At 68.0% G+C, this 53,470-nt stretch carries 59 protein-coding genes and 1 pseudogene; 28 read left to right on the plus strand and 32 right to left on the minus strand.

Annotation, left to right across the window (positions count from 1 at the left end; translation table 11 throughout):
• The 3 genes from E8A49_RS22825 to E8A49_RS22835 form a co-directional block, all read left to right on the plus strand.
• Window positions 1-759: DUF2817 domain-containing protein (locus E8A49_RS22825; RefSeq protein ID WP_293386607.1), on the plus strand; the 759-nt coding region annotated here is incomplete at its 5' end.
• Between the two features lie 346 nt (window positions 760-1,105).
• A complete protein-coding gene (locus tag E8A49_RS22830; protein WP_293386608.1) occupies window positions 1,106-1,462 on the plus strand; it encodes a ParA family protein in 357 nt (118 codons plus the stop codon).
• 195 nt (window positions 1,463-1,657) lie between these two features.
• Window positions 1,658-1,876 (plus strand): hypothetical protein, encoded by a 219-nt coding sequence (locus tag E8A49_RS22835; protein ID WP_293386609.1) that lies wholly within the window; start codon window positions 1,658-1,660, stop codon window positions 1,874-1,876.
• Window positions 1,877-2,519: 643 nt separating this feature from the next.
• Here E8A49_RS22835 and E8A49_RS22840 read toward each other — a convergent pair.
• A complete protein-coding gene (locus E8A49_RS22840; RefSeq protein WP_293386610.1) occupies window positions 2,520-2,948 on the minus strand; it encodes a DUF4112 domain-containing protein in 429 nt (142 codons plus the stop codon).
• Between the two features lie 59 nt (window positions 2,949-3,007).
• On the minus strand, window positions 3,008-3,637 hold the full coding sequence (locus E8A49_RS22845) for a type II toxin-antitoxin system HicB family antitoxin (RefSeq protein ID WP_293386611.1): 630 nt from the start codon (window positions 3,635-3,637) through the stop codon (window positions 3,008-3,010).
• A 125-nt stretch (window positions 3,638-3,762) separates the two neighbouring features.
• Between E8A49_RS22845 and E8A49_RS22850 the strand changes: the two genes are divergently transcribed.
• The 3 genes from E8A49_RS22850 to E8A49_RS22860 all read left to right on the plus strand — a co-directional run bounded on the left by E8A49_RS22850 (window position 3,763) and on the right by E8A49_RS22860 (window position 4,823).
• Window positions 3,763-4,020 (plus strand): GlsB/YeaQ/YmgE family stress response membrane protein, encoded by a 258-nt coding sequence (locus E8A49_RS22850; RefSeq protein ID WP_293386612.1) that lies wholly within the window; start codon window positions 3,763-3,765, stop codon window positions 4,018-4,020.
• Between the two features lie 29 nt (window positions 4,021-4,049).
• Window positions 4,050-4,229 carry a CsbD family protein gene (locus E8A49_RS22855; protein ID WP_293386613.1) on the plus strand — a complete coding sequence of 60 codons (180 nt, stop codon included), beginning with the start codon at window positions 4,050-4,052 and terminating at the stop codon, window positions 4,227-4,229.
• 246 nt (window positions 4,230-4,475) lie between these two features.
• Entirely contained in the window at window positions 4,476-4,823 is a 348-nt protein-coding gene (locus E8A49_RS22860; RefSeq protein ID WP_293386614.1) for a transglutaminase family protein, read from the plus strand.
• A 228-nt stretch (window positions 4,824-5,051) separates the two neighbouring features.
• On the opposite strand, the gene E8A49_RS22865 is transcribed toward E8A49_RS22860, so the two are convergent.
• From E8A49_RS22865 to E8A49_RS22875, 3 genes are all read right to left on the minus strand, one after another.
• Window positions 5,052-5,213: a hypothetical protein gene (locus E8A49_RS22865; RefSeq protein ID WP_293386615.1), complete on the minus strand. Its 162-nt coding sequence runs from the start codon at window positions 5,211-5,213 to the stop codon at window positions 5,052-5,054.
• A gap of 654 nt (window positions 5,214-5,867) precedes the next feature.
• Entirely contained in the window at window positions 5,868-6,539 is a 672-nt protein-coding gene (locus tag E8A49_RS22870) for an RES family NAD+ phosphorylase (protein WP_293386616.1), read from the minus strand.
• Window positions 6,536-7,063, minus strand: a complete 528-nt coding sequence (locus E8A49_RS22875) for an MbcA/ParS/Xre antitoxin family protein (protein WP_293386617.1) — start codon at window positions 7,061-7,063, stop codon at window positions 6,536-6,538. The genes E8A49_RS22870 and E8A49_RS22875 overlap by 4 nt, the downstream gene beginning before the upstream one ends.
• 445 nt (window positions 7,064-7,508) lie before the next feature.
• Between E8A49_RS22875 and E8A49_RS22880 the strand changes: the two genes are divergently transcribed.
• A complete protein-coding gene (locus E8A49_RS22880) occupies window positions 7,509-8,042 on the plus strand; it encodes a helix-turn-helix transcriptional regulator (protein WP_293386618.1) in 534 nt (177 codons plus the stop codon).
• 9 nt (window positions 8,043-8,051) lie between these two features.
• Here the strand turns inward: E8A49_RS22880 and E8A49_RS22885 are convergent, their stop codons facing one another.
• Window positions 8,052-8,159: a hypothetical protein gene (locus E8A49_RS22885; RefSeq protein WP_293386619.1), complete on the minus strand. Its 108-nt coding sequence runs from the start codon at window positions 8,157-8,159 to the stop codon at window positions 8,052-8,054.
• Window positions 8,160-8,198: 39 nt separating this feature from the next.
• Between E8A49_RS22885 and E8A49_RS22890 the strand changes: the two genes are divergently transcribed.
• Together E8A49_RS22890 and E8A49_RS22895 are read left to right on the plus strand one after the other, a co-directional pair.
• Window positions 8,199-8,726 (plus strand): type IV secretory system conjugative DNA transfer family protein, encoded by a 528-nt coding sequence (locus tag E8A49_RS22890; protein ID WP_293386620.1) that lies wholly within the window; start codon window positions 8,199-8,201, stop codon window positions 8,724-8,726.
• Window positions 8,716-9,378, plus strand: coding sequence for an LPD7 domain-containing protein (locus E8A49_RS22895; RefSeq protein ID WP_293386621.1), 663 nt, complete (start codon window positions 8,716-8,718; stop codon window positions 9,376-9,378). Before E8A49_RS22890 ends, E8A49_RS22895 begins: the two co-directional genes overlap by 11 nt.
• A gap of 260 nt (window positions 9,379-9,638) precedes the next feature.
• Here E8A49_RS22895 and E8A49_RS22900 read toward each other — a convergent pair whose 3' ends face one another.
• The 9 genes from E8A49_RS22900 to E8A49_RS22930 all read right to left on the minus strand — a co-directional run bounded on the left by E8A49_RS22900 (window position 9,639) and on the right by E8A49_RS22930 (window position 15,861).
• The gene (locus tag E8A49_RS22900; protein WP_293386622.1) at window positions 9,639-11,399 is read right to left on the minus strand and encodes a hypothetical protein; all 1,761 of its coding nucleotides are present in this window, start codon (window positions 11,397-11,399) and stop codon (window positions 9,639-9,641) included.
• Entirely contained in the window at window positions 11,396-12,058 is a 663-nt protein-coding gene (locus tag E8A49_RS22905) for a hypothetical protein (protein WP_293386623.1), read from the minus strand. Before E8A49_RS22905 ends, E8A49_RS22900 begins: the two co-directional genes overlap by 4 nt.
• Before the next feature lie 68 nt (window positions 12,059-12,126).
• Complete coding sequence (locus E8A49_RS22910) at window positions 12,127-12,564, minus strand: hypothetical protein (protein WP_293386624.1); 438 nt, start codon at window positions 12,562-12,564, stop codon at window positions 12,127-12,129.
• 173 nt (window positions 12,565-12,737) lie between these two features.
• Entirely contained in the window at window positions 12,738-13,613 is an 876-nt protein-coding gene (locus E8A49_RS22915) for a relaxase/mobilization nuclease domain-containing protein (RefSeq protein WP_293386625.1), read from the minus strand.
• A 158-nt stretch (window positions 13,614-13,771) separates the two neighbouring features.
• The gene (gene mobC, locus E8A49_RS22920) at window positions 13,772-14,296 is read right to left on the minus strand and encodes a plasmid mobilization relaxosome protein MobC (RefSeq protein ID WP_293386626.1); all 525 of its coding nucleotides are present in this window, start codon (window positions 14,294-14,296) and stop codon (window positions 13,772-13,774) included.
• A gap of 46 nt (window positions 14,297-14,342) precedes the next feature.
• A complete protein-coding gene (locus E8A49_RS23245) occupies window positions 14,343-14,966 on the minus strand; it encodes an RES family NAD+ phosphorylase (protein ID WP_366928850.1) in 624 nt (207 codons plus the stop codon).
• Window positions 14,967-15,152 carry an antitoxin Xre/MbcA/ParS toxin-binding domain-containing protein gene (locus tag E8A49_RS23250; protein ID WP_366928851.1) on the minus strand — a complete coding sequence of 62 codons (186 nt, stop codon included), beginning with the start codon at window positions 15,150-15,152 and terminating at the stop codon, window positions 14,967-14,969.
• A 30-nt stretch (window positions 15,153-15,182) separates the two neighbouring features.
• Entirely contained in the window at window positions 15,183-15,398 is a 216-nt protein-coding gene (locus E8A49_RS22925) for a hypothetical protein (protein WP_293386627.1), read from the minus strand.
• Between the two features lie 154 nt (window positions 15,399-15,552).
• Window positions 15,553-15,861 (minus strand): DUF736 domain-containing protein, encoded by a 309-nt coding sequence (locus tag E8A49_RS22930; protein ID WP_293386628.1) that lies wholly within the window; start codon window positions 15,859-15,861, stop codon window positions 15,553-15,555.
• A gap of 711 nt (window positions 15,862-16,572) precedes the next feature.
• Between E8A49_RS22930 and E8A49_RS22935 the strand changes: the two genes are divergently transcribed.
• The 6 genes from E8A49_RS22935 to E8A49_RS22960 all read left to right on the plus strand — a co-directional run bounded on the left by E8A49_RS22935 (window position 16,573) and on the right by E8A49_RS22960 (window position 19,936).
• On the plus strand, window positions 16,573-16,809 hold the full coding sequence (locus E8A49_RS22935; protein ID WP_293386629.1) for a hypothetical protein: 237 nt from the start codon (window positions 16,573-16,575) through the stop codon (window positions 16,807-16,809).
• Window positions 16,810-16,867: 58 nt separating this feature from the next.
• Window positions 16,868-17,764, plus strand: coding sequence for an SOS response-associated peptidase (locus E8A49_RS22940; RefSeq protein ID WP_293386630.1), 897 nt, complete (start codon window positions 16,868-16,870; stop codon window positions 17,762-17,764).
• 17 nt (window positions 17,765-17,781) lie between these two features.
• On the plus strand, window positions 17,782-17,904 hold the full coding sequence (locus E8A49_RS22945; protein ID WP_293386631.1) for a hypothetical protein: 123 nt from the start codon (window positions 17,782-17,784) through the stop codon (window positions 17,902-17,904).
• Window positions 17,905-17,972: 68 nt separating this feature from the next.
• Complete coding sequence (locus E8A49_RS22950) at window positions 17,973-18,320, plus strand: PadR family transcriptional regulator (protein WP_293386632.1); 348 nt, start codon at window positions 17,973-17,975, stop codon at window positions 18,318-18,320.
• A complete protein-coding gene (locus E8A49_RS22955) occupies window positions 18,304-18,987 on the plus strand; it encodes a permease prefix domain 1-containing protein (protein WP_293386633.1) in 684 nt (227 codons plus the stop codon). Before E8A49_RS22950 ends, E8A49_RS22955 begins: the two co-directional genes overlap by 17 nt.
• A 52-nt stretch (window positions 18,988-19,039) precedes the next feature.
• Window positions 19,040-19,936 carry a hypothetical protein gene (locus E8A49_RS22960; RefSeq protein WP_293386634.1) on the plus strand — a complete coding sequence of 299 codons (897 nt, stop codon included), beginning with the start codon at window positions 19,040-19,042 and terminating at the stop codon, window positions 19,934-19,936.
• Between the two features lie 135 nt (window positions 19,937-20,071).
• On the opposite strand, the gene E8A49_RS22965 is transcribed toward E8A49_RS22960, so the two are convergent.
• On the minus strand, window positions 20,072-20,449 hold the full coding sequence (locus tag E8A49_RS22965; RefSeq protein WP_293386635.1) for a helix-turn-helix domain-containing protein: 378 nt from the start codon (window positions 20,447-20,449) through the stop codon (window positions 20,072-20,074).
• Window positions 20,450-20,652: 203 nt separating this feature from the next.
• On the opposite strand from E8A49_RS22965, the gene E8A49_RS22970 reads away from it, so the two are divergent.
• The gene (locus E8A49_RS22970) at window positions 20,653-21,588 is read left to right on the plus strand and encodes an MBL fold metallo-hydrolase (protein ID WP_293386636.1); all 936 of its coding nucleotides are present in this window, start codon (window positions 20,653-20,655) and stop codon (window positions 21,586-21,588) included.
• Window positions 21,585-22,067, plus strand: coding sequence for a hypothetical protein (locus E8A49_RS22975; protein ID WP_293386637.1), 483 nt, complete (start codon window positions 21,585-21,587; stop codon window positions 22,065-22,067). The genes E8A49_RS22970 and E8A49_RS22975 overlap by 4 nt, the downstream gene beginning before the upstream one ends.
• Window positions 22,068-22,629: 562 nt before the next feature.
• On the opposite strand, the gene E8A49_RS22980 is transcribed toward E8A49_RS22975, so the two are convergent.
• From E8A49_RS22980 to E8A49_RS23010, 7 genes are all read right to left on the minus strand, one after another.
• Window positions 22,630-23,052, minus strand: a complete 423-nt coding sequence (locus E8A49_RS22980; protein WP_293386638.1) for a MucR family transcriptional regulator — start codon at window positions 23,050-23,052, stop codon at window positions 22,630-22,632.
• Between the two features lie 70 nt (window positions 23,053-23,122).
• Complete coding sequence (locus tag E8A49_RS22985; protein ID WP_293386639.1) at window positions 23,123-25,639, minus strand: PAS domain-containing sensor histidine kinase; 2,517 nt, start codon at window positions 25,637-25,639, stop codon at window positions 23,123-23,125.
• A 126-nt stretch (window positions 25,640-25,765) separates the two neighbouring features.
• Complete coding sequence (locus E8A49_RS22990; protein WP_293386640.1) at window positions 25,766-25,942, minus strand: hypothetical protein; 177 nt, start codon at window positions 25,940-25,942, stop codon at window positions 25,766-25,768.
• A gap of 46 nt (window positions 25,943-25,988) precedes the next feature.
• The gene (locus E8A49_RS22995; protein WP_293386641.1) at window positions 25,989-26,888 is read right to left on the minus strand and encodes a transglutaminase family protein; all 900 of its coding nucleotides are present in this window, start codon (window positions 26,886-26,888) and stop codon (window positions 25,989-25,991) included.
• Window positions 26,885-29,416: a circularly permuted type 2 ATP-grasp protein gene (locus tag E8A49_RS23000; protein WP_293386642.1), complete on the minus strand. Its 2,532-nt coding sequence runs from the start codon at window positions 29,414-29,416 to the stop codon at window positions 26,885-26,887. The genes E8A49_RS22995 and E8A49_RS23000 overlap by 4 nt, the downstream gene beginning before the upstream one ends.
• Window positions 29,406-32,678 (minus strand): DUF2126 domain-containing protein, encoded by a 3,273-nt coding sequence (locus tag E8A49_RS23005; RefSeq protein WP_293386660.1) that lies wholly within the window; start codon window positions 32,676-32,678, stop codon window positions 29,406-29,408. Before E8A49_RS23005 ends, E8A49_RS23000 begins: the two co-directional genes overlap by 11 nt.
• Window positions 32,679-32,856: 178 nt before the next feature.
• Window positions 32,857-33,699 carry a transglutaminase family protein gene (locus E8A49_RS23010; RefSeq protein WP_293386643.1) on the minus strand — a complete coding sequence of 281 codons (843 nt, stop codon included), beginning with the start codon at window positions 33,697-33,699 and terminating at the stop codon, window positions 32,857-32,859.
• A 233-nt stretch (window positions 33,700-33,932) separates the two neighbouring features.
• Here E8A49_RS23010 and E8A49_RS23015 point away from each other — a divergent pair, with 233 nt between their 5' ends.
• From E8A49_RS23015 to E8A49_RS23025, 3 genes are all read left to right on the plus strand, one after another.
• Window positions 33,933-34,766, plus strand: a complete 834-nt coding sequence (locus tag E8A49_RS23015; protein WP_293386644.1) for an AraC family transcriptional regulator — start codon at window positions 33,933-33,935, stop codon at window positions 34,764-34,766.
• 267 nt (window positions 34,767-35,033) lie between these two features.
• A complete protein-coding gene (locus E8A49_RS23020) occupies window positions 35,034-35,204 on the plus strand; it encodes a hypothetical protein (RefSeq protein ID WP_293386645.1) in 171 nt (56 codons plus the stop codon).
• A gap of 404 nt (window positions 35,205-35,608) precedes the next feature.
• Window positions 35,609-35,962, plus strand: a complete 354-nt coding sequence (locus tag E8A49_RS23025; protein ID WP_293386646.1) for a hypothetical protein — start codon at window positions 35,609-35,611, stop codon at window positions 35,960-35,962.
• On the opposite strand, the gene E8A49_RS23030 is transcribed toward E8A49_RS23025, so the two are convergent.
• The 4 genes from E8A49_RS23030 to E8A49_RS23045 all read right to left on the minus strand — a co-directional run bounded on the left by E8A49_RS23030 (window position 35,895) and on the right by E8A49_RS23045 (window position 40,287).
• Window positions 35,895-36,503, minus strand: coding sequence for a response regulator (locus tag E8A49_RS23030; RefSeq protein WP_293386647.1), 609 nt, complete (start codon window positions 36,501-36,503; stop codon window positions 35,895-35,897). The genes E8A49_RS23025 and E8A49_RS23030 overlap by 68 nt on opposite strands.
• Complete coding sequence (locus E8A49_RS23035) at window positions 36,496-38,892, minus strand: ATP-binding protein (RefSeq protein ID WP_293386648.1); 2,397 nt, start codon at window positions 38,890-38,892, stop codon at window positions 36,496-36,498. Before E8A49_RS23035 ends, E8A49_RS23030 begins: the two co-directional genes overlap by 8 nt.
• Before the next feature lie 448 nt (window positions 38,893-39,340).
• The gene (locus E8A49_RS23040; protein WP_366928852.1) at window positions 39,341-39,730 is read right to left on the minus strand and encodes a response regulator; all 390 of its coding nucleotides are present in this window, start codon (window positions 39,728-39,730) and stop codon (window positions 39,341-39,343) included.
• A gap of 350 nt (window positions 39,731-40,080) precedes the next feature.
• Window positions 40,081-40,287 (minus strand): hypothetical protein, encoded by a 207-nt coding sequence (locus E8A49_RS23045; protein WP_293386649.1) that lies wholly within the window; start codon window positions 40,285-40,287, stop codon window positions 40,081-40,083.
• Between the two features lie 370 nt (window positions 40,288-40,657).
• Between E8A49_RS23045 and E8A49_RS23050 the strand changes: the two genes are divergently transcribed.
• Entirely contained in the window at window positions 40,658-42,460 is a 1,803-nt protein-coding gene (locus tag E8A49_RS23050; protein ID WP_293386650.1) for a thiamine pyrophosphate-dependent enzyme, read from the plus strand.
• A gap of 12 nt (window positions 42,461-42,472) precedes the next feature.
• On the opposite strand, the gene E8A49_RS23055 is transcribed toward E8A49_RS23050, so the two are convergent.
• The gene (locus E8A49_RS23055; RefSeq protein WP_293386651.1) at window positions 42,473-42,913 is read right to left on the minus strand and encodes a PPC domain-containing DNA-binding protein; all 441 of its coding nucleotides are present in this window, start codon (window positions 42,911-42,913) and stop codon (window positions 42,473-42,475) included.
• Between the two features lie 125 nt (window positions 42,914-43,038).
• Between E8A49_RS23055 and E8A49_RS23060 the strand changes: the two genes are divergently transcribed.
• From E8A49_RS23060 to E8A49_RS23070, 4 genes are all read left to right on the plus strand, one after another.
• Complete coding sequence (locus tag E8A49_RS23060; RefSeq protein WP_293386652.1) at window positions 43,039-43,494, plus strand: DUF2231 domain-containing protein; 456 nt, start codon at window positions 43,039-43,041, stop codon at window positions 43,492-43,494.
• Between the two features lie 134 nt (window positions 43,495-43,628).
• Window positions 43,629-44,672, plus strand: coding sequence for a PQQ-dependent sugar dehydrogenase (locus E8A49_RS23065; RefSeq protein ID WP_366928853.1), 1,044 nt, complete (start codon window positions 43,629-43,631; stop codon window positions 44,670-44,672).
• A complete protein-coding gene (locus E8A49_RS23255; protein WP_366928854.1) occupies window positions 44,642-44,794 on the plus strand; it encodes a hypothetical protein in 153 nt (50 codons plus the stop codon). The genes E8A49_RS23065 and E8A49_RS23255 overlap by 31 nt, the downstream gene beginning before the upstream one ends.
• A 189-nt stretch (window positions 44,795-44,983) precedes the next feature.
• On the plus strand, window positions 44,984-45,235 hold the full coding sequence (locus E8A49_RS23070; protein WP_293386653.1) for a hypothetical protein: 252 nt from the start codon (window positions 44,984-44,986) through the stop codon (window positions 45,233-45,235).
• A 434-nt stretch (window positions 45,236-45,669) separates the two neighbouring features.
• Here E8A49_RS23070 and E8A49_RS23075 read toward each other — a convergent pair whose 3' ends face one another.
• Complete coding sequence (locus E8A49_RS23075; RefSeq protein ID WP_293386654.1) at window positions 45,670-46,428, minus strand: PEPxxWA-CTERM sorting domain-containing protein; 759 nt, start codon at window positions 46,426-46,428, stop codon at window positions 45,670-45,672.
• A 142-nt stretch (window positions 46,429-46,570) separates the two neighbouring features.
• Between E8A49_RS23075 and E8A49_RS23080 the strand changes: the two genes are divergently transcribed.
• Both E8A49_RS23080 and E8A49_RS23085 read left to right on the plus strand, forming a co-directional pair.
• Entirely contained in the window at window positions 46,571-48,391 is a 1,821-nt protein-coding gene (locus tag E8A49_RS23080; RefSeq protein ID WP_293386655.1) for a LuxR C-terminal-related transcriptional regulator, read from the plus strand.
• Between the two features lie 486 nt (window positions 48,392-48,877).
• Complete coding sequence (locus E8A49_RS23085; RefSeq protein ID WP_293386656.1) at window positions 48,878-49,600, plus strand: PEPxxWA-CTERM sorting domain-containing protein; 723 nt, start codon at window positions 48,878-48,880, stop codon at window positions 49,598-49,600.
• A gap of 75 nt (window positions 49,601-49,675) precedes the next feature.
• Here the strand turns inward: E8A49_RS23085 and E8A49_RS23090 are convergent.
• Together E8A49_RS23090 and E8A49_RS23095 are read right to left on the minus strand one after the other, a co-directional pair.
• A pseudogene (locus tag E8A49_RS23090) lies at window positions 49,676-50,086 on the minus strand (DUF2817 domain-containing protein); the annotation flags it as partial.
• A gap of 459 nt (window positions 50,087-50,545) precedes the next feature.
• Entirely contained in the window at window positions 50,546-51,463 is a 918-nt protein-coding gene (locus E8A49_RS23095; RefSeq protein ID WP_293386657.1) for a LysR family transcriptional regulator, read from the minus strand.
• Between the two features lie 279 nt (window positions 51,464-51,742).
• Here E8A49_RS23095 and E8A49_RS23100 point away from each other — a divergent pair, with 279 nt between their 5' ends.
• On the plus strand, window positions 51,743-52,246 hold the full coding sequence (locus tag E8A49_RS23100) for an SRPBCC family protein (protein ID WP_293386658.1): 504 nt from the start codon (window positions 51,743-51,745) through the stop codon (window positions 52,244-52,246).
• Between the two features lie 173 nt (window positions 52,247-52,419).
• Here E8A49_RS23100 and E8A49_RS23105 read toward each other — a convergent pair whose 3' ends face one another.
• The gene (locus E8A49_RS23105) at window positions 52,420-53,349 is read right to left on the minus strand and encodes a DUF885 family protein (protein WP_366928855.1); all 930 of its coding nucleotides are present in this window, start codon (window positions 53,347-53,349) and stop codon (window positions 52,420-52,422) included.
• Window positions 53,350-53,470 lie beyond the last annotated feature (121 nt).

Below are 53,470 nucleotides of genomic sequence, written 5' to 3' on the forward strand. Positions count from 1 at the left end.
CTACGACGGGTGACCCACGAGAACGTCGACCTCAACCGCAACTGGGTCGACTTCAATTCAGCGCGCCCAGGGAACCCCGGCTACGAGGCGTTGGCCGACCTCATCTGTCCCAGGGCGTGGACGATTGAGGCCCAGGCCAAAGCCAGCGAGGGGCTTTCGGCCTATGTCAGCGAACATGGATTCATGGCGCTGCAACAGGCGCTTTCCGGCGGTCAGTACAGCCATCCCCTCGGCATCTTCTTTGGCGGCGATCAGCCGACGTGGTCGCGCCGCGTTCAGACCGTCCTCTTCGAGGGCTATCTGCGGGGCGCAGGCCGCATCGCGATCATCGACTATCATACGGGCCTCGGTCCGTGGGGCTACGGCGAGCAGATCGTGGTCGATCGCCCCCAGTCGGAACGGTTCAAGCGCGCCGCGCGCTGGTACGGGGCCGCCGTCACGTCCCCCTTCGCTGGCGGTGACTCGGCCTCAGCGGAGATCACGGGGGATGGCCTGAGCTTTGCCGCGAGCTTGCTGGGGCATGCCGAGGTGACCGGCATGGCTTTGGAATTCGGCACCAAGCCGGCCATGGCGGTGCTGAACGCCCTCCGCGCCGACGCATGGCTTCATGCCTACGGCGACCCACGGTCACCCGAGGGGCAGGGGATCAAAGCCGAGGTCAGAGACGCGTTTTTCACGGACGCCGATGATTGGAAGGGAATGATTGCCGGCCAGTCCTTGCTAGCGACCCGACAGGCATTGAAGGGCCTGAAGACCTGACCCTTCGACCGCATCTGACTGCGCAGGCGATCGTCGAGGGGATTACGCTGATTTCGGCCGACCGGTTGGTCTTGGCCTATCCGGGGCCATCCCATCCGCGCTTTGAGCGGCCGCCCACGCCCTCCGGCAGCTGAATTGGCCACGCGGCTCCCCGGTGGCGCGGCTTTCACCCATCACGCCTCTTCTGGACCGCGCCCAAGTCATCACGGCTTCGAATGCTTCGCGGGCCGACCCAAACAGCGACCTCTTGGCAGTTGTCCACGCGAGGGTGTGAGGCTCAGACTAGCGAACGCGTTGATTCTGCAGCTCGTACTTCGCGCCCGCTGCGCGGCACTGGAGGCCGGGGATGAAGACGATCGCCGTATTGTCGCGCAAGGGCGGCGCGGGCAAGACAACAGTGGCGGTGAGTCTCGGTATTGCCGCCCAGCAGGCTGGTCTCAAGGCGGTCGTAGCGGACATTGATCCCATACGCTCCGCCGCCGTGGCGCTCCGTGGCCGCACGGCGCCCGCCTCGATCTTGATCGAAACCACGCCGGGTAAGCTAAGGGCCGTAAGGGATGCGTGCTGGCGCAATGGGTGCAATCTGCTCATTGTCGACACCCCGCCCGCTCCAACGAGCGACGTGGTCAAAGCCATCGATGTAGCCGACTTTTGCCTTGCGGTGGCGCGGCCCTCGGCGCTGGACATCGCCGCCATTCACTAGACCATCCAGCTTATCTGGCAGCGAAAGCGCCCCGGGCTCGTCGTTCTAAACCAGTGCCCGCCAGCGCGGAACGGCGTCGAGGCGGGACTCACCCGCCGTGCGCTACAGGCGCTTGAGTTCGGTCGACTGCCGACGGCGGAGACCAAGATCCGGAGTCGCCTATGTTACCAACGGGCGGCGGGCGACGGGCAGGGCGTGACGGAATTTCAGCCGCGGTCCCACGCCGCCGTCGATCTGCAACGACTGCTGGTTGAAGCGGGTGAACGGATCGCCCGCAATGCGGGAGGTGACCGCGAAAACCCGGCGTACGAGAACCGGTCATTTGCCGAATATTCTGCGGAGCTCGACGATCATTGGCGGCCGTCGCTGCCGATGGTCGCAGCCGGGTCGGCGCTTTGGGGGGACATCCTTTAGCCTCCTGAATTCCCGGCATGGCGGAGGCGCTCGCCGGAAGCCTCGCAGCGACCGCGAAGTGAGCTTAGGTCACCGATCGGGTGCGGCGGGTCCTCATCGCCCGAAGTGTACTGTTGCGCCGCAGGGCGTTTCGTAACTGCGTCACGCCAAGTCGCTGGATTGGATGCGCCGAGCACCCGGCAGGAGGGCGCGTTCGGGACTAGCTCCGCCAATCGGGATCGGCGCAGCCATGCGACCGCAAGCAGACGCAACTTCCCTCTCCGGGCCAGCCCGTCGGGTCTTGGCGTCGATGCCCGTTTCGGGCTGGTGCGCCCCCGGCGGCCCAGGCTCACGCCAGCGCGCGCGACAAGGAAGTGGCTGATCGGCCCTTCGAGGGCGGGCCGTCCGCGAGCGGCGTCGCGGGCGAAAGCCGGTCCTCCCCTCTCGGACGCGGCCCGCGCGCGGGGGAAGGGGAAGCCCTTGCTGCGGCCGACTCCTCCAGCAGGGCGCGCGCATTGGGTCGCCGGTCATGTGCGCCCCAGCGATCTGCGAAGAACCGGGCGCGGAGTGCGCCCGGGCGGCGGCCGTCCCTGCGTGAGGCCCGCCGCCGGAACTCTTGAGGTCCAACGAACGCCGCCCCCACCGCGGCGCCCAATTGGCCACGTCAGGCGCGAGCGACGCCGCCACCGGCTGCAGAGCGGATCGGAGCGCGCGGTGCGGCGCCGGCCGATGCGTCCAAGACGCCAAGGCGCTCGTCGATGGAGCGCACGATCATTGCCGCCGCCCATTTGTGCGCCGTGAAAAAGTCCGCGAAGGCCGAGCCCGCCACGGGCACAGCGCCGACCACCGTGCGGCAGGCGAGCAGCAGCGCCGCCCCGCCGAGGACGGCTCCCGGTACGCCGGCGCGGGCGCCCTGCACGACGATGAAGGCGCCGGCGACGGTGCTGTAGAGGTCCCCCAGGCCGGGCGCCCAGCTCAAGACCCCATCGATGCCGAGGCTGAACGGACCGATGTGGACGAGGCTATCGGACAGGCGGCCGACCAGGGCCACGCTGTCGCGGATCGAACGGAGCTCATCGTCGGATTTCATCATCGGAGAAGTCCCAGTTGGGCGCGGGGCGCCGGCGAATGACGGATTGGTTTTGGGGCGACCTACTCGGCGGCGTTGGCGTCGCGGGGGCCATCGCTTGCCGCTTTGGCCGCATCGCGCCTGCGCGCCATGGCGGCCGACACGCTGTCGGCGGCGCGGCGCACGCCCTCGTAGACCCGGCCATCGAAGTCCGCCATGCGCTTCTCAAAGGTTGAATTGGGTCCGATCGCGTCGTTGATCTTGCGCGCCAAGATCGTGAAATCATCCTGAAGTTTGCGGCCGGCGCCTTCGAAGTCAGTTCGCGGCTGCTCGCCGAGGTTCATCCGCACCGATTGGGCGATGAAACCCGATCGCGTCATGCCGCGCGCCTCGGCGGCGGCGTCTAGCCGCTGCACCAGCCGCTCGCCCAGGGAGACGTTCACCCGAATGGGCGGATCGTCGACGGCGACGTCTATGAGCACCGCGATGACGCCCGGGTCCATGGCAATCTGCTCAATGGGCGTCGCCTCAGGCCAGGCTTCGCCGACGTTCGCCAGGGCCTGAAGGTGGTCGAGCGCGACGCGCTTGGCCTCAATGACGAGGCTCGCCACATCATCGCCGCTCGCCATGCAATCCGGCAGATCCGGGAACGTGGCGGTGTATCCGGTCGCTTGCGCCCCCCGGATCAGGGCGACGAAATGGAGCGTATTCATATGGGTCCTCGATCCGCGAGGTCCGTAGATTGTGTATTTTTGCGCAAAAACAAGCGGCGCCGCGGAACATCGGTCGCCCACATGCTTTCTCACCTCGCCGCGCTGCGCGGCTGGAGGGCTACCGAATGTCTATTCTCGCTTGGCTTGTCGTGGGCCTGATCGCCGGTTTCCTGGCCAGCAAGGTCGTCAACAAGACCGGAGAAGGTCTGATCGTCGATATCCTGTTGGGGGTTGTCGGCGCGATGGTCGGCGGCTTCCTGTTCAACCAGTTCGGCCATTCCGGCGCCACCGGCATCAATCTCTACAGCATCTTCGTGGCGTTCATCGGCTCGGTGATCGTGCTGCTGATCTATCACCTGATCTTCCGCCGGCGGGTCATCTGACCCCATCCCCCAACCCGTGAGAAAGAGACATGAACAGGGACACCGCCAAAGGCGCGACCCAGAAGGCCGTGGGCTCGATCAAGGAAGCGGCCGGCAAAGCCACCGGCAACAAGAAGCTGCAGGCCAAGGGCGTCGCCGACAAGGCGGCCGGGTCGGCCAGGGAAGTGGTTGGCAAGACCAAGACCGCCGTCAAGAAGGCGACGAGATAGCGGTTTCATGTGCGTGTCGAACGTCGCGGGCCTGGTCTGCCGTTGGGCTGCAACGCCCAAACTGAGCTCGGTGCAGGTCATCCCGCCGGCCCAGGCGTATCTGTGCTTGGGCCGGCGATCCACACGCGGAGTCGGGGTCCGATTTCCCGGCTGAGTGCGGTCGGATGTTTCGCGGGAGAACTGAGTTCTCTGGCCACCTCCGGGCCGCAGGACACAGGCGGCGCCGGCCACGACGAGCAGGTGGGGGTGTGCCGCGACTGTGGGCACCTGGCCGTGACGCTCTGCAGGGCGATGAACATCCCGGCGCGGTATTACAATGGCTACCTCGGCGACATTGGCGTACCGCCCGTCGATGCGCCGATGGATTTCAGCGCCTGGTTCGAGGTCTACCTCGAGGGCGGCTGGTACACCTTCGACGCGCGTCACAACGCGCCGCGCATCGGCCGCGTGGTCATTACTCGAGGCCGTGACGCGGTCGACGTGGCCATGACGAACTCGATCGGTGCGTCGGTGTTGCGGGATTTCGCGGTGATCTGCGAAGAGGCGCAGAACGTTAGCGCTATGACCGCCGGAGAGCTGATCGCAGCCGAGTAGGTTGTCGCTAGATAACCTGCTGGCGCCTCGTGTCAGCTCGGCCGCGATGCAACCTTGCTCACCGGCTCAACAGGACCCAGGGGCGCGGGGACGAGTTCCCGCGGATCAGGTGAACCTGGGGAGGAGCGTGGCGGACCGACCGTCGCCAGCACTGCAAGACGCGACCAAGAAGGGCCAGGCGGACCGCCGACCGGCAAAATTGGGCGAGCAAGCGCGGCGACGCGACGCTCACTCCGGCGCGTCCTCATCCTCGCCCTTATCGTCGTCATCGCCACCGCCATCCGGGATGTCCTGAGGATCTTTTCGCGACGGCGGATCGCCTTCAGTCAGTTGGCCCGCGTTGCGTTCTTCCGGCTCAGGCTGGTCGGGGAAGTTGTCGGCTTCGGACATCGGGCATCTCCCTGCTGTTCAGGGCCAACCGGCAAAGGACGGGTCGGGTTGCGCCGATTGGAGCGGTTCGCGGGCGCTTTCAGTCTTTGCGGCGCAGAGCGCGCAAATCGGCGCGCCTTAGCTCCGTCCAAGCAACGTCTTCGCCCACGCTCCTGAGGCTGGAGACCATTCCCTCGGCGAGATCGACCGCGCGCTGTTTGCTCTGGAAGGGTCCCATTCGTGGGGCGCCCGTGACGAACCAGCTACCGTCTTGCTCGGAAACCTAGAAGTTCATCCACGACACGGCATCGCCTCTCCAAGCTTAACCTTAGGTCGCCGCCCTTGTTCCGTGGAATCCCTTTTATTTCAACTCCATAGTTAACGCGCGGGTTCGAGGACACGCTCTTGGGTCAATGACTGAGCTGCGACGCTGGCTTGTCGCGCTTCAGCTTCGCGGCGACCACGGATCACGGTGACGCGCTCGAACAGGCTAGGGCGAACATCCGCAATAGGCTTGGTCCGTTGAAGACCGGAACAGACCACGCGTCGTCTCCAACCACGCTTTTACCCCTGGTCCGATCCCGCATTCATCGCTGAAGACTCTGGGCCGCGCCGGTTCCAGCGGGGCGCATTCCGGCTGCACATGGCGTGCTGGGACCAGTCTTGGGATTTGCCTCAGGCAGCCAAACGAGTGGCGTGGATTCGGGTCGAGCCGGCCTCGACCCGGATTTCGTAGTGATTCGTCTGGAGGATATTGAGCGCGTTTCGAGGCCGGTGCGCGACGACGTTGACGCCCCCGGCGTGCCTCAGGCTGTCGAACAGCAAGCCATCGCCGCCGGCGGACCGGATGTCCTCGCCAAGGGCCTGTCCGGCCGCGTAGCTGTCTGGGGCGTAGACTTCGGGTCTGGAGGCCTGCTGGCCGCGGATATCCAGATAGGCGCCGGCGAGGTCCGCCGTGTAGGCCCGGTACGTCCGGATCAGATCCGCAAATCTCGTGGCATAGGCTTCACGCCGCAGATGGTGGGCGACCTCGGTCACCGCGGTGGTGAGGTGAGCGGAGGCATACCATGCGCCCAAGTCCGGCCCGTTGAAGCGCATGCCGCCCGCCGCCACGTGCAGGAACGCCGCCATGACGACACTCGAATTGGGACGGCCGAACACCCACTCCGACCGAGGGAGACGTGCGACGCGCTCGGCCACGAGGCGATCATTGGTCCAGCCGGCAAGCTCCATGACCGCCTCCAGATCGGCAGCCGTCGACACCGTGTCGAAGAGGCCGATAGGCGGAAACTTCGAAGGAATGAGCCGGAAGCTGGGGACCGGCGCGGGCGCGTAGGCGTCGCTCAAGCGAAGACGACGTCCGCGTCGGTGTAGGGCTCGAAATCGCGATCGATCTCGTTCGGCGCCATGTAGAAGCCGCCCCGCGCCGCGTCCAGGAAGCGGCGCACGACCATCAGGCCGTCCTGGGTTCCGCTCGTCACCAGCGCTAAGGGAGGCTGGCCGCCGAAGGGCAGGGCGCGGTGCGGAGTCCGAAGCCAGGCGATGGCTGCGGGCTCGTTCGCCTGCAGCACGCCAAGCGCCTGGTGGATGCCGAGCAGGGCGGAGATGCGCGTGAGGACGTCCACGTCGAGCGTGAACTCGCGGTGTTCCCGAGCCGCCCTGACCCAGCCGTAGTAAGCTGAACGGGAGGGTAGTCCGAGCACCAGGAGGCGCTCCGATTCCGTGAGACCCCAAAGGTCCGTGATCGCCAGAAAGGTCCGAAGTCCGGGCCCGCTCAGCCGCCGCCGATTGGGCGGCGCGAAGCGACTCGGCTCAAGGATGTGCGGACCGGCCACGATGCTGGGGCTGGCTTGGGCGGCTTTACGGGCCACGGGAACCTCCGTTCGGATATGCATATAGTCCAAATATGGACTTCGAGCAAGGTTCCGGGTGGTAGCGCTCAACAGTAACGCACGCGCAGGGCGCGGCCTGCGCTCAGGACCGCTGTTTCTGGCCGCTGGAGGCTTTACGAGCCTAGGCTGATCACCGAGCGCCCCGCGCCGGGGCGGCATCCGCAAAAACGCCGCCGAATCACCGGCAGATGCGATCGCGCTTTACGCGGTTAGGACCGTTTAAACTGCGGCCCCTGCGCCGCTCAGGCGGCGAAATCGCGCCACGACACGCAAGTTTTTTTCGGTGTTCCGCCGATGATGTGCGGCGACGTCTTATGGGGCTTCCGGGACGCAAATATTTCCGCAAGCGGACGGTTCACCGCGGTTGCGTAGCGCGTGGATCGTGTAAAACGCGGAAGCAAGCGTGAGTTGAGTAATGCAGCCAATGGCTGAGTCGACGGACATAGCGGCCAGCCGGAGCGCCACGCTCTCACAGGCGCTTCGGCGGCTCCGACATCTGCGGGGCTTGAGGCCGGGCGAAATGGCGGATGCCATGGGCATGCAGCGGCGCACCTACGAATACTTCGAAGCTGGCCGCGGCAAGATCAATGTCGACCGCATCCACCAATTCGCGAGAGTCCTCGACGTAGACCCCTACGCGATCCTGGCCGCGGTCGAAATCCGCTCGCCGGGCTTCGCGGTGGCCTGCGCCGAACAGAAGCTGATGACCGTTTTCATGGTGAACCTGCAGGAGTTCGACGCCAAGGCCAAGGAAACCGTCGCGCGGCTGAACACCGCGACCGTCGTCGCTGGCTTCACCCGGATGTTCGACGCCTTGGCGCGCGAGGCGGCGGAAGGCGAAGACTTCCTCGGCGCCCGGATGGGGGAGGGCGACCGCTGGACGAAACCAAGCGCTGAGCTGCCGAATGGCGATCGCGATGGTCCCGAGGACGATCCGGAAGCGGCGGCGGACACCTGACCGTCGAGACTAGAGGAGCACGTCTTCGAGCAGGCCGTCGCGTCGCGCGCGCACCACGGCCTGGATGCGGGTCCGGACGCCAAGCTTCTCGCACGCGCGCTCGATGTAGGCCTCCACGGTGCGGGCGGAGAGCCCAAGGATAATCGCGATCTCGGGGTGGAGATCGCCTTTGCGCCAAAGGAGCTGAAGATCGCCCAGGAGCTCTCCGAGCGGATCGGCGCCTACACCTACGAGGGCCGCTCACGCAGCCGACCCGCGGGCCTGAGCCACGGCCACCGCAGCAACACAGAGTCCGACCAGCGCCGCCCGCTCATGCTGCCGCAAGAGCTGATGCAGATGCCAGGCGACCGGCTGATCGTCCTGCGCCCGGGGATGCCGGCCGTCCGCGGCCGCAAGATCGTCTATTGGCGCGAGCGCCGCTTTACCGGCCGCCAGCAGCCAGCGCCCAGAGTCCCGCCGCATCCCTGCGTTGGTCAGACAGGTTACCCCTTGCCGCCGGCCGCGGCCGCGCCTCCGCCGGCCCCGGACGCCGACCTCCGCCTCGACCTCGGCCTGACCGCCGTCGCAAACGGCCTCGAACCCTTTCCGCCGCAGGGCGCCAGCGAGGCGGACATGACCGACTGGGTCGAGCGCTTCATCGACGCGTCGGTGCGATTGCCCGGAGACCCTGACCATGGCCGATGACGCCGTCAGCCTCAACACCGTGAAAGCCACGGGCCGCCGCTCGACCGCGAAGGGCGACGTCCCCGACGACCTGGTCCGCCGCTACTTCGTGGATGGCCGCGGCGGTCCGGGCCTCGGCTTCTACGCCGACGCCACCACGCCGATCGCGGCCTTCCGCGACCGCGGCGATCGCCTGGTGACCGCGCGCACCGACCCGCACGTCATCCGCCACCTCACGGCCATCGCCCGCCACCGCGGCTGGACGAAGGTCACCGTCACCGGCGAACCGGCGTTCAGGCGGGAGGCGTGGCTCGTCGCCCGGGTCGAAGGCCTCGAGGTGCGCGGCTATAGGGCGACTGAACGCGACATTCAGGACCTGCAACGCCGTATCGACCTTCAGCGCCGCCGAGACGCCTGGGACAAGCTTGGGCGCGAGCTCGAGGCGCGGCGCGCAGAGCCGGATCCCAATCGGCGCCGCGCCAAGGCCGCCGCGCCCTTGCGCGCCGTCGAGGCCGTGGTGGCGTCCCGCGTCGCCGATCCCGTGGTCCAGTCCCGGCTGCTGGACGCGGCGCGGGCCCGCGTGGCGGGTTGGCTGGAACGGGGCGGGCGCTTCGATGACCCGGAGCGCGACCGCCCCGCCGCGGCGGGGCGCCATCGCGGACGAACCCGCTAAGGACGAATGCGGGAACGAACGGGAGCGGCCCCGAAGACGCGCCTCAACTCGCCGCATCAATCCGGTCAGGGCGCTTTGCGGATCTGCCGTCGAGTTCGGTGCCCATTTTCACCGCGCTGCGGCCACCACTCTTGCGCCGCATCGATGACAGTCCTGGGCTGAGGAATCTGGATCATCTGGCCGCAGTTCGGCTCCATGATCAGCTTGCCGATGCTTGCGGAGGCCCGAACCCTACCTGCCGACGCCAACCGCCTTCGCGCTCAGCCCTCGGGATATTCGAAGCCGCCGGTCGGCGGACCAGAGGGCGCGAGGGGCTGGGTGAACGGGCTCTCGTAAGGCTCCGGCGGCGGGCTCGGAACGAAGGGCGCGCTGAAGGCGGGCGGCGGTTCGACCGGCGGGGGCGGGGGCCGATAGACCGGCGCTTCCTCGATCGGTGGCGCGGGTTCTGGTGGCTCCTCGACCGGCTGGCCACTGGACCCGCCGCGGTAGATCGGCAGGTTGATCACCGGGTCGGGCGGGGAAATCGAAATCGGCGGTTCGACCGGTGGCGGCTCGACGGGTCCCCCGGGGTCGTCGTCGATCCCGCCGCCGGTGGGAAATCCGCCGCGCCATCCCAGGCCGTCGCCGCCGGGAGGTGAGCCGAAGGCGATGCCGGTCCCGCCGCCGCCCGTCTGGCCGTAGACCGGGCCATCCCAAGCCGCGCCGGGATCTCGAGGCGGGTCATCGGACGGGGCGCCGACGGGCAGGAATGGCCACCCGCCGCCCACGGACGCGCGCTGCAAGTTCGGCGGCTCCCAGGCGCCGGCGGTCGGCATGACCGGCGCCGCGGTGGGGCCCGAGCGAAAGATTTGACCGAGTTGCGATAGGATCGGCCAGCCTTGGAAGATCGACGGTCGCGAGATCGGCAGGTTGTCGGGAGGCGAGCCCCAGGCCGCTATCCTCGACGCCCGGCGCGCGGGGTTTGTGTCTTGGGCCGCCATCGCGGTGTCGGTTGTCGTGTCGGTCGGGCCGGGCGTCACGTCCGAACGCTTCCGCTTGCCGCCGCCTGGGGTCGGGGGTTTCGCGGACTTGCTCTTGTTGCGGGCCGCCGGGCTGGGCGGGGCGCAGAGTTCCGGGGGAAGGGTGGTCTGGACGCCTCGCCAGGCGTCTGGGGGCACGATCTTGCCTTTGTGGACCCCGCGCACGAAGTCGCCGATGTTGACGTTGGTTGGGCGCTCGCTCACCGGAAGCTTGTGGGCCCGGTCGAGCGCGTCGAAGAGCTTGACCATCCCCTCGGCGGAGACGCCCGGAAACTCGTCGCTCTTGGCGTATTTGTCAGCTATTTCTTCGTTGTAGACGAATTCCTTGAACTGGCCGGCCGCCTGATTGATCACGAATTTCTCTTCCAGGACCTTCTGGATCGTGTCGCGGCCGTGGGCGTTGACCATCTCCGCCTTGACCTTCTGGTACGCTGGGTCCGAAGGTTCGGTCCAGTCTAGGAAGGCCGGCAGGAACCGGCGCGTCGCCACCGGCCAGCGGGCGCTCGATTCGAACCGCAGGCGCAGGTGCTGCAGCTCGTGATAGAGCTGGATGGCGAGGACGACGACCTCGGCGCTGGCCTTGTCGATGTGCTTGAAGCCTTTGCGATCGAAGGTCTGGAGGCGGCTCGCGGCTCGACCGTAGATGTCATAGAAGATCGTGGGCGGATGCTCGGTGGCGTCGAGGAACGGCACAAAGGCCGGAAGTTCGATTTGCCCAATCCGGCGTGACACGCCGTTCGCGTCCCGGTCTTCCGCTAATTTGGCGGCGGTCTTCGCCTCGCCTCCGTCCTGCCGGACGATGCGTCTGAGAAAGTCAGTTGGGTCGCCGTGTTCATCCTGCTGCCGCGAGACTATCAGCAACTTGCCCTGGTCCAGCGGAACCTCGAGCAGGTTGGAATAGGGGATCATCTCGCCGTCGAGACTGGCGAGCTTGTTCCAAACGGCGGTGTAGAGTTCCTGCCTGTTGCGCTCGCTGTAGCCGATGAAGTCGGTGAGGGTCATGCGCGCCGATCGTCAGTCTTTCGCACCGCCGGCTTGGCCCGCTGGCGGGCGTCCCAATTCTCGATCAGATCGTCCAGCGCTGCGACGCTGAGGTCCAGCTCGTCGGCCCCGTTCAGCACTTGGCCGGCCGAGAGGTTATTGGCGTCGCAGAAGCGCTGGAAGCTTGGTCGCTTGAGCGAGATCGGCAGATTGAGAACGTTCTGCAGCCACATGGTCAGCGCCTGGCGCAGCTCGGCATCGGTGAGCTCGCTGACGTTGAGCGCGCGGGTGAACTTCTCGAGGATCTCGTCCCCGGCCTCGCGTAGCGCGAGCTGGATCTTGCCGCCATAGCGCTTGCCGAGCTGGTGAGCTGCGTCGTGGATGATGCGGCTCGCGCGCAATGCCGTCTTCTGATCGAGACCGAAGTCTTCCAAGACCACCCGCGTCTGGGCCACCAGGGCGTCATGTTCGGCCTCGGCGAAACTTTCCGGTGTCGCGCACCAGTGGGACAGGTCCAGCAGGTTGAGGGTCTCCAGCTGGCGCAGTAGTCGGTGGAGCTTTCCGTTCGGAATCTCGTGAGACGCCGACAGCAGGGCCCCCACCAGCTCGGTCCAGCGTCCTCGCTCGTCAGCCCATCGGTGGTTGCGTAACAACACCGCGGCGTCGTTGTGCGCCAGCAAGCGGCGGAGCTGAAACCGAGCGTCGTCTGTCTTAAGCACACGCAATCTCCCGATATAAGAACCTTGGCTTAGCCGGCGGGCGGCACCTTAAACTGGGCGTAGTATTCGGCGCGTAGGGCCGGCATCTGGTCCGGCTGGATGTCGACGTAGTCGTTCTCGTTCAGCCACTGCATGAAGCCTTGCTCGCTGGGCTCTGTCGCCCCGCGGATGAGCGGATTGGGGGCCACGCTCCTGGTGCGGATCGCGCTCGGGTCCGGGGCCGGAGCAAGGCGCGCACCGCCGGCGATCACTCCTACGACGGGCCCCAGCAAGGCCAAGCCCACGACCTGAGGCAGATGCATGTTGCCGGAGATGTGGGTGATGACCAGCCCGATGATCGCCACGGCCTCGACGCCGACGCTGATGAGGATGGTTCGCAGGATTTTGCGGTGCAGCAGCAACGCCAGGACCACGGCGATCAGGCCTGCGAGCATACTGTAGAACACCGCGCCCGACACCAATGACATCGCTGTTCTCCCAAGTCGATCAACTCTGACATGCGTTTTTCGACCTGGCTACTCGCGCCGGCGCGCGCCATCGTTGTTCGGTTTCTCGTGCAGCGTCGTCTAGAGAAGTGGTCGCACCGAAGGCGGAGGAGTGTCGGCGGCCTGGGCGCCGGGCCCGGCGAGGCGGCGCCCACTCACCGTTGTCGCGACCGGTCCTTCCGCGCGTCCCCCCGGTCTTGATGCAGGGCGCGACTGGCGGCGCGCAGCTCCCGCGCCAGCGCCAGGCGCTGGGTGTCGGGGGGCGGCAGGCCGCGCACAAAGGTCTCGACCTGGGCGCCCAGCTCACGATCCCGCGGGCCAGCCGACCGCTGCAACAGATTGGCCTGGGCCAGGTAGAGACCGCGGACCTGGCGCTGCCGCGCCGCCAGCCGGTCTTCCCAGGGTACGGGCTGGTTCTCCCCGCCGAACGCCGCCCGCGCAGCCGCCTGATAGGCCCCGCGCCAAACCTGGGGCGGCCGCCCCAACCCGGCCTCATGCCGCTCCCGGATCCTTCGAAGGGGCGTTCGCTCAGCCTTGCGCGTAACGCCTCGCGCCCGGCGCGGCGTGGCCTCGGCCTCAATGCCGCGGTCGCGCAGCGCCTGGGCGAACACCTGCCGCCAAGCCTCCAGATCGGCCTTCTTCGGCGCGAGCCGTTCGCCCCTGTGCCCAAGTGAACGGACGACCAGGTGGACGTGTGGATGTGTGGTGTCGGAATGCAGGACCAGCACGTAGTCGAACCGGTCGGCGAACACCTCCGCCGCAAAGGCCCGGGCCGCGTCCCGGACCGCCAGCGGCGCGGCGCCGCCGGGCATCGACAACACCAGGGAATGGCTGAGGGGCGTCGTGGCCCGCCGGCGGCGATCCGCCAACGCCAGCGCGCTCCAGTCCTCGGCCAGTTCGCGCAGGGGGGCTCGGCCATCCAGCACCGCGCCGTCGTGATCCTCAAGACCCAGCTCGCCATGCCGCGCGACGTAGTCGAGATGCGCCCGCAGGTGTCCCGGGTCGCGGGTGCGCCCGGAGACCTTGACCATCACTTCAGGCGCGCGCCGCGCCACCCGCGCCAAGCGCGCCCGAACCTCCTCGCCGGCCTGCGCTGCGCCGTTTGGGAGGACCGCCTCCGGCCTGCGCCGACGGGGCCGCACTGGCGGCCGCCAGGCCTCCTCGAACCCCTCGACCAACGGGAAGTCGCTCACAGGTCGGCCTGCCAATAGGCGAGGTTGCCGTCGAAGGCCTCGCGCAGCGCCCGCAAGTGTTCGCGGATCTCGGCCCGGAACGCCGCCAGGCTGGCCACCTCCAGATCCAGCGCCTTGCCCTCCATCACCGCGGTGTTCAGGGCGCGGGCGATCTGGTTGATGTTGACCCCGATCCGCCGCAGCTCGGCCTGGATCGCCAGCACCGCCAGCGCCTGGTCGGCGGGAAAGGTGGGCCCCTCATGCAGCCGCCGACGCGCGAGCGCCGCCACCCAGGCGTTGGGCGTCAACCCCATCTCCGCCGCCGCGGCGCCCAGTCCACGGGCGTCCGCCGCGGTCAGCCGTACGGTGAGTTTCGCCGGCCGCGCCGCCAGTCGCCCTGGCGCCGATCCCCGACTCGCCGGTCGATGACAGGCCTCGCCGATGAGCTGGCGTAGGGCGGGGGACCGGCCGCCCCGCGCGCCCGCCCAGGCGTCGAAGCGGGCGCCCAGGTCGTCCGGCACCCGCACATTGAAACTGACCACTCGACGCTCCGCGTAAACATCCGCCGCCGCGAAGGCTATCCTGCCCTCAACCGCGTCCCTTCAAACTGACGCCTCCCCTCGACGCCCGCGAGCCCGTAGGTCTACGGCTCCCGGGCGACACCCGCCGCGCCGCGGGCGCGCCCCAACCGGGCCAGGTGTGAGGACGGACCCGGGAAGCCCGCCGAGCACTGCAACGTCGCCGCGATAGGCTAGGGCGCCGGCGGATGCGGCCGGGTGTCGAGCGCGCCACGAAGCTCAGGTTCCAGTTGTGCGTGGAGATGGCGCTCGGAAGAACCACGAAGGGGTGGGCTCCAGCAGCGCGTCCCCGAAGTCCTGTTGCCCGGTGCTGGGAAGGCCGGACCGAAGCCAGTTGGATTTGGGCGCTTCGCCCGGTTCCACCGCCCGGACGTCGGCGGGATCGGCGACGCGGGACGCGGTCAGGACCTGGGGTACGACGTTGAGCGCGGGGTGTGTTATGGACGGCGACTTCGAGGATCGTCGTGGCGGGATCCAACGCGCCATAGACCGCGCGGACCCCCGTGTTGTTCCAGCGCCCCGCCGCGGTAGGAGCCTGCCGCACTATCCCAGGTCGACGCGAACCGCGCCTGGTCCAGACGCCAGACGATGTGGTCCGCGGCGCCGGGAGCGGGGTCGTGTGTCGAGGCCGCACTCAAGCCGGGTCAGGTGGTCCTCGACCAGTTTCCACGCCGGCGGGCGTGGCCATCAGGTCGATGGGCTTGCGCTGATCGAGGCCGAGGGCAGGCCGCTCGAGCCAATATTCGGCCCCGAAAATCGGCGTGGCGCGGCTCAGGGTCTCGGCGAATGTCCTGGCCCCGCCGCCCTGTTCGCGGCTCAACGCCTTGGCCGGCCCGCCTGCTCTCCGCGGCTAGGTCCGCAGGCTCATGCCCACCGCCTTGCCGGGGCGCTCGGTGGCCTGCAGCACGACGAGGTTGGTCACCAGAAAGCGCAGGGCGGCGGACGGCGGCCCGGTCACCAGGAGGTCGTGCGCGTCCAGGGGGACCGGCGATGTGGTGCCGCAGCCCCTTGCGCGCCCCAGGCGCTGTTCGACCTTCTCGAACGTGGGGCCGACGACATCGCTCACGAAATCGATCCGGCGGCAGCTGTCGCCTAGCAAAAATCAAGCTGTCGCTCCGGCGCTTCGACGCGCGACCGTCAATCGATGGCGCTAAGCCGAACACCAGCGCCCGAGGCGCACAGAAAGCGCCCCACCGGTGGGTGGGGCGCATCTGCCGGGGTCAGTGCGCGCTGCGGCTGCGGGACCAGATCAGGCTGTGGACCTCATCCATCTCCACCAGGGAGGCGTAGATCGCAGCCGGGAAGCTGGGGTCATCCAACTTCACGGAGAGGAAGTCGCCATTGTCGCCGGTCTTCAGCCAGGCGGCGCCGAGTTCGGCCTTGCCGGCGAAGATGCGGTAGTCCGGGGACTTCGGATCGGTCTTCTCGTTCGGCCGGAAGCTCGCGGCCCTGACGTTGAGGCTGAGGGTGTTGATGGCGCCTGAGAAGCTGCCGTCGCTGTTCTTGGTGAAGGTGCCGATGGTGGCCATGATGACGTCTCCTGTCTTGCTCGGGCCGCGCCTGCCGCGGCCGCGATGACGATCGGGAAGACCGGTCCGCCAGGACGGCGTCGCAGGCCACGTCCCGGAGCGCAGCGGAGGACGGCGGCGGCCGGCTGCCTTGCCTCGCGAGGAATGGCCCGAAGGGGCAGGGGAGGGCAGCCGGCCGCCGCCGTTGCGGCGACGACCGGACCGGTCCAGATCACGTCGAAAGCGGCTGCGGGAGCGAGCCCGAGGCCCAGGGGTCGTCAACGGCCCATCCCGGTCCCGCCAGGACGGTGTCACGTCACAGTGTCGCCAACGCCCCATCGACCGGCGTGAGCGCAGCCCGGCCACGACGGTCCCAGGTCCCGCCGGACGCGGCCTCAGAACGTCTGGGTCGTCGAGGGCTCGGCGCTCTCCTCGCGTGACCCGGCGTAGCGCATGCCCAGGCCGATCATCCGGATCTGTGCGGAGCGGCGGTCGATCCGGAGGTCGGGCTGCCCGATGGTGGTCCGCTGGCCCTGGCAGACCAGATGGAGATAGCGGGCCGGCGGCGGATCGGCCTGCCCTCCGCGCGACCGGCCTCGCCAAGGCGCGGCCCAGGCGCGATCACCAGATGGCGCATTCAGCGCTCCTCACCGCGACCCGCAGAAATCATAGCCCCGCTTGCACCTGTCACAAGCCGGTGTGACCGTGGCCGTCTCAACGGGAGGAACCATCATGCTTCGCACTTTGGCTATCGTCGCCGCGCTCGCGCTCTGCGCCTCCGCCGCCGACGCTCAGAAGATCGACAAGAACGGCCGGTGCCACGACGCCGCGGGGAAATTCGCCAAGGCCGAGGTCTGCTCGGGCGCGAAGGGGCCGGCCATGGCCTCCGCCTATAAGCTCGACGCCAAGGGCAATTGCCACGACGCCAAGGGCAAGATGGCCAAGAAGGACCTGTGCGCGGCCAAGTAGCGGCCTGCGCAGGGCGCTACGCAGCCCCGTCGTCCCCACGGCCGGCGGGGCTGTTTCGGTGCCGGGGACGCTCGCCCCGGACGATCGCCGCCAGCCGCGTCATTGCGATTTTCACGCTCACGGCCCGCCGGAAGGCTTCTTTGAAGGCCTCGTGGTCATCGGGCCGCCCCGGCTGCGGCTCCTCGTTGCGCATCGCGGGCTCCCATGCTCCCGTCAGACCATGTGCAATCTCTACAGCATCGCCACCTCCGTTGCAGAGTTCGCGCGCGCCGCCCGCGCTGATGGCGGCTCCTTTCACAATCAGCCGCCCATGACCGGGGTCTACCCGGACTACGCCGCGCCCGTGGTCACGCACGACACCGCGGGCGGCCGGGCGGTGAGGTACCTGCGCTGGGGGATGCCGTCGTCCAGCCAGGCGCTCTTTCAGGCGGCCAGCAAGCGGGCGGACGCCCTTCGCGCGAAAGGTCAGGCGTTCGACTTCAAGGAGCTGCTGCGGAGGGAGCCCGACCGCGGCACGACCAACATCCGCAACACCTCAAGCAAACACTGGCGGCGCTGGCTTGAACCGGAGAGCCGATGCCTGGTCCCCATGACCTCCTTCTGCGAGCCCGACCAAGTCGGCGGGTCCCGGCAGAACATCTGGTTCGCGCTCGATGAGAGCCGTCCGCTGGCCTTTTTCGCGGGCGTCTGGACACCGTGGACCTGCGTCCGCAAGACGTCCGAAGGCGAGGTCGCGTGCGAGGTCTTTGGCTTCCTCACCACCGAGGCCAACGTCGAGGTGAGGCGGCACCATGACAAGGCCATGCCGGTCATCCTGACGGCGCCGGCAGAGTGGGACGCGTGGATGAGCGACAAGCCCTGGCCAGAGGTCGCGCACCTCCAGCGGCCGTTGCCGGATGGCGCGCTCAAGATCGTGAATCGGGGCGTCAAGCAGGATGAGATCGCGGCCGTCTAACGGGCGTCGAACGTCCGGTGACCGCCGATGGCCTAGTGGCCGCTCGCGACCCATGGCGGACATTCTGCGCCTGGCCGGTGCGCGCGGTGTTCGACGATGCGTCCGCGGTCGACGCCCTGCTGGCGAAGGCCGGCCTCTAGATCGCGGTTGCATACCTGTCAGTTCTAGGCATTATACCTTTCAGTTCGAGGTATCAGGGCCGGCAGCGATGGCGTCCACCAACCCCAGTTTCATGAACGGCGTGCCGGAGCTCTTGGTGCTGCGCCTGCTGCGGGGCCGCAAGATGTACGGCTATGAGATCGTCCAGGCGATCCGCGAAGAGACGGGCGAGGTCGTGAGCCTGGGTGAAGGCGTCGTCTACCCCGTGCTGCATGCGTTGGAACGCAGCGGCGCGATCACGTCCGCACGCCGCACAGTCGGCGGCCGCAGCCGCATCTACTATGCCCTGTCGCCCAAGGGCGTCTCGCGCCTGACGGAGCTTACCGAGCTCTGGTCGCGGATCACCGGGGCCGTGCAGCAGGTACTCGTGGGAGGCGGTCGTGCAGGCCTCGTTTGACCCGCTTTGGCGGCGGCTGCTGCAAGGCGGGGTGCGGCGACGCCCGGCGCGCCGATACCTGGCCGAGCTGAGGGATCATCTGGATGACCTCATCGCCGAAGAGCGCCGGGCGATGAGCGATCCGCGCGAAGCGGAAACCCGGGCGCTTTCCAGACTAGGGAGCATCGAGATGCTGGCCGACGCCATGATCGAACGCCGCGAATTCCAGGCCTGGGGCCGCAAGGCGCCCGTGGCCGCCTATCTGATCGCGCCCGCCGCCGCCCTGGCGGCGATCACGGCGCTGACGGTGGTGGGCGTGGTGGTGACGGTGAAGCAGGTGCAAGCCGGCGCCGGCGCGGGCGCCTTGCCCGGCTGGCTCAGCGAATTCGCGGCCCGCATGATGTTCTTCAGCCACGCCATCCTGCCGTTGTTGCTCGCCTGGGCGCTGGGCGTCGCGGCGTTCCGCAACCGCTCGGCCCCGCTCTGGCCGGCCAGCGGGATCGTCGCGCTGGCCGCGCTCGGCAGCATCTTCCACCCGATCCTGACGCTGCCGACCGCCACGACGCACGGCGAGGTCTCGATCTCGCCGGACGGGATCGCCGGGTTCGCGGTGCTGCTGGCGGTCGCGGCCTTGCCTTACGCGGCGCTGTTGGTCAGGCGCAGCGCGCGGGAGCGCCAGACCGGCTGACTACGGCCACGCTTGCCGCCGAGCCTATTGAGCTACAGGAGCGCCGATGAACATGTCTCGACTGTCGTGGCTGCCACTGATCGTTACGGCCGTCGCGTCCTGCGCGACCGCCGCGCCCGCGCATTTCACGCTGGGGCGGCCAAGCGGTCCCCCCGTTGACTGGTACCTCGACAGACAGAGCGCCTCTGGCAAGCAGGGGATCCTGGTCATCGCCCAGGGGTCCGGCTGCGCTTCGGTTGTGAACAATCGAAATGTGGAGGCGGCGAAGAGCTTGCTGCCGGACTTCACGGTCGTCACGGTCGAGAAGTACGGAGTGGCCCCAAGTGCGGCGCCAGGCGGTGAGGCCGATTGTTCGCAGGCCTATTGGGCTCACCACACGGTCACCCAGCGGGTCGAAGACTATTCCGCGGTGATCGGGCGCCTGAAGAAAGCGGCTTGGTGGAACGGCAAGCTCGTCCTCTTCGGCGGATCCGAGGGCGGCGCGGTCGTCCAGATCCTCGCCGCCAGGGTGAACGCGGACGCCTCCGTCATCTTCTCGTCCGCGACCGGCATTCCGTTCCGGGACGCGTTCGTCCAGGTCATCCCGCCCGAGCTGGCGGTGCAAGCGCCGTCACAGCTCGAACGGGCTCGCCGCAATCCGTTGAGCCCGGAGGTCTGGGGCGGGAATTCCCTGCGGTGGTGGGCGGACATTGCCGACCGGCCTTTGTGGGAGGACGCCCTGAGAGCCAGGGGCGCTCTGCTGGTGGTCCAGGGCGCGCGGGACAGATCCAACCCCGTATCGTCAGCGAGAGCGTTTCGGGACCAGTTCGCGACGCGCCATCGAGGCAATCTCACCTACTGGGAGTATCCCGACTACGACCACGCGATGGTCGACAGCAGCGGCGTCTCGCACCTGTCCGAGGTGCTCTCGAGAATTTCAGGATGGCTTCGCCTGAAGCTTGGCAATTAGGTTCATCACCTGGTTAGTTGACGTCCGCTTTCCACCCATTGGCGACGTTTGAAGAGTCCGCAAACAGCCAGAAACGGTCCGTCCCGTCCGTCCCGAATGCGGACTCTCCGAACGCCTGCCAAGGGTGGGTAGCCGTCATTGGCTGCTCGCCGAAAAGCGGACCTTCGCCGCCGCCTTGGGTAATTGCCCATGAGGCTTTGGCCGCTGTCGTGGATTACCCTCAGCGTCCAGGGGTTCGAGGCATCGCTCGCCCGGCTCGAACAGGTTCGCCTTGCCCCATTGGGCGAGCGCGATCAGCACGGGCAGCAGGGCGCGGCCCTTGTCCGTCAGCAGATAGTCCTGATGCGCGCCGTCGCCCGGCGCCGTGGATAGGATGCCCTGGGCGACAAGCACCTTGAGCCGGGCCGCCAGGATGTTCTTGGCCGCGCCGAGATTGCGCTGAAACCCGCCGAACCGTGTCACGCCGGCCAGGGCCTCGCGGACGATCAGCAGGGTCCACCAATCGCCGACCACGTCGAGCGATCGGGCGATCGGACAGGCGTCGCCTTCAAAGCTCTTTCTTTTCACGGATACCGCACTCCTCAGGGCCTTTCGCGGAATATGGTTGCATAATTAAACCATTTCGCGGATATGGGTCATCCAGTTGCGAAATTAAACCAAATGGGCCGGCGATGTTCAAACCAACTGCAGGAGCGGCAAGCTTTTGGATCGCCGCGTTGCTAGCCGCACTGTCGGCATCGGCCGCCGCCGCCCAGGGCATTCCGTTCGACAAGATTGAGCTCAGCACCGAAAAGCTGGCCCCGAACGTCTATGTGCTGACGGGCTCTCCAGACGTCGATCCGGGCCATCCGGAGGCGGCGGGCGGGCGCATCGGCCTGCTGGTCGGGCCGGACGGCGTGGTCATGGTCGACGCCCAGTACGCGCCGCTATCGGACAAGGTTCTAGCCGCGATACGGCGGATCAGCCCGGCTCCGATCCGCGTCCTGATCGACACCCACGAGCATCCCGACCACACCGGCGGCAACCCCAACTTCGCGCGGATGGGAGCGATGATCTTCGCGCGCGAGGAAACCCGCGAGGAACTGCTTCAGCCCCTGCCCGCCGCGGTCGGCGCGGCGGCGTCCGGAACCGACCCGGCCCGGCTGCCCGTGGTCACCTACGGGCTCGGCAACCCGGTAAAGCTCCATCTGAACGGCGAGACGATCGACCTGATCCCGCTGAAGGCGGCGCATACCGGCGGCGACACTATGGTCCGTTTCGAGACCGCCAACGTGATCATGATCGGCGATTTCTACCGCAACTACGGCTACCCGTTCATCGATCCCGGCAACGGCGGCAGCCTGCAAGGCGTGCTCGACGCGGTCGACCTGACCATGACCCTCGCCGGGCCCGATACGGTGCTGGTCCCCGGCCACGGAAGCATCATCCGCCGCAGCGATCTGGTCCCCTACCGCGCCATGATCCTGGACGTCAGAGGCAAGGTCCAGGCCATGATCGGCCAGGGCAAGACCCTGCCCGAAATCCTGGCTGCAAAGCTGACCGCGCCCTATGACGCCAAGGTCCCCGGAGGCCTGGCGCCGCTTCCCGCCGGCTTCGGCAACAGCGCCGACCGCTTCGTCAGTCTGGTATACGCGGGACTCGCCAAGCGATGAGGGCGGTTCAGCTGGCGAGCCTGATCGGGTTCGGGTTGGCGGGGTTTTTCCTCGCCGCGCCCCGGCTCAACAGGTTGAATCTGGCTGATGCGCTCAGCCTGCTGCTGTCTGTGCACGTCTTCCGTGTCGTGGCGCTGTTCGTCATCCAGGCCCAGCATGACGGCTACCAGATCTCGAACACCGCCGTGACCGAGATCGTGGTGGGCGATCTGGCGGGCGCGGCGATCGCGGCCGTCTCGATCATGCTGCTGCGAAAGGGCGCGCGCCTCGGCGTCCTGCTCAGCTGGCTCCTGATCTTTGAGACGGTTATCGACATCGCCGTCGGCATTCACCGAAAGGTTCTTGAGCCCATAAGGGTCGGGGTCGCAGGGCCGCTGTGGCCGGTCCTCGCCGTCTTCGTGCCGCTGATGATCGTGACGCTACCCCTTCTGGCGTGGCAGTTGATCACCCGCGGTAAAGATTCTCTTTCCAATACCTAAGCGATCTTGCCCAAACCGGAACCTCCCAAAGTCCGACATGGGTCGGTTTCACCCGTTGGCATTCTGCCCGGAACTCGCCGTTGGCGGGTTCATCGCGACCGGGCCGAATCCGGACGTTGCCAACGGAAGAGATGAGTCGAGGCTGTGTAAAAAAGCGAAGCAGTTCAGAATCCTGACATCACGGTGTTGGGGGCTTCCGGATGGTGTCGGAGTCCTCCTCATAGGTGGACTGCGTTGGCCGGAAGAAGTCGGTGCTCATGGCTCCGCGTTTGATCGGCGCGGGCATGTCTTCTGGTCCCGAAATCGAGGAACTGTGTAAGACACGTGTAAGTCGTGGGAAACGACTAACCCGTTGATTTGGCTACGAAGGCTACGGGTAGATGTCGTTTTGAGGCGTACCTAGCGGCGCAGCGCAGTGAGATCGGCAGCCGCATTCTACGGGACGCCGCTGAGCCCCGCGGCTCGCCGTGATGAAACAGACATGAGTCCGCTCGCCGGCTAAATTCTGCGCGTGTTCCGAAACCCGCGAAGATCGACGCGACACGCCCAGCTCATGGACGACCTAGCGTTTCGGCGCCTTGGCTTTGGTTGTCTTGCCCCGACGTTTTGATCCGAGACCTGCCGCCTTCGCGAGGGCTGAGCGCTGCGCGGAATACACTGCCGCGACAATGGGGTAGTCGTTCGGCAGACCGAACTTCTCGCGATAGGTCTGCGGCGTGAACCCGTGGGTCGAGAGGTGCCGCTTCAATTGCTGGTAGGTGCGGCCGTCGATGAAGCTCACGATCCCATCGGGCCTGATGGAGCGGCGGATCTGCGCCGTTGAGGGGGCGGACGCCTCTTCCGTGGGCGGGGCAGGGGTTGGCTGCATCAGGGCCCCATGAACCGACGCGATCAGAGCGGGCAGCTCACCGATCGAGGACCGGTTCTTTTCGAGATAGTTCGAGACGATCTGTGTGGTGAGGACGAGGAGAGTCGTGTCGGCCATAGGTGGGTTGATCCCGAATTTCCCAAAGATTGGCTGAGTGAGCGCGCTTAGACAATGACACTGCGAGGCCTCACCGCAACGGCGGGGCATCGAGGACTTCGCGGAGTTTCATCGCGAGCTCCTCGACAGCGAAGGGCTTGGGCAGGATATCGACACCGGGGTCGAGCACCCCGTTGTGGACGATGGCGTTGCGGGTATAGCCCGTCGTGTAGAGCACCCTCAGATCAGGATTGCGGCCACGAAGCGTGTCGGCGAGCTGACGGCCGCTCATGCCGGCCATCACCACGTCGGTGAAGAGAAGGTCGACGCGCGGGAGGGCGTCGAAACGGTTGACCGCCTCCTCGCCGCTCGCCGCCACGTGGACCGTGTAGCCGAGCTCCCGCAGGGCTTCGCTGCTCATCAGCCGCACGGCCTCGTCGTCTTCGACCACCAAGATGACCTCGCTTTGAAAGGCGGCCCTCGGGGGATCGCCCTCGGTGGTCGAGGCCAGGGCGTCCTCAGCGGCGGCGAAGGTGCGCGGCAGGTAGATCTTCACCGTCGTGCCCTGGCCCCGCTCAGAATAGATCTTCACGTGGCCGCCAGACTGTTTGACGAACCCGTAGAGCATCGAGAGCCCAAGGCCTGTGCCCTTGCCGACCGGCTTGGTGGTGAAGAAGGGGTCGAAGACTTTGGAGATCGCCTCCGGCGGAATCCCCGTTCCGACATCGCTGACCGCGATCATCACGTACTGGCCTGGCGCTACGCCGACCTCGCGCGCGGCGTAGCGTTCGTCGAGGTGGGCGTTGGCGGTTTCGATGGTCAGCTTTCCCCCGTCAGGCATGGCGTCGCGGGCGTTGACCGCCAGGTTGAGGATCGCGCTCTCCAACTGGTTCGGATCGACATGGGTCAGCCAAAGGCCGCCGGCCAGGACGGTCTCCAGCGCGATGCGCTCCCCAAGGGTGCGCCGAAGCAGTTCGGACATGCTGGCCACAAGTGCGTTCAGCGCCACAACGGAGGGCGACAGCGGCGACTGCCGCGAGAAGGCCAGCAGCCGCTGCGTCAGGGTCGAGGCCCGTGTCGCGCCCTCGCGTGCGTGATTGAGGTGTCGCTCCACGCCGGAGCCGCCTCGCACGAGATGGCGCTGCGCGATGTCGAGATTGCCGATGACGATCGCCAGCATGTTGTTGAAGTCGTGGGCGATGCCGCCGGTCAGGTGGCCGATCGCCTCCATTTTTTGGGATTGCCGTAGCGCCTCCTGCGCCAGCGCCAGTTCCCCGGCCGCCGCCTTCTCGGCAGTGATGTGCCGACCGCTCGCATAGACAAGGTCGCCCTCCGCTGACGCGACCCACGAAATCCACCGGTAGCTGCCATCCTTGTGGCGGATGCGGCTTTCGTAAGCGGGCAGGCCCTCCGATATGGCGCGATCCAAGGCCTCTGCGCTTCGGGGGGCGTCGTCCGGGTGGTTCAGATCAAGGTGATGGCGCCCGACCACCTCGGACTCGCTCCAGCCAAGGATTTCCGTCCAGGCGGGATTGGCGGCTGTCAAGACGCCTTGGGCGTCGACGACCGCGATCAGGTCCTGCGTATTTCGCCAAAGGCGGTCCCGCTCGCGGGTGCGCGCCTCCACCTGAAGTTCAAGCGTTTCGTTGAATTGCTGGAGTGCGTCTTCGGCCGCCACGCGTTCGGTGATGTCGAATCCATCGACGAAGATGCCAACGATCTCGCCGGACGAACTGCGGATCGGCTGATAGACGAAGTCGATATAGCGCAGCTCGACCGCCGACTTGGCCCCCCGTTGCAGGCTGGCGGGCACGCGGCGTCCAACATAGGGGTCGCCCGTCGCGAAGACGTTGTCCAGCAACTCGAAGAACCCTTGGCCTTCAACCTCCGGCAAGGCCTCCCGCACCGCCTTGCCGACGACTGCACGGTGGCCGATCAGCTGGGTGTAGGCGTCGTTGGCCAGTTCGAAGCGGTGCTCGGGTCCGCGCAGCACCGCCATGAAACTCGGTGCGTGCTGAAAGAGGTCCCGCAGGAAAGCCCGCTCGGCTTCCAGCGCCTCGTTCGCCTCCCGAAGCGCCCTCTGGGCGTCCTGCAGCTCGCGTTCGGCCTTTATTCGCTCGGTGATTTCCACGGCGGTGACGAAGATGCCACCAATGCCGCGAGGCGCCGCCGGATCGGGAACGGGGCTGTAGCCAAGGGTGAAATGGGCGTCTTCCCAGCGGTCCTGAAAGCGTTGGATCCGCAGGAGGGTGTCGTCGGCGAACACGGCTTCGCTGGCGCCGCTCATGATCGCGAGGTGGAAGGGTTCGATCTGCGGCCAGACCTCGGCCCACGCCACGCTGGCCGGCAACCCCAGCGCCCACGGATGTTTATCGCCAAGGATCGGCCGATAGGCGTCATTGTAGATCAGGGCGAACTCAGGCCCCCAGCGAAGCGCCATGGGGAAGCCGGAGGCGAGGACGATATCCACCGCCATCTTGAGGCTTTGAGACCAAGCTTCGCGCGCGCCCAGGGGCGTGGCGGACCAGTCCTTCGCGTCAACCAGGATCCGCATTTCGCGAAACGGCCGCGGCGCGAAGTTGGCTGCAGGCGCTGAGGTTTCCGACATCGTTCGCCTGACTCCAGGATGATGTCGCCTTCGGTCAGGTCGGCGAACTTATGCAATGGCTGATCGCGGGGCCCCCGCTTCGAACACAAAGTTCGCTGTCAGCAATCGAAGGGGGAATGTTCCGGCCTAACTGAACGTTCCCACCGGGTCGATCATCGCAGCGGTCTGCGCGCGGAGCCGCGCCTCTTCGCGCCTGCGGCGGTCATCCAGGACACGAAAAGCGGCCTCGCCCGCGTCGAGGCGGGAGCGATCGGCGCGGCGCACGGGGTTTCGGTCACCGTCGGACGGCGCTTTCGCCAGCATCCGTCTTGGCGTCTGACAGGTCGACGAGCGAGGTCGGCTTCAGCGGCTAGGCGTTTGCCGCAACGATCTCCGCCTCCGGGACGACATCGACCTCGACCTGCAAGGTCTGGCTGCCGGGCGCCAGGATGATGCCGTCGATGGGCGCGACGTCGGCGTAGTCGCGGCCGACCGCAAGCACGATGTGGTCGTTCTGCACCAGCTGGGCGTTGGTCGGGTCAAGGCCAATCCAGCCCTGAGCCTCGCCGCACCAGAGCGTGACCCAGGCGTGGGTGGCGTCGGCGCCCTCAAGGCGGGGCTTGCCGGGCGGCGGCAGGGTGCGGAGGTAGCCGCTGACATAGCCGGCGGGGAGGCCCAGGCCCTTCAAGCCCGAGATCATCACATGCGCGAAGTCCTGGCAGACGCCGTGGCGGGCCGTGAAGGCGTCGAGCGCGGGGGTGGCGACGGTGGTCGCCTCAGCGTCATAGGTGAAGTCCTCACGGATGCGGGTCATCAACTCCGTGGCGGCCTCAAGGATCGGGCGGCTTTTGGCGAAGCTCCGCCGGGCATACTCGGTGATGGCCGGCGCGGCCGGCGTTCGGCGCGTGGGGTAGAGATAGGCGGCGGGCCCATCGGGGCCCAAACGGCGGCTCTCGAAGGTCTCGGCGCGGACGGCTTCCCAGGCGGCGGTGCGCCGGGGATCGGGCGGGTAGGGCGCGTGGACATCCACGCGGGAGCGCGCCTCAATCACCAGAGAGGCGTGCGGCGTGTCGATCACCACGGTGCGGGTCTTCTCCCCGAACGGCCCCAAGCCGTCGCGGGTGTCGGAGGGCCGGGGGGTGACGTCAATCGCGGCGGCGAGCACGGTCTGCGCCGAAGACGACTGTGGCGTCAGCCGAAGCACGCAGCGGGCGAAGGTGACGGCGTCCTCGTAGCTGTATGTGGTGCGATGGCGAACGGCGTAGATCACGCCAGGCCCCCCAGTTTCACCGTCGGCACCGCGTGGGCGCCCTGCAGGAAAAAGCGGTCGGCGACCGCGCCGGAGAGCCGCAACAACGTCCGCTCGAAGGTCTGCATCGCCGCCGGCGTCAACTGCCGGGCGTCGGTCGTCTCGACCTCGGTGGCGAGCGGCAGCAGGATCTTGCTCGGCTCTTCCAGCATGCCATCGGCGAGGAGCGACGGCAGGACGGCTAGGTGGCTCTTGAGGGTCTCCACCTGGAAGGCCAGCGACCGGGTGTTGAAGGGATCGAGCATCACCATGTCCCGCACCGGCGTGAGGGCTAGGCCCACCAGGTATCGGGCGCGGTAGGTGATCTGGCTGTCAGCGAGGTCGAGAAGCAGGTCGAGATCGTCGGGCGTCGCGCCGTCGTGCGCGAAGGTGCGCGTCACCCGGCAGGTATTGATCCCGCGCTCGATGCGGCGGCCCATGTCGAGGAAGCGCCAGCCGGCGACGCGGTTCATGTTCTCCTGCGCGAGGCCGGCCAGGGCGGCGAGGATCTGCAGCGCGCTTTCCACCTGCTGCAGCGCCTCGGCTTCGGAGAGCGGCGCCTGGGCGCCTTCGGCGAGTTCGCTCTCCAGGTTGACCAGCAGGGTCCAGAAATCCGCAGAGAGCCGCTCGCGCATGCTGGCCGCGGTGCGCCGCGCGCCCCGCACCAAGAAGATCACCGAGCCGTAGGCGGTCGCGTCGTGCAGGGCGTCGCGCGCCGATTCCAGCGCCGCGGCCCCGAGGTGCTTCTCGTCCAAGGCGCCCCAGTCGACGAGCAGCTGCTGCAGGCTGATCAGCGTCTCGCCGCTGGTGTGGACAGCGGACTCGGAGTCCATCAGGCTGGTGCATAGGCTTCGCACCAGCCGCAGCGTCGCTTCGGCGCGTTCGATGTAGCGGCCGAGCCAGAACAGGTTGTCCGCGGCGCGACTCGGCAGATGGCCCAGGATTCGGCGCACCTTCACGTCATCCTGACTGGCCAGTAGGCTGATCCGCTCGACGGGCTTGTCGTCGATCACCCAGACGTCGGCGGTGCGGGCGTCGCCGCCCATGGAGATGGCGCGGGCGTCGGGCCGCTCGGACGTGCGGCAGAAGCCGCCCGGCATGATCTTCATCCCCTCCGGCGTCCAAGCGGCATAGACCCGCAGCACGAAGGGGGCGGCCTCCAGGCGCCCGTCGCGCAGCACCGGCATGGTCGACAGCCGCACCACCTCCTGGCCGACAAGGTCCCCGGGACGGTCGGTGAGGCGCTGCCGCAGGTCGGCCTGCGCCTGCGGCGCCAGGTCGGCCATCAGCCCGGGCCGCGTCAGCGCCCCATTCTCCCCCGGGGTGTTGAAGGCCGGCGCGATGACCAGCTCGTCGAGATTCTGTTCGACCAGGGCCCGTTCCTGCGGCTGGCCGCACCACCAGGTGGCGATGTTGGGCATCCGCAGGTCTTCGCCCAGCAACCGGCGGCACAGCTTCGGCAAGAATCCGAGCAGCGCCTTGGATTCCACCACCCCCGAGCCGGGCATGTTGAGCATGGCCACGCCCTCGGCGCGGATCGCCGCCAGCAGGCCTGGCGCGCCGAGCCGGGACGCGCTGTTCAGCTCAAGCGGGTCGATGAAGTCGGCGTCGACCCGCCGCAGGATGACGTCCGCGCGCTTCAGGCCGGCGATGGTGCGAACGTAGACCTTGCCGTCGCGGGCGATCAGATCGTCGCCTTCGACCAGCAGGAACCCCAGGTACCGCGCCAGATGCGCCTGCTCGAAATAGGTCTCGCTGAACGGGCCGGGCGTCAGAAGGCAGATGCGCGGATCGGCGCGGTCGGCGGCCCCGGCCAGGCCCTTGCGGAAGCCGTCGAAGAACGGCGCCAGACGCTCGACGTTCATGGCGTTGTAGAGGTTTGGGTAGGCGCGGGACAGAACCAGCCGGTTCTCCAAGGCGTACCCCGCGCCGGACGGCGCCTGAGTGCGATCGTCGAGCACCCACCAGCGCCCGTCGGGCCCACGGCCAAGGTCGGCGGCGTAGAGCTGCAGGTAGCGGCCGCCTGGCGGCTTCACGCCCCGCATCTGCGGCAGGAAGTCGATGCTGCCGGTAAGAGCCGCGGCGGGCAGTTGGCCCTCTTCAACCAGGGTGGCGCCGGCGTAGATGTCCTGCAGCAGGGCTTCCATGAGCTCGGCCCGCTGTTCGACGCCGCGGGCGATCTGGCGCCACTCGCTCTGGCCCAGGATCAGCGGCAGCGGATTGAGCGGCCAACTCTGCTCGGTCTCCTCCCCATAGACCCGATAGGAGACGCCCGTGTCGCGGATGTGCCGGGTGGCCAGGTCGAAGCGGCTTTTGAACTCGCCTTCCGGATACTCCGCCAGGTCCCCGAGGAAGCTCAGCCAGTCGCCGCGCGGCCGACCGGTCGCGTCGAACAGCTCATCCGGGATGCCGGGCAGCGGCGAATACCCGCGCAGCCACGCGGAGAGCCGCTTGGCCGCAGACGGCTCAAGGTCTTCGCTTCGGCGCTGGCTGGCGGTCTCAGCGGCCACCGGGCGTCCTCAGGTCCAGGGTCATCGGGAACTCGTCCGTCGGCTCGGGTTGCGGGACCTTGATCAGGCCGGGGCTGTGGCCCTGATCCTCGAAACGCGCCTTGCGCCGCGCCTGGGCCTCGTAGGCGTTGACCGGGAAGGTATCATAGCTGCGGCCACCCGGATGGGTGACGTGATAGACGCAGCCACCCATCGAGCGACTGTTCGCCCGATCGACGATGTCGAAGGTGAGCGGCGCGTTGACCGGCAAGGTCGGATGCAGCCCGCTGCGCAGCTTCCAGGCCTTGTAGCGAACCCCGGCGACCGCCGCCATGGAGACCTCCGTCGGGCGCATCGACAGGGCGCGGCCGTTGCACGTGATGACGTGCCGCTGGGGATTGAAACCGTCGGCCAGGACCTGCAACCGCTCGACGGAGGAATCGACGAAGCGGACGGTTCCGGATCCCGAGCTTTCCTCGCCCATGACGTGCCAGGGCTCCAGCGCGTGCCGCAGCTCCAGCGTGACGCCGCCATATTCCACGCGCCCGTGCACCGGGAAGCGGAAGGCCCGCTGCGCCTCGTACCACCCCGCGTCGATCGCGTAGCCGGCGCCGTTCAGGTCGGCGATCACCTCGAGGAAGTCGCGCCAGACGAAGTGGGGCAGCATGAAACGGTCGTGCAGCGCCGTCCCCCAGCGCACCATCCGGCCCCTCTGCGGCTCGCGCCAGAACCAGGCGACCAGGGCGCGGATGATTAGCTGCTGCGCCAAGCTCATGCGCGCGTCCGGCGGCATCTCGAAGCCGCGGAACTCCAGCAGTCCGAGCCGGCCGGTCGGACCCTCCGGCGAATAGAGCTTGTCGATGCAGATCTCGGTGCGATGGGTGTTGCCCGCCACGTCGGTCAGCAGGTTCCGCAACAGGCGGTCGACCAGCCACGGGGCCGGCGGCTTCCGGCGGCTGGGCGGGGGGATGAGCCCGAGCGCGATATCCAGTTCGTAGAGCGCGTCGTGCCGCGCCTCGTCGATGCGGGGCGCCTGGCTGGTGGGCCCGACGAACAGGCCGGAAAACAGGTAGGAGAGCGCGGGGTGGCGCTGCCAGTAGAGCAGCAGGCTCTTAAGGACATCGGGACGGCGAAGGAACGGCGAGTCCGCCGGGCTGGCGCCGCCGACCACCACGTGGGCGCCGCCGCCGGTGCCGGTATGGCGTCCATCGGTCATGAACTTGTCGGCGCCCAAGCGGCCGGCGCGGGCGTCGGCATAGACCCCTGTGGTGATATCGACGGCTTCGCGCCAGGTGGCGGCGGGGTGCACATTGACCTCGATCACCCCCGGGTCGGGCGTTACCTTCAGCACCCCCATGCGCAGGTCCGCGGGCGGCCCGTAGCCCTCCAGGCGGATCGGGGAATCGTCCGCCGCGGCCTGCAGCTGGGCGAGGAGTTCGAGGTAGTCCTCCAGCCGGGCGATCGGCGGCATGAAGACATAGAGGTAGCCGTCCCGCGGCTCGATGCTCAGCGCCGTGCGGACCGCGGCGGGCTTGCCCTTGCGCGGCGGATCCGGACCCTCGCCGCCCTGCGCAAGCTGCGCATAGTCAGGCAGGCGCCCACGATCCTCGTACGGATCGAGGGGGGTGATGTGCGGGTAGTCCTCGGGCTTGAGCTCCGGCAGGGCGTCGAGCGGCAGACGCAGGCCGAGCGGCGAGTCGCCGGGGATGGCGTAGAGCCGTCCGCGGCGGAACCGCCAGGCTTCGCTGAGCCAGCCGCGCCCCTCGGCCTTGCTGACCGCCCGCCGCAGCGGCAGCACATAGCCGAGCGTCTTCGAAAGACCGCCCTGCAGGACGCGCCGCAGCCGCACGCGCGCTGCGGGATCGTCGAGCGCCGTGTCGGTCAGCTCAACACCGGGCGGCAGATCCGTCTCCGCCTTGATCGCCGGCAAGGGATCTTCCCGCGCCGGGAGGATGAAGGTCGGATCGACGCCCAGCCGGTCGGCCAACCGCTGGATCACGTCCCGGGCGTCGGCAAGGGTGGCGGCGGGCGGGCGCTCGTCCGCCAGGGCCGCGGGGGCGTCGCGCCAGACGGTCTGGCCGTCGCGGCGCCAGTAGAGACCCAGCGCCCAGCGCGGCAGAGGCTCGCCGGGATACCACTTGCCCTGGCCAAAATGCAGCATGCCGCCGCGTCCGAAGCGGTCCTTAAGGCGGCGCAGCAATTGCTCGCTGAGAGTCTGTTTGGTCGGCCCGGTGGCGTCGATAGTCCACTCGGCGGCTTCAAAATCGTCGATCGAAACGAAGGTGGGCTCACCGCCCATGGTGAGGCGAACGTCCTGCTTTTGCAGATCCGCCTCGACGGCCTCGCCGACCGCGTCCAAGGCGGCCCAGTCGGTCTCTTCGAAGGGCCGTGTAATGCGGATGGGCTCGACCAGACGGGTCACCGTCATCGCGAACTCGAAGTCATCGGCGGGCCGGCTCGAGCCGCCGGTGATCGCGGCGGCTGAGCGGTAGTGCGGCGAGGCCGCCAGCGGGATATGGCCTTCGCCGCAAAGCAGGCCCGACGTGGCGTCGAGTCCGATCCACCCGGCCCCCGGAATATAGACCTCCGCCCAGGCGTGCAGGTCGGTGAAATCCGTCTGAGTTCCGAGCGGGCCTTCGACCGGGTCGATGTCCGCTTTCAGCTGCAACAGGTAGCCGGACACGAACCGCGCCGCGAGGCCCAGCTTGCGCAGCATCTGGACGAGGAGCCAGGCGCTGTCGCGGCAGGACCCGGAGCCGAGCTGCAGGGTGGTGTCGGGCGTCTGAACGCCCGGCTCCAGGCGAACGACGTAACTCACCGCGGCGCGGACCTGGGCGTTGAGCCCGACGACGAAATCGACGGTGGGCCGCCCCGCGGGCTCGAGGGCGGCGACGGCCGCCTGCAAGCCCGGCCCGTCGTCGTCGATTGCCAGATAAGGTGTGAGATCGTGGGCGAGCGCCATCGGATAGCTGAAGGGCAGGGTCTCGGCGTAGGGCTCGACGAAGAAGTCGAAGGGATTGATCACCACCATCTCGGCGGTGAGGTCGACGGTGATGCTGAAGTCCCGCGTCGGCTCCGGAAAGACGATGCGCGCCAGCCAATTGCCGTGAGGATCCTGCTGCCAGTTGATGAAGTGCGCCGCCGGCGTCACCTTCATCGAGTAGCTGGCGATCTGCGTCCGTGTGTGCGGCGCCGGTCGTAGGCGCACTACGTGCGGGCCAAGCGTCGCCGGCTGATCGTAGCGGTAGCGGGTGACGTGATTGAGGGCGGCGATGACCGACAGGGCAGTTCTCTGGGTTCGAGGCGACCCGGACCCTACGCCCTCCGCCGTCCCCGCGCAGACCCCAAATGCAGCCACCGCGGCGCCTTGGCGCTTCTGCCGCAAGCATGAGCAGGCGAGCCTGGATCGGCTTGGCCGCCGAGGCTGCGGATTGTGATGGCCTAGAGTCCGGCCGTCTGCGTCATTCCGCGGCGATCAGCTGGGGCGCCTTCACCGCGTCCGTCACCTCTTCACAGATGACGGCGAATTCGGTCAGGCGAGACGGCCCAAAGGAATGGGTCATGGCCACGTCGGCCGCGTCGCGCCCGCGCGCGATCACCACCCGGCCGATCCGGGGCGTGTTATGGCGCGCGTCGAACGTGTACCAGCCGCCCTCCAGGTAGACCTCGAACCAGGCGCTGAAGTCCATCGGCGCGTCCACCGGCGGAATACCGATGTCGCCCAGGTAGCCGTTGCAGTAGCGCGCCGGGATGTTCATCGCCCGGCACAGGGTCACCGCCAGGTGCGCGTAGTCCCGGCAGACGCCGACCTGCTCCTGATGGCCCTCAAGCGCCGTGCGGGTGGACCGCGCGTGCGGATAGCCGAAGGTGATCCGCCGGTGGACGTAGTCGACGATCGCCTGCACCCGCGCCCATCCCTCAGGGACCTGCGCGAACAGTGACCAGGCGAGATCGCTCATGAGGTCCGTCTCGCAATACCGGCTGCCGAGCAGGAACGGCAGCGCCTCCGGCGGCAGGTCGCCGACCGGCACTTGCCGCGCCGCCCAATTCTGGACATCCGGCGCGCCGCTGTCGGCGATCAGGAAATCCGAGGCGAACACCGTGGTCCCCGCCGGCGCGACCAGCCGCGTCACCCGGTTGCCGAATTCGTCGGCGCAGCGCGCGACCGGCACGCCGCCGCTCGCCTGCACGTCGTCCGGCGTCAGCAGGTCGCCCAGCCGTTCGGGGCGGACACTGAGCTTCAGCAGCATGGGGGTGGGATAGGGACACTCGAGGGCGATGCGATATCCGGCGCGAATCTTCATAGGGCGGCTCGTGACGTGTTGGATGGAGACCCCGGCGGTCCCCGGTCGGGCAAGAACCCGTTCCCTTCTGCGGGGTTCCCAGCCCAGCGATCTGCGCCGCGGCGCCTTGAGGGCGACGACCCTCGGCCCGCAGGCCGCGCACCCGGCGAGCTGGCGGACGTGACACCGCAATTGCGATCAAGCAGCCTCAGCTTAGGGGGCTAGAACGCCCCCTCCGAGCAACGAGGTGAATCATGTCCGTGGTCGAGAGGGCAACTTGGGTGATCGAGCGAAATCTGACGCAAGAGCTAACCCTCGAGAGCTTGGCGCAGGCCTGCGGCGTTTCGCGCTTCCATCTGTCCCATGCGTTTGGGCAGACCGTCGGGCGGCCGGTGATCCAGTATCTGCGGGAGCGGCGGCTTAGCGAAGCGGCCTGCCGCCTGGCGCGGGAGAAGCGGGGCGTGTTGGATGTGGCGCTGGAGGTCGGCTATGGGTCCAATGAGGCTTTCACCCGTGCTTTTCGCGCTCTGCTAGGCGTCACCCCGGAGGCGGTGAAACGGCGCGCCGACCTGGCCGGCCTGGCGCTGGTCGAGCCGCTTCACCGCCTATTGTCGACGTCCGAACCGCTCGAGGAGCCCCGACGGGAGACCCCCGGCGCACTGAATTTCATCGGCCTTGCAGAGAACCAACGCCTGGGGCGCACGGCTGGAATCCCCGGCCAATGGGGTCGTTTCATGGAGCTCTTCGCCGCGATACCCGAAGTCATAGACCCGATCCCTTGGGGGGTCGCCTTTCCCGCGGACGATGACGGCCGATTCCGCTACGTCGCTGCGGCGAAGGTGGCTGCGGGCGGCCTCGCGCCGCGGGGCCTGTCGCGTCTACGGCTGGAGGCCCAAACCTACCTGGTGTTTTGCCATCGCACGCACGCGTCGCGCATCGGCGAGACCGTGGGCGCGATCTGGAACGACTGGCTGCCTGCCAGCGGCGCCGAGCCCGTTGACGCCCCCTCCCTGGAACGCCACAGCGATGGCTTCGACACGACCACCGGCCTGGGGGGCGTGGAGATTTGGGTGCCGGTTCGGCTCTGACGCCCGCCCTTCACGACCCTATAGCGGCCGTCCACGCGAGATCGTAGGGTCGCAGGCTCTGTCTCGGGTCGCCCGCGGAGGGATCGTGACATCGACCCGCGGCGCCGATGGGGAAGGCGTGCGACCACCATCGCCGGATGCACCGTAGGGTTCATTCGGAAGCGGTGACCATGGCCTTTTCGAGTGGCGCGCGGGCGCCGGAGCGTGACATTGGCCGCTGCCTCGCCCCGCCCGCGCGAGGCCTTTGGAAATCGAGTGACCTCGCCCATGAGACAGCTGGCCAAGTTTTCCCTGGAAATCCGCGAGACCGACTTCGTCATGCGGTTGACCGACGAGACCGGAGAGGTGGCCGAGTTCGCCAGCTCCCCCGAGCAACTCGACCTCGTCATCGACGTCTTCAACGACGTCCTCTCCGAGGAGGGCCAGAGCGAGGGATAGATCGCACGGCGAGCCGCGGTCGCAATCGACCAGCCATCGAGGGACGAGCCCAAATCGATGTCCGTGATCCGTCTCCCCAATACGGCGCGATGTTGATGGGGCAGAGCGAATGCGGCCGGCCCGGCCTGTGCGACAACGAGCTCACGCCCTCGGCCAACAGGACCTCGCTCAGAAGGTCGCAGAGCTGAGCCGCCTCTTCGACCCGCCGCAGCGGCGGCTTTTGAGGAGGCTAAGAGCCTGCGCTTGAGCCAGCGCTGCGATTCCGGGGCGGCCCAGCGCACAATCCAGCGGATGCGGCTCGCTATAGGTGCGACCCCTCGATGACGGCTCGCCAATTGCGGAATCCTGTTGCGGCCGAGTGATTGCTCCGTTGAACTGCCGCCTCCGTGTGCAGGGTCAGTCCGTTGGACCAGTCGGACTACAATCAGTTCCTCGACGTCGTTTATGACTCGGCGGTTGATCCCGGAGCCTGGCCTCAGGTGCTGCGCCGTTTCGCCGAACTGACCGGCGCAGAGTCCGCCCTGCTTATCCAGCAGGACGAGCAGATCGGGAAAGGCCAGGCCATCCGCGTCAATGTCGATCCCGACGCGGCCGAACCCTACTACGGCCATTTCGCGACCCGGAACGTGCTGCACAATACGAAGGACCCGGTTGAGACCCTCAGAAAATGGTGCTCGAACGCTGCATGGGCTACATGCCAGCCAGCATGGCCATTCGCAGAAGGCCGCCGGAACGCGACGCGCCCGTTTTCTGCATGATATCGGCGCGATGGACTTCCACCGTGCGTATGCTGATGCCGAACTCGTGGGCGATCGTCTTGTTGAGCTTGCCGGCGAGAATGCCGCCCAGGATGTCGCGCTGCCGCGGCGTGAGGGTCGCGAAAACCTTACGATAGTTGGCGACGTCATCGCCCCGCGCCGCGCTTTCTGATCCGACGAGAAGCGAGGCCTCAACGGCGGCGACCACGGCCGATTTGGCGAACGGCTTGACCAGGAAGTCGACCGCGCCGGCTTTCATCGCCTCGACCGCCAGGGCGATGTCACCATGGCCCGTCATGACGATGACCGGGTGAGTTGGCGCAACCGCCTTGAGGCGATCCAGCAATTCCATACCGCCCATACCCGGCATGCGGACATCGGTGAGCACGCACCCGGGCGACAGGTTCACCACAGATCCAAGGAGGTCCTCCGCGGAGCTGTAGGTCATGGACGCGATGCCCGCCGACGCGAGCAGATAGACAAGGGTCTGCGCGACGGCCGGGTCATCGTCGACAATGTGGGCGTAGGCGATGCTAGCCATCTGCAAAGGCCATTTCCAATCGCCGCGCCAATTCGGCGCGACGATAGGGTTTCGCCAGGAAGTCAGCACGCTCGACCAGCTCGCTGCTCAGACTCGCATGGTCGGAGAAGCCAGAGGTGAACAGCGTCCGCAGTCCCGGGATGATGTCTTGCGCGCGCGTCGCCAGTTGCCGGCCGTTGATGCCGCCCGGCATCACGATGTCGGTCATCAGCAGGTCGATGTCCGAGGCCTCGCCCAACCGCCTAAGGGCCCCCGGACCATCCTCTCTGGCCGTCACGCGGTAGCCGAGCGCGGTCAGTTGCCGTTCGACCTGACGGCGGAGGAGGTCGTCATCCTCGACCAGCAGTATGTGTCGGGCGACCGGCGGGGCGATGACCTCCTGGGGCTCCGGCGCGGACACGATTTGCAGGGCGGGCACCGGCAGGTACAGGCTGATCGCTGTGCCAACGCCAGGCGCCGAGGTGATCTCCAAACGCCCGCCCGACTGGTTGGCGAACCCGTAGACCATGCTCAGCCCCAGGCCGGAGCCCTTGCCCACGGCCTTGGTCGTGAAGAACGGTTCGAGCACCCGCTTCACGACCGCCTCGGTCATCCCTTCGCCCGTGTCCTCGACGGTGAGAACGACGAGGTCGGCGTCCGCCGCCGTGTCCGATGCGCCTGCGCAGCCTTTCGAGGGTTCGAGGCGCGCGCGGATGGAGAGACGCCCGCCTTCCGGCATGGCGTCGCGGGCGTTGATGCTCAGGTTGAGCAGGGCGGAGGTTAGCTGTGTCGGATCGGCGAGGCAGGCCAGCCCGTGCGGCGCGGCGACATCGATGTGAATGTTCGACCCGAGGGTTCGCTGAAGCAGGGGCGTGAGCGACTTGAAGAGCGCCGCGCAGTCCACGGTCTGCGGGCGGAGTGGCTGTTGCCGCGAGAATGCGAGGAGGCGGCTCACCAGGTCGGCCCCCCGTTCAGCCGCGTCCAGAACGAGCTGGGCGAGCGGCTCGAGATCGGGGCTGTCCGCGAGCCCTTCAGACAGCAGTTCCGCACTGCCGATGACCACCGTCAGCAGGTTGTTGAAATCGTGCGCCACGCCGCCGGTGAGCTGGCCCACGGCCTCCATCTTCTGCGCCTGGCGGAGCTTGTCCTCGGCCGCTTCGTGCTCGCGCATGTCGCGCGCGACGGCGAACATCGTCTGATGCTCGACCGACCAGACGGCCGACCACATCACCGGCACCGCCGTGCCGTCGCGATGCATATAGCGGTTGGTGAAGGCCTTGGTCGGAACGCCCCGCACGATCTCGACGGCGATCGCCGTGGTGGCCGCGACATCGTCCGGATGCACAAAATCGATGTAGGGGCGGCCCAGGAGCTCGTGGGGCGGATAACCCCAAAGGTCTTCGGCGTGCTTGCTGACCTTGGTGAACCGACCTTGCGCATCGATCGTGCTGATGACGTCGAGCGAATGGTCGAAGATCGTCTGCTTTACGCTGAGCGCGGCTTCCAGTTGTCGGCGGCCGGCCTCCAGCTCGTCGGCTGCGAGCTTTTCCCGCGTGACCTCGTGGCCCTGACAGAACACCCCGGTGACAACGTCCTCTGCGCCTCTGATCGGCTGAAGAACGAAATCGGCGTAGGCCGCTTGCATGGGGCCGTCGGCCGTCCGCTGAAGAAGGATCTTGGCCGCACGAGCGGCGTAGGGCGTCCCCCGCTCATAGACCCTGTGGATGAGCGCGAGCAGGCCCTGGGACGCGAACTCCGGAAGCACGTCGCCGATCGGCTGGCCCAGTACATCGCGATCGCCGATAAAGGCCGTTCCTGCGGCATTGATCAGTTCGAAGACGTGTTCCGGTCCGGTGAGGATCGCCAGGAACCCCGGGGCGTGATCGAACAGTTCGCGGATGCGCCGGACCTCGCCGCCCAGCAGGCGATTGCATTCATCGGCCACGAAATCCGCGAGGTCGGCCAGGCCCGCGGCCATGGCGGCGTCATAGGGGCGGGGCCGGATATCGAAGACCCGCAGGGCGCCCAGGCATCCGCCGTTCCACAAATGGATCGGCGCCGCGGCGCAGAACCGGATGCGCAGACCGTCTCGGACGCCGGGATGATCTCGCCAGTCGGGGTCCAGCTGCGCGTCTGAAATCCAATAGGGCTCGTTGGCGTGCTGCGCGATGAGCATGGCCGCGGCATCGTCGGCATGTTGGCCGGCGCGCTTCCCACGCCAGACCCGTCCGCCCTGGACGGCGATCATGTCGGCCTCAGGCGCGCCGAAAAGCTGCTCGGCCAAGCGACCCGCCCGAAGCGCGCTCGGCCGGATCGACTCCAGCTTCAGCAAGCCAAGCGGGCCGAGATCGAAGTTTACAAGCTGCATATCGTCCGCAAGCTCGAGGCCGGGCAGATACTGCACTTTCATTTTGGGACGTGGGCGACGCGGCCCGGCTTTCAACGACCGGAGGCTCGCGAAGCGAAAGCCGTACCCGGACAGAGATCGGCGCAGAGACTATTTTGGGTAGCAGTATGAACCCGGACCTTAGCCGAATTCCCGCCTAGGGTGTGGTGTTTGTCCTACCGGAGGGTGCGACCAATGCGCCCGACGCGCCGGTGCGGCAAGTCGGAAATACCGCGCCCGAGCGTCGGTGGGACTCGCTATGGGCGCCGCCGGCGTCCGCTGGCCAGCGCCGGCCGCTCCAGGGGGGCCCTGCTTTTCGGCCATCGGGGCTACGGCTGGGACATGGACGAGGCGGGGCGTAATTCGCAACCAGGTGGCCAGGTCGCTCGCGATGATGAAGGAGCCCAGGCGCAGGATCATGCGCTGGCCGCGCGCTTGAGAGGCGCCGTCGAATGCACGCCCCGCCGCGCGTTCAGCAGGCCGTCGAGCGCTTCCAAAGGACAAGCATGTCGATGGGTTTCGGCAGGTGGAGATCCGCTCCAGCGGCCTCCGCCGCGGCGCGATGGATGGGCTCCACGTTGGCGGTGACCATGATGATCGGAAGGCGGGGCCGTCCCTCGGCGGCCTCTCGGCTTCGGATCGCCCGGGTGGCGCACAAGCCATCCATCACCGGCATCTGCATATCCATCAGGATAGCGTCGAAGGGCGTATCGCGTGAGGCGGCGACGCCCTGCGCCTCGTCGACCCCGCTGGCCGTCGTGCACCCAGCCGACTGCAGGATCGCTTCGGCGACCTTCCGATTGACCAGCAGGTCGGCCGTGGCCATGACCCCGTTCAGGGGTGTCCGCAGTTCGTGGCTCATGGGGGGGAGGAACGCCTCCCCCAACGTCCCGCGCCGTGGCGCGGCTCGCGCCCGGCCTGGATGTTGACGAACGTCCCAATGGTGAGACCTCCACAGGGCGGCGCTCAATACGCCAACCGAAGGCTGATCGTCGCCGAAGCGCCGCGGGGATTGATCTTGCGATTTGCGCGCACGTAGAACTACTTAGACAAGGCGAAGCGCGCGAACGCCGTGGCTTCAGACCCCCAGGGACCTTCCAGGCCGGGGCTGGCCTCTTCGCGGGCGTATGGACGCCATAGACGGCGTCCGGAAGGCGCCGGGGCGGGAGGCGGACGGTTGCGGCGCGCGTGGATGGACCACCGCACGCTCGCTCATTCGTCCTCCTCTTCGCTCTCACGATCATATTTCTTCTTTTCAGCCCCGAAGAAGATCGCAGTGGGTACGCCGGCCAGGATCGCCGCGGCCGCCAATCCGACGCCGGCTCCGATTCCGCCAGCCATCGCGCCGCCCTGCGAATAGCCGATGGCCCATCCGCCCAAGGGCAGCAGAACGAGCGCCAGAATCGCGGCGAGGCACATGGAAGGCTCTCCGGCCAGAAGGGGGGTCGTAGACCAATTGCGGGCGGAGACTCAGTGCTCTCATGGGAGCGCTCGTTCCGCTGGACCGGCGCGTTTGGCGGGACGAGCCCGTCTGCCTAGGCAAAACGCAGCACAGCGCTTTTGGCGTTCGGGATCGTTGAACCGCTTGAAGAGCGACGCCGGCGCCTTGCGCCGCAGCGGTCGGCGAGGCCTCGACGAGTTGCGCCTCCATGGGTGCGCGAAGTCGAGGGGCAGGGGTGGGCTGGGAAGGGTGGTCATCGGCGAGGCGACCCGCCCCCGGCTTGCCGTCCAGCGACCGCGCAACCGATTGACGGCGACCTCGTTCGGGGCCCAGCGGATGGAGGCTGGCATGAGCGACAAAAGTATGGACCGGCGGGGGTTCCTGCAGATCGCGGCCGGCGCGGGGGCTACGGCCGGCGCCCTCGCCACCGTCGCCGAGGCGCAGCCCTCCGAGGTGAGATCCGCCCTGACCGCGCAGCCGGCGCCGGTCTTCGACGCCGACGAGACGACAGCCGACATCCTCGTCGAGACCCTGATCGCCTGGGGCGCCACCACGGCGTTCGGGATCGTCGGCGACGGGATCAATTCGCTGATCGAGGCCCTGCGCAAACGCCAGGACCGCATTCGCTACATCGGCGTGCGCCACGAAGAGGCCGCGGCCTTCATGGCCTCGGGCATCGCCAAGCATACGGATGGCCTGGGCGTCTGCCTGGGCACCACCGGCCCAGGCGCGGTGCACCTGATGAACGGCCTCTACGACGCGATGATGGACGGCGCGCCCGTAGTGGCGCTGACCGGGCTGACGTTCCACGACCTGCGCGGCGTCCGCTACCAGCAGGGGATCGAGACGGTCCGGCTGATGGAGAGCGTCGCGCTCTACAATGAAGAGGTCACCGGCCCGGAGCACGCGGTGGTCGTCGCCAACCGCGCCTGCCGCGCGGCGCTGGGCGACCGCGGTGTGGCGCACCTGGCGATCTCCAAGGACGTGCAGCAGATGAAGCGCTCGGCGGACAAGCGCTCAATGCGCAATCCGGGCGCCCGCTCGTCCTCGTCCTGGAGCCCGCCGCTCGCGGCGCCGCCCGCCGATCAGCTGAAGGCCGCCGCCGACGTTCTGAACGCCGGTGCGCGGGTGGCGGTGCTGGCGGGGCAGGGCGCCTTGCCGGCGCGCGAGGAGGTGACGCGGCTGGCCGACCTGCTGGGCGCGCCGGTCGCCAAGGCCCTGCTGGGCAAGGCGGTGCTGGCGGACGACAGCCCCTTCACCACCGGCGGGATCGGCGACCTCGGCACCGCGCCGTCGTCCTGGGCGATGAAGACCTGCGACACGGTGCTGATCCTGGGCTCGACCATGCCGTGGGAGGAGTACTATCCGACGCCGGGCCAGGCGCGCGGCGTGCAGGTGGATATCAAGCCCGACCGGCTGGGCCTGCGCTATCCCGTCGAGGTGGGCCTGACCGGCGACGTCAAGTCGACGCTGCAGGGCCTGCTGCCGCTGCTGTGGCGCAAAGCCGACCGCGGCTTCCTGACGGAGGCGCAGCGGCGGATGGCGGACTGGAACGGACTCGTGGACCGGGTGGCCGCGACGCCGCGCTCGCCCCTGCGGCCGCAGATGGTCATCCACGCCTTGAGCGAGCTTCTGGCGGACGATGCGGTGATCTCGCTGGACTGCGGCGCCAACACCCACTTCGCCGCCCGGGGCCTCAGGCTGCGCGCCAACCAGCGGCTGACCGGCACGGGGATGATGGCGTCCATGGCGCCGGGCCTGCCCTTCGCCATCGCCGCCCAGATCGCCTATCCGCGGCGCCAGTCGGTGGCGGTGGTGGGCGACGGCGGCTTCGCCATGCTGATGGGCGAGCTTACGACCGCCGTGGCGCACAAGCTGCCGGTGAAGGTGATCGTGCTCAAGAACAACAGCCTGGCCGAGGTGAAGTTCGAGCAGCAGGAGATCGGCAATCCGGAATACGGCTGCGACCTCGCGCCCATCGACTTCGTGGCCTTTGCCCGAGCCTGCGGCGCGGAAGGGTTTCGCTGCGCCACGCCGGCGGAGATCGGCCCCGCGATCCGTGCGGCCCTGGCCTCGCCGGGCGTGGCGGTGGTCGAGGCGGTGGTCGACGCCAACGAGAGGCCCGCCAAGCCGGATGAACTCAAGGTCTAGGCGCGTCCAAGCTCAGTCGAGGTCCATAAGGGCGATCCCAAGATCCGGTCGCTTCCTGCGACACAGGTGGGCCGGGGTCTCGACCACCGTGACCTCCAGGGTGGGATGCACGAAACCCTTCAGCAGATGCCCGCCGCGCGCCGCGCCGTCGCTGAGCCCCAGCACAATGTGAGCGTGCAGGCTGGGGCCGCCGTCGTCGCCGGTGACGATGTCGCCGATCAGGCTCAGGACCTCGCACTGCTCGTCCACCGGGATCGGCCGGTAGGTCTTCTGGACGAAATCGAACCAGCCCACCTCGGCGCGTTCGAAGGCGCCGATGGCGGTGAAGGACGCCGCGTGCAGGCCCTTGTCCCTGGCGAACTGGGCGATCGCCCCGAACGCCTCCTCGCCGCTGTCGAGCACCAGGACGAAGGTCCGTTCCCCGGCGTTTTCCCAGACCAGTTTCGACTTCATCGCCAGGCCTCCAACGTTGGAGCGCGAACCCCCGACGCCGCACCGGAGTCGCAGCCGCATCCTGAGGAACCTCCGCCAGGGCGAACCGTATTGCAGGCCACGAGACTCCTGAGGGGCAGCGTTCGATGCCCAACCCCCGTTCAACCGCACGGATCGGCGGCCATCCGCTGCATCCGATGCTCGTGCCGATCCCGATCGCCTGCTTCGTCCTGACCTTCGTCTCGGACCTGGCCTACTGGAAGACGGCCAACATGCAGTGGGCCAACATGTCGGCCTGGCTGCTGACCATCGGCCTGGTGGTCGCGATCTTCGCGGTGCTGGCCGGCCTGATCGATTTCCTGGGCGAGCGGCGCATCCGTTCGCTGCGGGCGGTGTGGATCCACGCTGTCGGCAACGCCATCGCGCTCGTGCTGGCGATCCTCAACGCCTTCGTGCACAGCCGCGACGCCTACACCTCCGTCGTGCCGACCGGCCTGATCCTGTCGGGGCTGGTGGTGCTGATCCTGCTCGTCACCGGCTGGAACGGCTGGTCGATGGTCTACCGCCATGGCGTGGGCGTCCGCCCGGAGGACCGCGCGTGAACCCGCTGCGCCTGACCCTCTTCGTCGCGACCGCGCTCAGCCTGGCGGCCTGCGGCCCCAAGCCGATCGATCCGCACCGCCAGATCGGCGCCAATCCCTAGCTGCCAGAGATCCACCAGTACCTCCTGCCGCCGATGAAGGTGGAGAAGATCACCCCCTGGGGCGACGCCACGACGGTGGCGCCCGGGCTGCAGGTCAAGGTCTTCGCCAAGGACCTGAAGAACCCGCGCTCGCTCTATGTCCTGCCGAACGGCGACGTCCTCGTCGTGGAATCCGACGGCCCGAAGCCACCCGCGCCCGGGCGGCCGAAGGAGTTCGTCATGAACTGGATCGAGAAGCAGGCGCACTCCAGCACCAAGGCCGGCAACCGCATCCTGCTGTTCCACGACGCGGGCGATGGCGCGCCCGCGACCCGCACGGTGTTCATCGATCACCTGAAGTCGCCATTCGGCGTCGTGCTGGTGGGCGCCGACCTCTACGTCGCCGACACCGACGCGGTGCTGCGTTTCCCCTACCAGACCGGCCAAACCTCGATCACCACGCCGGGAGTGAAGCTTTGCGACCTGCCGGGCGGGCTCATCGACCACCACTGGACCAAGAGCCTGACGGCCAGCCCGGACGGGACGAAGCTCTATGCGGGCATCGGCTCCAACAGCAACATCACCGAGAATGGGCTGGCGGCGGAGCGCGGCCGCGCCGCGATCATGGAGATCGACCGGGCCACCGGGGCGCAGCGCGAGTTCGCCTCCGGCTTGCGCAACCCCAACGGCCTGCAGTTCGAGCCACAGACCCACCAGCTGTGGGCGGTGGTCAACGAGCGCGACGAGCTTGGCCCCGACCTCGTGCCCGACTACCTGACCTCGGTGAAGGACGGCGCCTTCTACGGCTGGCCCTACAGCTATTACGGCCAGCACGTGGACCCGCGCGTGAGGCCGCAGCGGCCGGACATGGTCGCCAAGGCGATCCCGCCCGACTATGCGCTGAGCTCCCACGTGGGCCGCTGGGGATGGTGTTCTACACCGCCTCCAACCTGCCGGCGGCCTATCGCGGCGGCGCCTTCGTGGGCGAGCACGGCAGCTGGGATCGCACCGTGCTCAACGGCTACAAGGTGGTCTACGTACCCTTCGCCGACGGCCGCCCGTCGGGCATGGCGCAGGACGTGGTCACGGGCTTCCTGACGCCCGACGGCAAGACGGTGCGCGGCCGGCCGGTCGGCCTGGCGGTCGACGCCAGGGGCGGCCTGCTGATCGCCGACGACGTCGGAAATACGGTCTGGCGGGTCACTGCGGCCGGAAGCTGACACCCGGCCGTCGCCTCAGGCGCCGGTCAGCCCGGCTTCCCCTCCAGTTGACCCGCACCCGAAGCGCCCGCCCTGCCTGAAACGAGAAAGCCAGGAGGCCGCTACGCGACGTCCGTCAAGACGCCTGCGGCCCACCTCAGGTTCAGGCTCCATGCGCGACGACGCCGTACAGCCGGCGCGTTCCGCTCCATGGAAGAACTGGACCGCTGCATCTCGAACGCCGCGCTGGCGCTGCGGCTGGCGTTGGCGGTGACCGAGCGCGGCAAGCGAGCTGAGTTCCTCGCCATGTTGAGGACGGACGGCGCAAGCCGACGAGCGGGCGGCTTTTCTCGTTTCCGAGCTCGTGGCGGCGTAGCCCTATCGCATGGCCAGGGGCGCTCGCCGCCAATCCCGACCTTTGCCAGACCGACGAGCGCCATTCTCTTCGGCGCGGATCACTGACACGCTGTGGTCGCGGACGGACATCGCCGAACGGATCGACGCGAACCGCCCGCAGCCGGGCAAGCGCGGGCCTTACAAGAGGAAGATCGCCCCATAGCCGGAACCCGGGGGGCAGCTGTGGTTCTAAGGCGCACTGGAGTACGGGGCTGCGAATGCCGCAATATCGGTTCTTCTTCCTGACAGAGAACGGCGCACCGGCGAAGGGCGCAGGCTTCCCGTTCCGCGATGACGACCACGCGATGGAGTTCGCTAAGCTCGCGTCCAAAGGGGGGCAGCGGAACTTTGGAGCGGTGATCGGCTGTCTGGGAAAACCCCTCCGACGAAAATTCAAACTGAGACACTACCGGGCGGCGGACGCTCTTGACCGGACCGACATCCACGGAAAAGCGCCTCGCAAAGGCAGGGCGCTTCGTCAGACTCCGGGGGCCGCCGGACTAGGCGGCGACCAGCCGGCGGCGGCGCAGGAGCGCGCCAGCGCCGCCGAAGCCCATGATCATCAGCGCCCAGGACGCCGGCTCTGGCACGCCGCCGGCCGTTACGGGGCGAACGCCGGTCACCGCGACGTTGTCGATGCCGTAGAATTCGTTGGCCACGCCTTCGTTGTCGTTGCTGGTGAAGGTGATCACGGTGGTCGCCCCGGTCGGCGTGAACGTATAGCTGAAGTCATAGGTCGCATCGTCATAGCCGCCGCCCGGCGCGCCATAGCCCAGGGTGTCCTTGGCGCTGGCGCCGGTCTGCGGCGCGCAGGAGCCCGTGACATAGCCGCCGGACCCGTCCGAGCCGCAGAAGCTCTGGGTATTGCCGCCGAAGTAGTTCGCGAAGGTGAAGTTGGAGATCGTGTTTCCGCCCGCGGTGACCACGAAGGAATCGCCGCTCCCGCCACCGGCCCCGTTGGCGTTGCCGTCCTGCGACAGGATCGAATACAGGTCGTAGTTCAGGGTCACGGAGGTCAAGCCCGCGGTGTTCAGGGTCAACACCGCCGTCGTCTGGCCCGTGGACAGGTTGCCGAGGAATTTGGTCGAGCCGTTCGGCGCCACGTCGATCGTCGGCGTATAGCCGCCCGCGCCGGTGAAGCCCGCGGTCGAGCCGGACTCGAAATTGTTGTCGTAGACGGTGACGTCGGCCTGAGCGGCGCCGGCGAGGGCGGCGGCTGCGAAAGCGGCGCCGAGCACGGCCAATGAACGGTATTTCATCGAATTCACCTAGCGCTGAAAGCGTGTATGGGCCTCCTTCGTGCGGCCTGGAACGTTCGGCCGCCTCCCCCATTTTGGGGGAAATCGAACCCCGCCGCGGGGGTGCGCCGGGGCGCGACCGCGATCGGCGCCGAAAGCGACAATGACCACGGACCGCTCTGGCCCCCCTCGACCGGGATCCTTTCCGGACGCCATCGCGGCGGTCTCCGGCGCGCCGCCCGGCGCGGCGCCCACGCTGGACGACGACGGCTTTCTGCAATCCGTGGCCGATGCCCTGGGCGGCCTGGCGCTCGACCTGGTGCCCTCGGCCATGGCGCCGGCCGCGGCCCTGTCCTTCGCCGTGGTCGACAGCCGGGGCCGGGCCCGGGCCGCCGATGCGTCCTTCCTGGCGATGTTCTCCGACGACCTCGGCGTCCCGGCTCTGCTTCGCCTGCTGCAGGCGGCCGGCGCGGGCGAGCCCTCCGTTGGCCTCGTCCAGACCCTGGCCGGCGTCCCGGCGGCGGTCTGCGCCGCCTTGCCGGACCAGGCCGTCGGCTGGCCAATGCCCGCCGAACTCCGCGCCGCCCTGGCCGGCGGCGGGCGCCGCTGGGCGCTGCTGGCCTATGTCCCCCTGCGCCTGCCGAAGTTCGCCGAGGACGCGGCCGCGGCCTTCGGGCTGACCAACCGCGAGGTTCGCGTCGCCGTCGCCCTCCTGGAGGCGCCGACCCTGGAGATCGCCGCCGCGCGCCTGCGCATCGGCCGCGAGACCGCCCGCGACGCGCTCAACGGCGCCATGCGCAAAATGGGCGTCCGGCGCACCGCCGCCCTGGTGCGCCGCCTCACCGATCTGGTGTGCCAGGTCTCGCAGGGCGAGGACCTGGAGGCCCTCGGCGCGGCGATGAACCTCACCCCGGGCGAGGCCCGCGTCGCGCGCCTGACCGCCCGGGGCGAGACCGCCGCCCGCGTCGCGGCGACCCTCGGCGTCACCCGCGAGACGGTGAAGACCCACTTGCGCTCCGCCTTCGCCAAGACCGGCCTCAGCCAGGCCAAGGACCTGAGCCGCGCCGCCTCCGAGTTGGGCGCCCTCGAACGCATCGCCCGCGCCGCGGAGATTGCGCCCCTGCCGGACCTCGGGCCCGGACGGTTGCGCATGGTCGCCAGGGCCGACGGGCGGCGTGTAGCCTTCATGGACTATGGGCCGAACCCGGCACGGCCGTTGATCTTCCAGCACGCCCTGGCGAGCGGCCGCACCCTGCCGCCGGCGCTCTGCCGGGGGCTTCAGGCCGCGGGATGGCGCCCCCTCGTGCCCCAGCGACCAGGCTACGGCCTGACTGACATCGACGACGGCGACTACCTGCAGGCCGCGGCGGGCGACGTGGCCGCGATCCTCGATCTCCTGCGCCAGGACGCCGCCGACATCTTCGCCCGCGACATCGCCGCGGCGCCGACCCTGGCCTTCGCCAAGGCCCATCCCGACCGCGTCGGGCGCGCCCTGCTCCTCAACCCGCAAGCCGCAGCCCATCCCGGCCGCCGCCGCTTCGGCGTGTCCATCGCCTCCGGCATCCTGCGCGCCCATCCGGAGCTGATCCACCCATTCTTCGAGGTGCTGCGCCGCCAGATTCGCAGCGAGCGCGTGGCGACCCTGCTGCGCGAGAGCTTCAAGGGCGGCGTCCCGAGCGACATCGCCGTGCTCGACGACCCCGCGCTGCTGGCCTGGATGGTCGCCGATATCCAGGCGATGGTCGCCCGCACCGCGCTCGGCGTTATCCGGGAACGCCTGGTCTACGCCGGCGGCTGGACGCCGCCCTCGGCCGTCGGCGGCAAGACCTGGACGGTCGTGTCCTGCGCCGAACTCGGCGACGAGGACTGGCGACAGCCCTGGTCCGACCTCCCCGATGTCCGCTTCAAATCCCTTCCGAGCGGCGGGCTGCTCCTGCCATATTCCCATCCGGACGCGTTCATCCGTTTGCTGTCGGAGATGTAGCGTGGCGGCCGCTTGACCGTGGACCGCAGACCTTCGGCCCTGGATCGGCGCGACGGGGCGACCACGAACTGGAAACGTTCACGTCCACGGGCAGCGGCGCCGATACGTCGACGACATATCGATAAGCGGGGCGGCCGTTTCGCCCCGCCGGCGGCGCGCCGGAGCCTGTCAGCTGGGTGTTGATGATCGTGGGCTTCGGCATATCCGGCGGTCCTCTGCGCCACCCTCGTCGCGGCGCTGCGCTCTTCGCACAGGGTGAGGGCCGGCGGGCCTCGGCAACCTCTGGTTCCAGGCGCCAGTGAGCTGGAGTTGCGCGATGAGCCCACAACTGATCAGCCCGCCGTCGAACATCCTTCCAAAAAACCCCCAAAAGACCTGACCGCTTTTCCGAACGGGCGCCGCTTTAGGATTTGAGCGGTTCCCCTCAGCGTCAGGCTGGGACGGTCGCCCCGCGCATCCCCATTAGGGGCCTTGGAGGGAAGTAACATGAAGCTAAACCTGCTTTTGGCGGCCGCAGCGTCCGCCGCTGGGCTCGCCCTTGGGGCCTCGGCCGCACAGGCGGCCACCGTAACGGTCAACGCCTCCGACGACCTCTACAATCTGTCGGGCGCGTCCCTGCCAGGCGACTCTGCGGTCGCCATCAACGTGACGGGCCTGACCTCCCTCACCTTCTCGGCCTCCACCGGCGCGACGGTCACGGTGAACGGCGGGAACTACAACGACGCCGACGGCGCGGGGTCGGTCTCCGGCGAGTTCAATACGGGCGCCAATGGGATTTCCGGGATCACCACCTCGACGGCGGGCTTCCTCGCCGGAACGTTCGTGTCCGGCTCGCCGTCGCCGACCGCGCCGACGGCTCTGGATTTCTCGGGCGGAACGTCGTTCGCTTCGCTGTCGCCGCTCTTGCAGCAGGCGTTCTTCATCGGCGACGGCCTGACGGGCGACGCGACCGGCGCGACGCAGACCTTCTACGTGCCGACCGGGGCGACCACACTCTTCCTCGGCCTGACCGACGCTTGCGGCTACAGCGGCGCCCCGAGCTGCTTCAGCGACAACTTTGGATCCTTCAGCGTCACCACCGCGCGCGTCGCCACCGGCGCCGGCATGGGCGGCGTGCCGGAGCCCGCGAGCTGGGCGTTGATGATCGCGGGCTTCGGCGGCGCGGGGGCGGCGTTGCGCCAGCGTCGTCGGACACCGGTCTTCGCCTGATCTGCGCGGGATGCGATGCCAGGCGTCGCATCCCGGTCCGCAAGATGATCTGTCCGCGCCGTCGGTCAGCGCCTCGTAGCCGGGATTGGCTGGGCGCGGCGAATTGAAGTCGACCCAGTTGCGGTTGAGGTCGACGTTCTCGTGGGTCACCCGTCGTAGTCAGGCGAAGCCATAGGGATTGATGGCGTGGACGATCAGCACCGCGACCCCGTCCGGCAAGGTTCGGTGCTCCTCGCGCCGCAGCCAGTCCACCTGAGCGCCGGAGCCGCAAAAGCCTTCCACCCCGTGAGTGCCGCTGATCATCACCAGGACGGCCTCAGCATCGCGCGGCCCGATCCAGGCCACGTCGGTCGCGAGCTCGCCGCCATCAGGACCGCGTTCGGGATGGGGCATGGTCTCAAGCGCTGCACCGGCTGCGCCGGCGGCCTCGAGGAACTTGGTGCGCGCCGCCCGGTAGTCGGGACTGAAGCTCTCGGCGGAATTCATTTTCGGCGCCCCATCCAACGCGCCCGCGAGGTCGAACCGTCGCAAGAGCCGTGGTCGCAGCCATCTAGGAAGGGGGCCGACCTGAGTCCACAGATCAGTTCCCCCGTTCTGCTTGTGCCAGGAGTGGATTTGCTCGAGGACGCCGCGCTAGGAGGCAGCGAATGGGCCTCAGGGGTCGGTGAGCTTAAATCTGCCTACGATCTCGGCACGTTCGGTAGCGCAACCGCTGGATGCGTGGTTGGTGCTTTTCAATAACGGGGAACTAGATGCAGGGTGCGCTCCCGTCTGAAAGTTATCGAATGTCGATGGTGGTAAGAGGGGAGTGCCGCAACCGCAGCGAGCTGGATGTTGGTTTGTAGGGGATCTCTGGGCTCAGAGGAGTTAATCTGACATGTCCCTTGAAGGTGTGCAGCTTCAACTCATTGGAGACTTGCAGGGTCTGCCTTCCGCAGAACCCCACTAGACGGCACTGTTCGCAAGAGTCGCGGCGTGGCACAGCTCCAGGAAGGCGCGGACCTTCGCCGGTGAGCGGCCGCGGCCCGGCAGTAGGGCATAGAGCGGGAAGCGCTCATCTGGCCAATCGGGGAAGAGCTCGACCAGGACGCCGCGGGCCACCAGATCGCTCGCCCCGAGCGCCATGACCTGGGCGACGCCCGCCCCGGCCACACAGGCCCCCAGCATCGAGTCGACATCGGAGACGAGCAGGGACCCCGAAGTCTCGACCGGCAGCACCTCGCGACCTCGGCGGAACTCCCACTCGAACGCGCGGCCGGTCACCGGATCGTGGAAATCGATGCAGTCGTGCGTCGAAAGGTCCGTGGGATGGGCGGGCCGCCCGCGCCGCTCCAGATAGGCCGGCGCCGCCACCGTCAGGATGCGGGTCTCTGCAAGCTTGCGGGTGACAAGGGTGCTGGCGGGCGGCGGGTCGCCGAACCGGACGGCGAGATCAAACCCTTCGGCGACCAGGTCGCCGATTGCGTTGCTGGCTACAAGCTCCAGTCGCAGCTGCGGATTGTCCTGCAGGAACGCCGCCAGATGAGCGGCGAGCACGAGGCGTGAGAAGAAGGGGTCGACGTTGACGCGCAGACGCCCACGCACGACTTCGGTCGCGCCGGACGCTTCGTCAGCCGCCGCCTCGATCTCTCCCAGGAGCGGCGAGACGCGCTCATAGAGCCGCCGACCTTCGTCGGTGAGGTGGAGCGCCCGGGTCGTTCGATTGAATAGCCGTGCGCCCACGCGGGCCTCCAGACGCGCGATCCCATGACTGACGCCAGACGCGGTCATGTTCAGCAGCTCGGCGGCGCGCACGAAGCTGCCCGCTTCGACGACGGCTGAGAGGATGCTCACGCCGGAAAGCAATCGGGCGTCGAAGGGCATGGGCAGACCCGCGGCGGCTGTCCGGGAAGATCATGCGTCATTCAGGACGGACCGTCATCAGTCCTCGGACCAAGCCGCGTTTCACCTTGGGAAGGTAGAGGCCCAAAAGGTGTCCCGACGGCGGCCCCGACGGCCCCCGGGAATGGAGATATCGCCATGAATAACCGACCGATAGCGCGACTGGGGGCCACGGTCCTCGGCGCGGCTCTGGCCGCGCTCACCCTGACGCCTCCGCACGCTTCCGCTCAGCCCGTAACCCCCCTTGGAAAGCCCACCCCGATGACCATGCAGTCTGATCTCGCAACCCTCGCCACGGACATTCACTGGCCCGCACGCTTCATTCCCGAGACCGCGGACCTCTTCTCCCACAATTCGCTGCTGATCCACGCCAGTTGCGAGAGGGTCTGGAGTCACATCGTCGACGCTGAAAAGTGGCCCCAGTGGTATCCGAACGCCAAGGACGTGGCCCTGTTGAACGGGGCGAGGGTCCTGGGCGACGGGACCGCCTGGCGCTGGACCACCTTCGGTCTGCCGCTCGAAAGCCGGGTCCACGAATACGTCCCATACTCGCGGCTCGGGTGGTACGGCTACGCCCCCGGCGCGCAGCCGACCTTCTACCACACCTGGTTCCTCACCCCGCGGGGCGCGGACTGCTTGGTGGTGATGGACGAAGCCGGCGTCGGTAAGGACGCCGCCCACCTGCGCGAGACCGACGAGAGCCTCATGCATCGGGGCCACGACTTGTGGCTGGCGACCCTCAAGTGGGTCGCGGAGGGCCAATAGTCAGGGGTGTTCCCCGGCCGCCCTCCCAGCCACGAACAGCAGTTTAGGTTCGGAGCACTTTGTTCGAAACTTCGCCCCACTCTCGGAGTGGTCGCTCGGACCGGTCTCCCCGTGTTCCGAAGGGCATTTGGTCAAGCCAGTCGCGAGTGGGGGGATACCGTCGCTCGGAGTGATCAGCCTTCCTGGATGTAGGCGTCGATGCGCCGGTCCAGCACCGCTAGCGGCATGGCGCCCCACAGGAGGCCCGCGTCGTGGAAACGGCGGATGTCGAAACGCGGCCCAAGGGCGTCCTTCGCCTTCTGGCGTAGGCGCAGCCAGTCCAGCTTGCCCAGCATGTAGCTGCAGGCCTGGCCCGGCCACACGCAGTATTTCTCGACCTCGCTGGCCATGGCGGCCTCGGAGTCACCGAGTACATCGACGACGTACTTAATCGCCCGCTCACGGCTCCAGCCCTGGCTGTGCAGGCCGGTGTCCACCACCAGGCGCACGCAGCGGAACAAGGATTCATGCAGTTGGCCGACGTGGCCGAGCGGATCGTGCTCGTACAGGCCCATCTCCACCGCCAACTGCTCAGCGTAGAGCGCCCAGCCCTCGGTATAGCCGGCGAAACTCCCGCCCTTGCGGATCAACGGCACGTCCGCTTCCTGGGCCAGCGAGAGCTGCAGGTGATGGCCGGGGACGCCTTCGTGGAAGGTAATCGACGGAAGCACCCAAGCGGGCAGCTCCGCCGTGTCGCGCAGATTGACGTAGTAGGCGCCGGGCCGGGTCCCATCAAGCGAACCGCTTTCATAGTAGCCACCCGACGCGCCGGCTTCGATGGCCTGAGGCACGCGGCGGACGACCAGCCTGGCCTTGGGCAGCGTCCCGAACCATCGGGGACGTTTGGCCTGGACCTCTGTGACCTTAGCATTCAGGTCGGCGATCAGCTTGGCTTTGCCCGCGTCCGTGTTGGCGTACCGGAGCTTTGGGTCATTGAAGAGCGCCCGCAGTCGAGCGCCCTCTGAGCCCTGGGTGTAGCCCTGCGCCTTCAGGATGCCGTCCGCCTGGGCGCACTGGATCTTCACGAGGTCGAGGCCCCTCTGGTGAATTTCCGTCGCCGGCATATCAGAGGTGGTCCGCTGTTCAGCCCCAGGGCGTAAAAAGCCTCGCCCTGGGGCAGGCGGGCGACGCCGGCGGTGTGGACGGCACGGAGCCGCATTTTGCTCAGGAGGGCGATCTGGCGAT

It is taken from the genome of Phenylobacterium sp., assembly GCF_004799515.1.
GTDB lineage: Bacteria > Pseudomonadota > Alphaproteobacteria > Caulobacterales > Caulobacteraceae > Phenylobacterium.

What these genes read in the sequence shown, in the direction of transcription:
- E8A49_RS22830 (WP_293386608.1), top strand. Translation starts at nt 1,106, where the DNA reads ATGAAGACGATCGCCGTATTGTCGCGCAAGGGCGGCGCGGGCAAGACA.
- E8A49_RS22840 (WP_293386610.1), bottom strand. Translation starts at nt 2,948, where the DNA reads ATGATGAAATCCGACGATGAGCTCCGTTCGATCCGCGACAGCGTGGCC.
- E8A49_RS22845 (WP_293386611.1), bottom strand. Translation starts at nt 3,637, where the DNA reads ATGAATACGCTCCATTTCGTCGCCCTGATCCGGGGGGCGCAAGCGACC.
- E8A49_RS22850 (WP_293386612.1), top strand. Translation starts at nt 3,763, where the DNA reads ATGTCTATTCTCGCTTGGCTTGTCGTGGGCCTGATCGCCGGTTTCCTG.
- E8A49_RS22855 (WP_293386613.1), top strand. Translation starts at nt 4,050, where the DNA reads ATGAACAGGGACACCGCCAAAGGCGCGACCCAGAAGGCCGTGGGCTCG.
- E8A49_RS22865 (WP_293386615.1), bottom strand. Translation starts at nt 5,213, where the DNA reads ATGTCCGAAGCCGACAACTTCCCCGACCAGCCTGAGCCGGAAGAACGC.
- E8A49_RS22880 (WP_293386618.1), top strand. Translation starts at nt 7,509, where the DNA reads ATGGCTGAGTCGACGGACATAGCGGCCAGCCGGAGCGCCACGCTCTCA.
- E8A49_RS22895 (WP_293386621.1), top strand. Translation starts at nt 8,716, where the DNA reads ATGGCCGATGACGCCGTCAGCCTCAACACCGTGAAAGCCACGGGCCGC.
- E8A49_RS22900 (WP_293386622.1), bottom strand. Translation starts at nt 11,399, where the DNA reads ATGACCCTCACCGACTTCATCGGCTACAGCGAGCGCAACAGGCAGGAA.
- E8A49_RS22910 (WP_293386624.1), bottom strand. Translation starts at nt 12,564, where the DNA reads ATGTCATTGGTGTCGGGCGCGGTGTTCTACAGTATGCTCGCAGGCCTG.
- E8A49_RS22915 (WP_293386625.1), bottom strand. Translation starts at nt 13,613, where the DNA reads ATGGTCAAGGTCTCCGGGCGCACCCGCGACCCGGGACACCTGCGGGCG.
- E8A49_RS22930 (WP_293386628.1), bottom strand. Translation starts at nt 15,861, where the DNA reads ATGGCCACCATCGGCACCTTCACCAAGAACAGCGACGGCAGCTTCTCA.
- E8A49_RS22935 (WP_293386629.1), top strand. Translation starts at nt 16,573, where the DNA reads ATGCTTCGCACTTTGGCTATCGTCGCCGCGCTCGCGCTCTGCGCCTCC.
- E8A49_RS22950 (WP_293386632.1), top strand. Translation starts at nt 17,973, where the DNA reads ATGGCGTCCACCAACCCCAGTTTCATGAACGGCGTGCCGGAGCTCTTG.
- E8A49_RS22960 (WP_293386634.1), top strand. Translation starts at nt 19,040, where the DNA reads ATGTCTCGACTGTCGTGGCTGCCACTGATCGTTACGGCCGTCGCGTCC.
- E8A49_RS22975 (WP_293386637.1), top strand. Translation starts at nt 21,585, where the DNA reads ATGAGGGCGGTTCAGCTGGCGAGCCTGATCGGGTTCGGGTTGGCGGGG.
- E8A49_RS22980 (WP_293386638.1), bottom strand. Translation starts at nt 23,052, where the DNA reads ATGGCCGACACGACTCTCCTCGTCCTCACCACACAGATCGTCTCGAAC.
- E8A49_RS22985 (WP_293386639.1), bottom strand. Translation starts at nt 25,639, where the DNA reads ATGTCGGAAACCTCAGCGCCTGCAGCCAACTTCGCGCCGCGGCCGTTT.
- E8A49_RS22990 (WP_293386640.1), bottom strand. Translation starts at nt 25,942, where the DNA reads ATGCTGGCGAAAGCGCCGTCCGACGGTGACCGAAACCCCGTGCGCCGC.
- E8A49_RS23010 (WP_293386643.1), bottom strand. Translation starts at nt 33,699, where the DNA reads ATGAAGATTCGCGCCGGATATCGCATCGCCCTCGAGTGTCCCTATCCC.
- E8A49_RS23015 (WP_293386644.1), top strand. Translation starts at nt 33,933, where the DNA reads ATGTCCGTGGTCGAGAGGGCAACTTGGGTGATCGAGCGAAATCTGACG.
- E8A49_RS23020 (WP_293386645.1), top strand. Translation starts at nt 35,034, where the DNA reads ATGAGACAGCTGGCCAAGTTTTCCCTGGAAATCCGCGAGACCGACTTC.
- E8A49_RS23030 (WP_293386647.1), bottom strand. Translation starts at nt 36,503, where the DNA reads ATGGCTAGCATCGCCTACGCCCACATTGTCGACGATGACCCGGCCGTC.
- E8A49_RS23035 (WP_293386648.1), bottom strand. Translation starts at nt 38,892, where the DNA reads ATGAAAGTGCAGTATCTGCCCGGCCTCGAGCTTGCGGACGATATGCAG.
- E8A49_RS23040 (WP_366928852.1), bottom strand. Translation starts at nt 39,730, where the DNA reads ATGAGCCACGAACTGCGGACACCCCTGAACGGGGTCATGGCCACGGCC.
- E8A49_RS23045 (WP_293386649.1), bottom strand. Translation starts at nt 40,287, where the DNA reads ATGTGCCTCGCCGCGATTCTGGCGCTCGTTCTGCTGCCCTTGGGCGGA.
- E8A49_RS23050 (WP_293386650.1), top strand. Translation starts at nt 40,658, where the DNA reads ATGAGCGACAAAAGTATGGACCGGCGGGGGTTCCTGCAGATCGCGGCC.
- E8A49_RS23055 (WP_293386651.1), bottom strand. Translation starts at nt 42,913, where the DNA reads ATGAAGTCGAAACTGGTCTGGGAAAACGCCGGGGAACGGACCTTCGTC.
- E8A49_RS23060 (WP_293386652.1), top strand. Translation starts at nt 43,039, where the DNA reads ATGCCCAACCCCCGTTCAACCGCACGGATCGGCGGCCATCCGCTGCAT.
- E8A49_RS23065 (WP_366928853.1), top strand. Translation starts at nt 43,629, where the DNA reads ATGAAGGTGGAGAAGATCACCCCCTGGGGCGACGCCACGACGGTGGCG.
- E8A49_RS23255 (WP_366928854.1), top strand. Translation starts at nt 44,642, where the DNA reads ATGGCGCAGGACGTGGTCACGGGCTTCCTGACGCCCGACGGCAAGACG.
- E8A49_RS23070 (WP_293386653.1), top strand. Translation starts at nt 44,984, where the DNA reads ATGGAAGAACTGGACCGCTGCATCTCGAACGCCGCGCTGGCGCTGCGG.
- E8A49_RS23075 (WP_293386654.1), bottom strand. Translation starts at nt 46,428, where the DNA reads ATGAAATACCGTTCATTGGCCGTGCTCGGCGCCGCTTTCGCAGCCGCC.
- E8A49_RS23080 (WP_293386655.1), top strand. Translation starts at nt 46,571, where the DNA reads ATGACCACGGACCGCTCTGGCCCCCCTCGACCGGGATCCTTTCCGGAC.
- E8A49_RS23085 (WP_293386656.1), top strand. Translation starts at nt 48,878, where the DNA reads ATGAAGCTAAACCTGCTTTTGGCGGCCGCAGCGTCCGCCGCTGGGCTC.
- E8A49_RS23095 (WP_293386657.1), bottom strand. Translation starts at nt 51,463, where the DNA reads ATGCCCTTCGACGCCCGATTGCTTTCCGGCGTGAGCATCCTCTCAGCC.
- E8A49_RS23100 (WP_293386658.1), top strand. Translation starts at nt 51,743, where the DNA reads ATGACCATGCAGTCTGATCTCGCAACCCTCGCCACGGACATTCACTGG.
- E8A49_RS23105 (WP_366928855.1), bottom strand. Translation starts at nt 53,349, where the DNA reads ATGCCGGCGACGGAAATTCACCAGAGGGGCCTCGACCTCGTGAAGATC.